General features: G+C 54.7%; 59 protein-coding genes and 3 tRNA genes (1 of these 62 running past the window's edge). 38 read left to right on the top strand and 24 right to left on the bottom strand.

The window, feature by feature from the left end:
• From PY793_RS05905 to PY793_RS05880, 6 genes are all read right to left on the bottom strand, one after another.
• On the bottom strand, window positions 1–1007 hold the 5' portion of the coding sequence (locus tag PY793_RS05905) for an alpha,alpha-trehalose-phosphate synthase (UDP-forming) (protein ID WP_275177178.1). 337 nt of this gene lie to the left of the window's left edge; only the first 1007 of its 1344 coding nucleotides appear in the window; the start codon lies at window positions 1005–1007; the stop codon falls past the left edge of the window.
• A 3-nt stretch (window positions 1008–1010) separates the two neighbouring features.
• Complete coding sequence (gene otsB, locus PY793_RS05900) at window positions 1011–1754, bottom strand: trehalose-phosphatase (protein ID WP_275177177.1); 744 nt, start codon at window positions 1752–1754, stop codon at window positions 1011–1013.
• 94 nt (window positions 1755–1848) lie between these two features.
• Window positions 1849–2499 (bottom strand): DUF2155 domain-containing protein, encoded by a 651-nt coding sequence (locus PY793_RS05895; RefSeq protein ID WP_275177176.1) that lies wholly within the window; start codon window positions 2497–2499, stop codon window positions 1849–1851.
• The gene (locus PY793_RS05890) at window positions 2496–2729 is read right to left on the bottom strand and encodes a hypothetical protein (protein WP_408744671.1); all 234 of its coding nucleotides are present in this window, start codon (window positions 2727–2729) and stop codon (window positions 2496–2498) included. Before PY793_RS05890 ends, PY793_RS05895 begins: the two co-directional genes overlap by 4 nt.
• Before the next feature lie 32 nt (window positions 2730–2761).
• On the bottom strand, window positions 2762–3298 hold the full coding sequence (mlaD, locus tag PY793_RS05885; protein ID WP_275177175.1) for an outer membrane lipid asymmetry maintenance protein MlaD: 537 nt from the start codon (window positions 3296–3298) through the stop codon (window positions 2762–2764).
• Between the two features lie 56 nt (window positions 3299–3354).
• Window positions 3355–3735, bottom strand: a complete 381-nt coding sequence (locus PY793_RS05880) for an NADH:ubiquinone oxidoreductase subunit NDUFA12 (protein ID WP_275177338.1) — start codon at window positions 3733–3735, stop codon at window positions 3355–3357.
• Between the two features lie 186 nt (window positions 3736–3921).
• Between PY793_RS05880 and PY793_RS05875 the strand changes: the two genes are divergently transcribed.
• The 6 genes from PY793_RS05875 to PY793_RS05850 all read left to right on the top strand — a co-directional run bounded on the left by PY793_RS05875 (window position 3922) and on the right by PY793_RS05850 (window position 11176).
• A complete protein-coding gene (locus tag PY793_RS05875; protein WP_408744670.1) occupies window positions 3922–5460 on the top strand; it encodes a TSCPD domain-containing protein in 1539 nt (512 codons plus the stop codon).
• A gap of 35 nt (window positions 5461–5495) precedes the next feature.
• Window positions 5496–5957, top strand: coding sequence for a RidA family protein (locus PY793_RS05870; protein ID WP_275177173.1), 462 nt, complete (start codon window positions 5496–5498; stop codon window positions 5955–5957).
• An 18-nt stretch (window positions 5958–5975) separates the two neighbouring features.
• On the top strand, window positions 5976–7136 hold the full coding sequence (locus PY793_RS05865; protein ID WP_275177172.1) for a GNAT family N-acetyltransferase: 1161 nt from the start codon (window positions 5976–5978) through the stop codon (window positions 7134–7136).
• A gap of 133 nt (window positions 7137–7269) precedes the next feature.
• The gene (locus PY793_RS05860; RefSeq protein WP_275177171.1) at window positions 7270–8178 is read left to right on the top strand and encodes a bifunctional methylenetetrahydrofolate dehydrogenase/methenyltetrahydrofolate cyclohydrolase; all 909 of its coding nucleotides are present in this window, start codon (window positions 7270–7272) and stop codon (window positions 8176–8178) included.
• The gene (locus tag PY793_RS05855; protein ID WP_275177170.1) at window positions 8175–8924 is read left to right on the top strand and encodes a methylenetetrahydrofolate reductase; all 750 of its coding nucleotides are present in this window, start codon (window positions 8175–8177) and stop codon (window positions 8922–8924) included. The genes PY793_RS05860 and PY793_RS05855 overlap by 4 nt, the downstream gene beginning before the upstream one ends.
• 104 nt (window positions 8925–9028) lie before the next feature.
• On the top strand, window positions 9029–11176 hold the full coding sequence (locus PY793_RS05850; protein ID WP_275177169.1) for a hypothetical protein: 2148 nt from the start codon (window positions 9029–9031) through the stop codon (window positions 11174–11176).
• Window positions 11177–11215: 39 nt separating this feature from the next.
• Here the strand turns inward: PY793_RS05850 and PY793_RS05845 are convergent, their stop codons facing one another.
• Together PY793_RS05845 and PY793_RS05840 are read right to left on the bottom strand one after the other, a co-directional pair.
• Entirely contained in the window at window positions 11216–11701 is a 486-nt protein-coding gene (locus PY793_RS05845; RefSeq protein WP_275177168.1) for a kinase inhibitor, read from the bottom strand.
• A gap of 14 nt (window positions 11702–11715) precedes the next feature.
• Window positions 11716–11928 carry a hypothetical protein gene (locus PY793_RS05840; RefSeq protein WP_275177337.1) on the bottom strand — a complete coding sequence of 71 codons (213 nt, stop codon included), beginning with the start codon at window positions 11926–11928 and terminating at the stop codon, window positions 11716–11718.
• A gap of 157 nt (window positions 11929–12085) precedes the next feature.
• Here PY793_RS05840 and queA point away from each other — a divergent pair, with 157 nt between their 5' ends.
• Genes queA through PY793_RS05820 form a run of 4 tightly spaced genes read left to right on the top strand, consistent with a single transcriptional unit; the run spans window position 12086 to window position 15740 of the window.
• Window positions 12086–13147, top strand: coding sequence for a tRNA preQ1(34) S-adenosylmethionine ribosyltransferase-isomerase QueA (gene queA, locus PY793_RS05835; RefSeq protein WP_275177167.1), 1062 nt, complete (start codon window positions 12086–12088; stop codon window positions 13145–13147).
• Window positions 13148–13182: 35 nt separating this feature from the next.
• Window positions 13183–14343 (top strand): tRNA guanosine(34) transglycosylase Tgt, encoded by a 1161-nt coding sequence (gene tgt, locus PY793_RS05830; protein ID WP_275177166.1) that lies wholly within the window; start codon window positions 13183–13185, stop codon window positions 14341–14343.
• A 45-nt stretch (window positions 14344–14388) separates the two neighbouring features.
• Window positions 14389–15495 carry a tRNA epoxyqueuosine(34) reductase QueG gene (queG, locus tag PY793_RS05825; protein ID WP_275177165.1) on the top strand — a complete coding sequence of 369 codons (1107 nt, stop codon included), beginning with the start codon at window positions 14389–14391 and terminating at the stop codon, window positions 15493–15495.
• The gene (locus tag PY793_RS05820) at window positions 15492–15740 is read left to right on the top strand and encodes a ribbon-helix-helix domain-containing protein (RefSeq protein WP_275177164.1); all 249 of its coding nucleotides are present in this window, start codon (window positions 15492–15494) and stop codon (window positions 15738–15740) included. Before queG ends, PY793_RS05820 begins: the two co-directional genes overlap by 4 nt.
• A gap of 95 nt (window positions 15741–15835) precedes the next feature.
• Here the strand turns inward: PY793_RS05820 and PY793_RS05815 are convergent, their stop codons facing one another.
• Window positions 15836–16765: a ketopantoate reductase family protein gene (locus PY793_RS05815; protein WP_275177163.1), complete on the bottom strand. Its 930-nt coding sequence runs from the start codon at window positions 16763–16765 to the stop codon at window positions 15836–15838.
• Window positions 16766–16883: 118 nt separating this feature from the next.
• Between PY793_RS05815 and PY793_RS05810 the strand changes: the two genes are divergently transcribed.
• The 3 genes from PY793_RS05810 to PY793_RS05800 all read left to right on the top strand — a co-directional run bounded on the left by PY793_RS05810 (window position 16884) and on the right by PY793_RS05800 (window position 19450).
• Window positions 16884–17711, top strand: a complete 828-nt coding sequence (locus PY793_RS05810; RefSeq protein ID WP_275177162.1) for a TerB family tellurite resistance protein — start codon at window positions 16884–16886, stop codon at window positions 17709–17711.
• A gap of 241 nt (window positions 17712–17952) precedes the next feature.
• Entirely contained in the window at window positions 17953–18801 is an 849-nt protein-coding gene (locus PY793_RS05805; RefSeq protein ID WP_275177161.1) for an MlaA family lipoprotein, read from the top strand.
• Between the two features lie 25 nt (window positions 18802–18826).
• Window positions 18827–19450 carry an MlaC/ttg2D family ABC transporter substrate-binding protein gene (locus PY793_RS05800; protein WP_275177160.1) on the top strand — a complete coding sequence of 208 codons (624 nt, stop codon included), beginning with the start codon at window positions 18827–18829 and terminating at the stop codon, window positions 19448–19450.
• A gap of 68 nt (window positions 19451–19518) precedes the next feature.
• Here the strand turns inward: PY793_RS05800 and PY793_RS05795 are convergent, their stop codons facing one another.
• The 3 genes from PY793_RS05795 to PY793_RS05785 all read right to left on the bottom strand — a co-directional run bounded on the left by PY793_RS05795 (window position 19519) and on the right by PY793_RS05785 (window position 21904).
• Window positions 19519–20016, bottom strand: coding sequence for a GNAT family N-acetyltransferase (locus tag PY793_RS05795; protein WP_275177159.1), 498 nt, complete (start codon window positions 20014–20016; stop codon window positions 19519–19521).
• Between the two features lie 58 nt (window positions 20017–20074).
• The gene (gene ettA / locus PY793_RS05790; RefSeq protein ID WP_275177158.1) at window positions 20075–21754 is read right to left on the bottom strand and encodes an energy-dependent translational throttle protein EttA; all 1680 of its coding nucleotides are present in this window, start codon (window positions 21752–21754) and stop codon (window positions 20075–20077) included.
• Between the two features lie 76 nt (window positions 21755–21830).
• Window positions 21831–21904, bottom strand: a tRNA-Ile gene (locus PY793_RS05785).
• 158 nt (window positions 21905–22062) lie between these two features.
• Here PY793_RS05785 and ppa point away from each other — a divergent pair.
• The 3 genes from ppa (at window position 22063) to PY793_RS05770 (ending at window position 23836) form a co-directional block, all read left to right on the top strand.
• Window positions 22063–22590 (top strand): inorganic diphosphatase, encoded by a 528-nt coding sequence (ppa, locus tag PY793_RS05780; protein WP_275177157.1) that lies wholly within the window; start codon window positions 22063–22065, stop codon window positions 22588–22590.
• Window positions 22591–22782: 192 nt separating this feature from the next.
• The gene (locus PY793_RS05775; protein WP_275177336.1) at window positions 22783–23601 is read left to right on the top strand and encodes a DODA-type extradiol aromatic ring-opening family dioxygenase; all 819 of its coding nucleotides are present in this window, start codon (window positions 22783–22785) and stop codon (window positions 23599–23601) included.
• A gap of 158 nt (window positions 23602–23759) precedes the next feature.
• Window positions 23760–23836 (top strand) — tRNA-Asp (locus PY793_RS05770).
• A 124-nt stretch (window positions 23837–23960) separates the two neighbouring features.
• Here PY793_RS05770 and ahpD read toward each other — a convergent pair.
• Both ahpD and PY793_RS05760 read right to left on the bottom strand, forming a co-directional pair.
• A complete protein-coding gene (gene ahpD, locus PY793_RS05765) occupies window positions 23961–24488 on the bottom strand; it encodes an alkylhydroperoxidase, AhpD family (RefSeq protein ID WP_275177156.1) in 528 nt (175 codons plus the stop codon).
• A gap of 201 nt (window positions 24489–24689) precedes the next feature.
• The gene (locus PY793_RS05760) at window positions 24690–25232 is read right to left on the bottom strand and encodes a peroxiredoxin (protein WP_275177155.1); all 543 of its coding nucleotides are present in this window, start codon (window positions 25230–25232) and stop codon (window positions 24690–24692) included.
• Between the two features lie 166 nt (window positions 25233–25398).
• Between PY793_RS05760 and PY793_RS05755 the strand changes: the two genes are divergently transcribed.
• The 3 genes from PY793_RS05755 to PY793_RS05745 all read left to right on the top strand — a co-directional run bounded on the left by PY793_RS05755 (window position 25399) and on the right by PY793_RS05745 (window position 27321).
• Window positions 25399–26328 (top strand): hydrogen peroxide-inducible genes activator, encoded by a 930-nt coding sequence (locus tag PY793_RS05755; protein WP_275177154.1) that lies wholly within the window; start codon window positions 25399–25401, stop codon window positions 26326–26328.
• Between the two features lie 174 nt (window positions 26329–26502).
• Complete coding sequence (gene ykgO, locus PY793_RS05750; protein WP_003625637.1) at window positions 26503–26628, top strand: type B 50S ribosomal protein L36; 126 nt, start codon at window positions 26503–26505, stop codon at window positions 26626–26628.
• Between the two features lie 3 nt (window positions 26629–26631).
• On the top strand, window positions 26632–27321 hold the full coding sequence (locus tag PY793_RS05745) for a tetratricopeptide repeat protein (protein ID WP_275177153.1): 690 nt from the start codon (window positions 26632–26634) through the stop codon (window positions 27319–27321).
• Window positions 27322–27327: 6 nt separating this feature from the next.
• On the opposite strand, the gene PY793_RS05740 is transcribed toward PY793_RS05745, so the two are convergent.
• Both PY793_RS05740 and PY793_RS05735 read right to left on the bottom strand, forming a co-directional pair.
• Entirely contained in the window at window positions 27328–28227 is a 900-nt protein-coding gene (locus PY793_RS05740; protein WP_275177152.1) for a prephenate dehydrogenase/arogenate dehydrogenase family protein, read from the bottom strand.
• Between the two features lie 3 nt (window positions 28228–28230).
• Complete coding sequence (locus PY793_RS05735) at window positions 28231–29301, bottom strand: lysylphosphatidylglycerol synthase domain-containing protein (RefSeq protein ID WP_275177151.1); 1071 nt, start codon at window positions 29299–29301, stop codon at window positions 28231–28233.
• A gap of 216 nt (window positions 29302–29517) precedes the next feature.
• Here PY793_RS05735 and hpnA point away from each other — a divergent pair, with 216 nt between their 5' ends.
• From hpnA to PY793_RS05705, 6 genes are all read left to right on the top strand, one after another.
• Entirely contained in the window at window positions 29518–30513 is a 996-nt protein-coding gene (gene hpnA, locus PY793_RS05730; RefSeq protein ID WP_275177150.1) for a hopanoid-associated sugar epimerase, read from the top strand.
• Window positions 30514–30526: 13 nt separating this feature from the next.
• Window positions 30527–31744, top strand: a complete 1218-nt coding sequence (locus PY793_RS05725) for a glycosyltransferase (RefSeq protein WP_408744669.1) — start codon at window positions 30527–30529, stop codon at window positions 31742–31744.
• A gap of 104 nt (window positions 31745–31848) precedes the next feature.
• A complete protein-coding gene (gene hpnC, locus PY793_RS05720) occupies window positions 31849–32709 on the top strand; it encodes a squalene synthase HpnC (RefSeq protein WP_275177149.1) in 861 nt (286 codons plus the stop codon).
• A 96-nt stretch (window positions 32710–32805) separates the two neighbouring features.
• Complete coding sequence (gene hpnD / locus PY793_RS05715) at window positions 32806–33684, top strand: presqualene diphosphate synthase HpnD (protein WP_275177334.1); 879 nt, start codon at window positions 32806–32808, stop codon at window positions 33682–33684.
• A 19-nt stretch (window positions 33685–33703) separates the two neighbouring features.
• Window positions 33704–35002, top strand: coding sequence for a hydroxysqualene dehydroxylase HpnE (gene hpnE / locus PY793_RS05710; protein WP_275177148.1), 1299 nt, complete (start codon window positions 33704–33706; stop codon window positions 35000–35002).
• Between the two features lie 174 nt (window positions 35003–35176).
• Window positions 35177–35902: a phosphorylase family protein gene (locus tag PY793_RS05705; protein ID WP_275177147.1), complete on the top strand. Its 726-nt coding sequence runs from the start codon at window positions 35177–35179 to the stop codon at window positions 35900–35902.
• An 11-nt stretch (window positions 35903–35913) separates the two neighbouring features.
• Here PY793_RS05705 and PY793_RS05700 read toward each other — a convergent pair whose 3' ends face one another.
• The 6 genes from PY793_RS05700 to PY793_RS05675 form a co-directional block, all read right to left on the bottom strand.
• Complete coding sequence (locus PY793_RS05700) at window positions 35914–37428, bottom strand: efflux transporter outer membrane subunit (protein WP_275177146.1); 1515 nt, start codon at window positions 37426–37428, stop codon at window positions 35914–35916.
• Between the two features lie 22 nt (window positions 37429–37450).
• The gene (locus PY793_RS05695) at window positions 37451–38362 is read right to left on the bottom strand and encodes an HlyD family secretion protein (protein ID WP_275177145.1); all 912 of its coding nucleotides are present in this window, start codon (window positions 38360–38362) and stop codon (window positions 37451–37453) included.
• 26 nt (window positions 38363–38388) lie between these two features.
• On the bottom strand, window positions 38389–38583 hold the full coding sequence (locus PY793_RS05690; RefSeq protein WP_025827705.1) for a DUF1656 domain-containing protein: 195 nt from the start codon (window positions 38581–38583) through the stop codon (window positions 38389–38391).
• A 22-nt stretch (window positions 38584–38605) separates the two neighbouring features.
• Entirely contained in the window at window positions 38606–39100 is a 495-nt protein-coding gene (locus PY793_RS05685; protein ID WP_275177144.1) for a MarR family winged helix-turn-helix transcriptional regulator, read from the bottom strand.
• A 134-nt stretch (window positions 39101–39234) separates the two neighbouring features.
• On the bottom strand, window positions 39235–39660 hold the full coding sequence (locus PY793_RS05680; RefSeq protein WP_275177143.1) for a phage holin family protein: 426 nt from the start codon (window positions 39658–39660) through the stop codon (window positions 39235–39237).
• A 40-nt stretch (window positions 39661–39700) separates the two neighbouring features.
• A complete protein-coding gene (locus PY793_RS05675) occupies window positions 39701–40003 on the bottom strand; it encodes a hypothetical protein (RefSeq protein WP_275177142.1) in 303 nt (100 codons plus the stop codon).
• 73 nt (window positions 40004–40076) lie between these two features.
• On the opposite strand from PY793_RS05675, the gene PY793_RS05670 reads away from it, so the two are divergent.
• The 13 genes from PY793_RS05670 to PY793_RS05610 all read left to right on the top strand — a co-directional run bounded on the left by PY793_RS05670 (window position 40077) and on the right by PY793_RS05610 (window position 53509).
• Window positions 40077–41198 carry an ABC transporter ATP-binding protein gene (locus tag PY793_RS05670; protein WP_275177141.1) on the top strand — a complete coding sequence of 374 codons (1122 nt, stop codon included), beginning with the start codon at window positions 40077–40079 and terminating at the stop codon, window positions 41196–41198.
• A 36-nt stretch (window positions 41199–41234) separates the two neighbouring features.
• A complete protein-coding gene (locus PY793_RS05665) occupies window positions 41235–42347 on the top strand; it encodes an extracellular solute-binding protein (RefSeq protein ID WP_275177140.1) in 1113 nt (370 codons plus the stop codon).
• 415 nt (window positions 42348–42762) lie between these two features.
• Window positions 42763–43236: a YcgN family cysteine cluster protein gene (locus PY793_RS05660; protein WP_275177139.1), complete on the top strand. Its 474-nt coding sequence runs from the start codon at window positions 42763–42765 to the stop codon at window positions 43234–43236.
• Complete coding sequence (locus PY793_RS05655) at window positions 43193–43912, top strand: M48 family metallopeptidase (RefSeq protein ID WP_275177138.1); 720 nt, start codon at window positions 43193–43195, stop codon at window positions 43910–43912. The genes PY793_RS05660 and PY793_RS05655 overlap by 44 nt, the downstream gene beginning before the upstream one ends.
• A 64-nt stretch (window positions 43913–43976) precedes the next feature.
• A tRNA-Leu gene (locus PY793_RS05650) sits at window positions 43977–44062 on the top strand.
• 94 nt (window positions 44063–44156) lie between these two features.
• Entirely contained in the window at window positions 44157–45764 is a 1608-nt protein-coding gene (locus tag PY793_RS05645) for a DUF6538 domain-containing protein (RefSeq protein WP_275177137.1), read from the top strand.
• Between the two features lie 43 nt (window positions 45765–45807).
• Entirely contained in the window at window positions 45808–46785 is a 978-nt protein-coding gene (locus PY793_RS05640; RefSeq protein ID WP_275177136.1) for a hypothetical protein, read from the top strand.
• A gap of 154 nt (window positions 46786–46939) precedes the next feature.
• Window positions 46940–48091, top strand: coding sequence for a rolling circle replication-associated protein (locus PY793_RS05635; RefSeq protein ID WP_275177135.1), 1152 nt, complete (start codon window positions 46940–46942; stop codon window positions 48089–48091).
• A gap of 305 nt (window positions 48092–48396) precedes the next feature.
• Window positions 48397–48801 (top strand): plasmid mobilization relaxosome protein MobC, encoded by a 405-nt coding sequence (gene mobC, locus PY793_RS05630; RefSeq protein ID WP_275177134.1) that lies wholly within the window; start codon window positions 48397–48399, stop codon window positions 48799–48801.
• A complete protein-coding gene (locus tag PY793_RS05625) occupies window positions 48776–50566 on the top strand; it encodes a hypothetical protein (RefSeq protein WP_275177133.1) in 1791 nt (596 codons plus the stop codon). The genes mobC and PY793_RS05625 overlap by 26 nt, the downstream gene beginning before the upstream one ends.
• A gap of 137 nt (window positions 50567–50703) precedes the next feature.
• Window positions 50704–51045, top strand: a complete 342-nt coding sequence (locus PY793_RS05620) for a hypothetical protein (RefSeq protein ID WP_275177132.1) — start codon at window positions 50704–50706, stop codon at window positions 51043–51045.
• Window positions 51045–51644 carry a recombinase family protein gene (locus PY793_RS05615; RefSeq protein ID WP_275177131.1) on the top strand — a complete coding sequence of 200 codons (600 nt, stop codon included), beginning with the start codon at window positions 51045–51047 and terminating at the stop codon, window positions 51642–51644. Before PY793_RS05620 ends, PY793_RS05615 begins: the two co-directional genes overlap by 1 nt.
• 230 nt (window positions 51645–51874) lie before the next feature.
• Complete coding sequence (locus tag PY793_RS05610) at window positions 51875–53509, top strand: tyrosine-type recombinase/integrase (RefSeq protein ID WP_342803914.1); 1635 nt, start codon at window positions 51875–51877, stop codon at window positions 53507–53509.
• A gap of 137 nt (window positions 53510–53646) precedes the next feature.
• On the opposite strand, the gene PY793_RS05605 is transcribed toward PY793_RS05610, so the two are convergent.
• On the bottom strand, window positions 53647–55485 hold the full coding sequence (locus PY793_RS05605) for an RNA-directed DNA polymerase (protein ID WP_275177129.1): 1839 nt from the start codon (window positions 55483–55485) through the stop codon (window positions 53647–53649).
• Between the two features lie 358 nt (window positions 55486–55843).
• The gene (locus PY793_RS05600; RefSeq protein ID WP_275177128.1) at window positions 55844–56338 is read right to left on the bottom strand and encodes a P-loop NTPase family protein; all 495 of its coding nucleotides are present in this window, start codon (window positions 56336–56338) and stop codon (window positions 55844–55846) included.
• Window positions 56339–56570 lie beyond the last annotated feature (232 nt).

The raw sequence follows: 56570 nt of genomic DNA, 5'->3' as shown, positions 1-56570 counted from the left end.
GCCAGCAGCTCACGCGGGAGCGGGTGGGTCAGGTAGCGCACAGGGGTCCAGTCAAACGCACCATAAGCGCCATTAATATGCCCCACAATCTGGTCCAGTTCGGCACGCAGGCTCTGGTATTCAGGCACACTCCCGCGTGAAACCGGCGTGATCTGGAGATATGTGACCTTGCCCCTGTACTCAGGATAGCGCCTGAGGAACGTATCATACCCACGCAGCCGCTCCAGCAGGCCTTTGGAGTAATCCATGCGGTCCACGCCAATAATCAGCGGCAAACCGCGCAGGTCCTGATGCAGGCGCTGCACCTGTGGCAGGGTCTGCCCTTCACGCGCACAGGCTGAAAAACTGTCCGGGTCAATGCCTATGGGAAAAACGCGGGCCTTGGCGGGAATACCCAGAACCACGAAGGCCTCATTCATATTCCGCGCGTCATCTTCGGTCTGCACGCCAATCACATCATAGGCACGCAGGGCGCGCATCAGAGCCGAAGCTTCTGGCAAGGCGCGCATCAGGCTCCACGGCGGGAAAGGAATATGCAGAAAAAAGCCAATCCGCGCTTTGACTTTTAAATCACGTAGAGCTTTGCCCAGCGGGAACAGATGGTAATCATGCACCCAGACCATATCGTCAGGTTCAAGCATGGGGGCCAGTCTGGTGGCGAACAGGGTGTTCACGCTGGCATAAATCTGCTGGTCGTGCCGATTATAGTTCATGAGCCCTGCCCGGTAATGGCACAGGGGCCACAGGATACCGTTGGAATATCCCTGATAAAACCCGTTATATTCCTTATGGGTCAGCCCTATGGTGGCGTAGGTTACGTGACCGACCGTATCCACGCCGAGCGCTCTGTCTGCGCCGTCTCCACCGATCTGCTGACCAGACCATCCAAACCACAGACAGGGGTGGTCCTGAACAGCCGCCCTGAGTGCCACAGCCAGACCTCCTGCTGGCTGTTTGCGGTCGCGTACTGCTGGTACCCTGTTGGAAACAATGACCAGCCTCTGCATGCTTCACCCCTTTCCCGCGACAAGGGACGCCAGCCAGGCCCTCAACACCGCCGGTGTTGGAAAATCCGCAGGGATGCGGAAGAAAATCCCGCCCATACGGTGGACTGCGGCCATACCGTCCTCGTCCGTTACGTCGTCTCCCACAAAAACAGGTTTACGCCCGATAAAGGGTGCCGTTTCCATCAGCAGCGAAACAGCATAGCCTTTGTCCACCCCGGTCGGGCGGATTTCCCATGCCATTTTTGCTGGCTGAAGCGTAAAGGCTCCATCGGATTCCCTAACCCAGCGTTCGGCTGTCTGGCGCAATATTTCCGCTTTTTCGGGGGCTGCGCGGTAATGCAGCACAAAGCCACCCTGTTTATGCTCAAGCCGTGTACCCGGCAGCGTCGCCAGCAGGTCTGATGCCTGCATCAGCCAGCGCGGCGGCATGCCAGGCAGCACGGCACGCTCAACAGGACCACCGGGCCGACGACGGATGGTAACACCATGTTCACCTGCAACCGCAAACGGAACGTCACCCAGAAACTGATCAATCTGGTCAATCGGACGGCCAGAAATAACTGCCAGCGCATCTCCGCAGGCAGCACGCAGGCGGCTGAGGGTTTCCAGCAAATCAGGGGGCACCACCACGGCTTCGGGCGTTGGGGCTATGTCCACCAGCGTCCCATCAAAATCCAGCAAAAAAGCGGTCTGGCTCAGGGGGGGTATTTTAAAGCGGCTATCCTGCGCAAAGGAGGAACCAAACACAACGCACCTCTTTATTGTCTGTTCGCAGCGCTGGGCAAAACCCGCATGCCGTGTATTGCGCTACGCAATGGGTATGATTTTTAATCCGCAGCCTTCAATATGCCCCATCGTTATCCGGCTGGAACGGATTGGCATTATTCGGCGAAGCAGGATGCGGAGCGACAGGTGGCGCTACGAGGCCCGGCGAAACTGGCTGGTGGGCAGGCTGGATTTGCACGCCCTGAGCCTTGCCTGTACCGTCATCAACAGGGGCGGCCTCTGGCAAAGGTGGAGGGGGTAAGGGCTTGGGCAGGGCTGGCAGGAACGGCTCCATGTCATCCCCTGCGCATTTGACCATCCGCACATCATAAACCGAACTTTCCAGCACCCCGATCCCCGGCTCGGCGGCCAGCATCCAGCCTTTAAAAGTGGCCCCTCCGGGATGTGTGTCCTGTATTTCCAGCCAGGCTGCGGCATCGGGCGCCCGGGTTGGTGGGCGCTGGAGGCAGCGGCGGGCCAGAATATCCAGATTTTTATAATGTATGGCCTCGCCCCCAACCGGTACGGACACCACCTCCACATGGGCGTCCAACCGGTCCAGAACACGCACAACGGCCGTGCCCTTACCCTGCCATGTGCCAGCCGGATAAACAGCGGGAGCGGCAAGCGGCGTGCCTGTGGCGCAGGCAGCACCGCCATACCCAACAAGCCCAAGCAGACCCGTTGCCAGCAAACGGGCATACCGCCCCCGGACCTGCAACATCATGCCCGCACCATCTTGGGGGAAGGAAGAGAAGCAACGAGTTCCACCAGACGCTCACGCATAACCTGTTCACTGACCCCCATGAGCACCGCATCCTCAAACGCATCGGCCAGAACCTGCTGCACTTCCTGCCAGTTTTCTTCCAGCATCCGCAGTTTCTCCTGGCACGTAACGGGTTGCCCGTCTTCTTGCGGCCATATGCGCAACACCGTCATTGTGTCTGCCTCAATCATATTCGTCTTGCTAAACCGTTTTTATGTCTGTTTCAGGGCGGATTGGCGCCGTTACCGTCATTCCGCCCACCTGCTGCGTCCTTGTTGGCGCGGGTCAGGGTATCGGTCACGGAGAAAATGAATTTGCTCAGAAGCTGTTCCAGACTGATCGAACCCTGTGTCTGGCTGATGGTGCCGCCTGCGGGCAGGGTTTTGTCATCCCCGCCGGGGGAGAGCGCAATGTATTTGCCACCAAGCAGGCTGTCGCTGGTAATGATTGCCGCCGTATCCGCCGAGAGATGAATGTCCGGACGCACGGTAAACACCACATGCGCCCTGAACGTCTGCGGGTTTACACTCTCGCTCTGCACGGTACCAACCGTTACCCCGGCCAGCCTTACGTCCGAGCCTACACTCAACCCGTCAACATGCGAGAAATCGGCCCCGAGCTGGTAGCCAACCGTATCTGTCTTGCGGCCTTCGCCGATCACTGCTGCGACCAGCATCCCTGCCAGAACCGTCAGCACGGCAGCACCAGTCAGAAGCTCCGCCAGACTGCGCCGTGATTTTTCCACCATTGCCGATGCCATGAACTCCGTACACTCCCTGCTAAGACAAATCACTCTAGCAGGGAATGTGCCGCAAATCACGCCTTGGGAACACCCTCGGGCGTCCATGCTTCATAATCACCGGTTGCGGGCGGGTGCTGGCCCGTTGCGTACAGGCTGCCCTGCGGGTGGTAGGCCTGTGCGGTGCCGGTCATATTAGGCTGGTGGGGCAGTTGCCACGGCTTACGCTCCGCTTCGGCAATCGGGGCGTCAAGAGTATGGTGTAGCCAGCCCCACCATTCCGGCGGCACGGCGGAGGCGTCCTCCCCTTTCAGGTAGATCACCCAGCGCTCGGGGCGCTCCGTGCCCCCACCCTTGCGGGCCGGACCGGTTGATTCGTAATAACAGCGGCCATCGGCATCCTTGCCAAACAGCCGACCCTTCCGGCGCGTATGCAGCCATGTTCCGAAATTTGCCATGGAGGGATGATAGGACTCCACATGCCCTGTGGTCCATGTTTTATCACAAACTCTCCGATCAACCGCGCGCGAGCGGGATAAGACAAAAGTTATCCCCCATATCCTCATTTTGCAGGGTGATAACGGCGTGCCGGACGTGTTTTGTCGGGTTACGCAGCAGGCACATGCAGCGGTAACATGCCACTCATGACAACAGCCAGACGCCATTGGAACGGTGTGCTGATGAGCACACTGGACGCCGCAGCAGACCCGGATGCACCGCTCCGCCCCGTAACGCTGCCCGCAGAGTGGGATGTGGATGCCGCGTCCGCACTTGCCCAGCTTATTCCGGGCGACGGCCCGCTCGACCTGCCTACACTTGCATCGCGCTGGATTACGGCCCTTGCGCTGGACGAGGCTTCCTCCCGCTCGCTGGTATGGCTGCTGCTGACGCGTCAGGCCGCCCCGGTGGAAGCCGTGTGGCACTGCGCGTTTGACCGCCCGGCGGGGTTTGTGGTCAATCTGGCGGCCTTTGTCTCCCCCGGAGAAGGGTTTGCCGCGCGTACCTTTGTTGCAGCACTCAAGCTGATCTGCGCGGTACTGCGCCAGACGGCGCGCAACATGGCTGACCAGCGCAATGGCGACCTGCTGTTGCCCGACCTGTTTGTGCCCACCTCCTCCGCAGGCACAGACGCCCCCCCCATGCAGGCCATAACAGCAGGAGACATCCTGCTGACCAACATGGATGCCTGTCTGGCCGGTGTGGGTCTGGACTATGATAGCGAAGACGGCCGCGCCGCCGCCTGCGCCATTACGGCACTGGCCACCCTGACCGCCCATGCGGGCCGTGGCCCGGAGTCCCTGCCCCTGCCGCCTGTGCGCACTGTTCTGCCCGGGCTGGGTGAGACCCTGCGCGCGGTCTGGAACGAAGCCGCGGTGGAAACCGATGCGCCCCTGGCACCGATTGAAACAGGCTTTTCCACCCCCAACCCCGTAGATGGCCTGCTTGGGGTGGAAGCGTGTGGTCTGGCCCCTGTTTTTTCCATGCTCCGGCCCGATGGACGACTGGCCGACAGCACCCGGCAACGGCTGGACACACGCGGCTTTACGGTGGAAACCGCACTGGCGGCAGCCCTTGCGGGCGAGACGGTGCTCCCCCAGCCCGGCCCCAAGGCGCACCTGGCCATGTACCGCGCGCTTACCGGCTTTGCAGACCGCATGCCTGCCCGCCCCGAAACCTTGCCCACCCCTGTAAAACTCAGGCTCGAACGGGGCATGCGGCGGATTTTACCCGCGCGGCATGGCGGCTTTACGCAAAAAACCACCATCGGCGGGCACCGCCTGTTCATGCGCACAGGGGAGTATGAGGACGGCACACTGGGTGAGCTGTCCCTGACCCCTACGCGTGAAAGTGGTATGGTGCGCGGGCTGATGGAAAGCTTTGGAGATGCCGTCAGCATTGGCCTGCAATACGGCGCACCGCTGGAGGCCTATGTGGAAAACTTTGCCTATTCCTGCTTTGGCCCGGCTGGCACGGTGGAAGGCGATGCGGTTGCCTCCTACGCCACTTCCATGCTGGACTACGCATTCAGGGCCCTGTCCGACACCTATCTGGACAGACGCCTGCCCGATGGCCCCCATCAGGACAGCACATCCGAACCGGACCCGCTGCTCCCGCTGGACCTGCCCGAAGAAGATGATACGCAGCCCACACGCCCACGGCGCAACCTGCGTCTGGTCTGCTAGGCTCCGGTTTTTTACAAGGAACGGAACACAACGCCATGAGCACTCCCCAATCCCGTCTGGCCGAGCTGGGTCTTGACCTGCCCACACCCGCAGCCCCCGTGGCCAATTATGTCGCCTGTGTGCAGACAGGCTCGCTCCTTGTGGTTTCGGGCCAGTTACCGCTGCACAATGGCAAGCTGTTCGCCACCGGCAAGCTGGGTGACGCCGTGAGCGTGGAAACAGCAGTGGAAGCGGCACGTTACAGCATGATCAACGTGATCGCACAGGTCAAAGCGGCTGTGGGGGACCTCTCCCGCGTCAAGCGCGTGGTGCGTCTGGGCGGTTTTATCGCCTGCACGCCAGATTTTACGGCCCATGCCTCCGTCATGAACGGGGCGTCTGATCTGGCCGTTGCCGTCTTTGGGGATGCCGGACGCCACGCCCGCTCCACCGTTGGCGTGCCCTCCCTGCCGCTGGATGCTCCGGTGGAAGTGGAAGGCCTGTTCGAAATCGCCTGACCAAGCGGGAAAAAACTCATGGCTGACTGGTCCGTTACCCTGCACAACAGCATGCATGACATTCCCGCTACGGAATGGACACAATGCGCAGGGCCGGACAACCCCTTTGTCAGCCATGCGTTTTTAAGCGCGCTGGAAGACAGCGGCTCTACCGGGCAACAGAGCGGATGGGTGCCACGGCATGTGTGCCTGCATAGCCCCGATGGACAACTGGCCGCTGTCTGCCCTGCCTACCTTAAAGGCCATTCATGGGGCGAATACGTCTTTGACCAGGGCTGGGCCCGCGCGTTTGAAGCCGCAGGCGGGCGCTACTACCCCAAGCTCCAGATTGCCGTCCCCTTTACCCCCGTACCCGGCCCCAGACTGCTCCTCCACCCCAATGCCCCACCGCAGACCATCGCCGTCATGGCTGATGCGCTGCGCCAGATCTGTGCGGATACGGGGCTATCCTCCGCCCATGTGACCTTCTGCACCGAAGCGGAAAGCACGGCCCTGCACCAGCAGGGCTGGCTGCCCCGTCTGGGCCTGCAATACCACTGGCATAACAGGGGCTATGCAACGTTTGACGATTTTCTGGCCACCCTTTCCGCCCGCAAACGCAAGAGCATCAAACGCGAACGGCGTGACGCCAACGCGGCGGGTCTGACATTTGAAACCCTGCAGGGGGGCAGCATCACACAGGCGGACTGGCAGGTATTTTACCAGTTTTACCGCAACACGATCGACCGCAAATGGGGCAGCGCTTACCTGAGCGCTGAATTTTTCCCTCTTATGGCGCAACGTCTGGGCGAGCGGGTTGTGCTGATGCTGGCCCGCAACGGCACAACCCCCGTGGCCGCGGCTCTGAACCTGATGGGCACCCATACGCTCTATGGCCGCAACTGGGGGTGCGAGGGCAACTGGCCCTTCCTGCATTTTGAACTCTGCTATTACCGTGCCATAGATTTTGCCATAGCCCACGGCCTGCAACGGGTGGAGGCCGGAGCGCAGGGGGAGCACAAGATCCAGCGCGGCTACCAGCCGACCCTCACCCATTCCGCCCACTGGCTGCAAAGTCCCGGCCTGCGCAACGCGGTGGACCGTTTTTTGCAGGCTGAACGCCCGGCCATACTGGCTGAAACACAGACCCTGAGCACGCTAACACCTTACCGGCAGGACCACCCGCCCCAGACCCCCTGACGCCCAGCCCCTTCCCGGACCTTGGGCAAAGCAGGCGTGGAAGGGTTGAAAACATTGTCGGCAGGCATTTTTTTGCGTATGCCCGCCTGACTCTTTTCCCACCTGTTTACGCAACCGGACCGGCACAGAACTGATGAGCACATCCCACACCCTTCCCTCCGAACATCAGGCCAGCCTGATTGATGGCAAGGCTTTTGCCGCAACCGTGCGCCAGCAGATCCGTGAGGATGTTCTGGCCTTCCACGACCAGCACGGCGTAACTCCCGGACTGGCTGTTATTCTGGTTGGCAACGACCCGGCAAGCGAGGTGTACGTTAAAAACAAGGCGATCCAGACACACCATGCTGGCATGCGCTCCTTTATGCACATGCTGCCTGAAACCACGTCCGAAGCCGAACTGCTGACCCTGATCGGGCGGCTGAACAGCGACCCGGAAATTCATGGCATTCTGGTGCAGCTCCCCCTACCTAACGGGCTGGATGCACGCCGCATTACCAACGCCATTCTGCCCGAAAAAGATGTGGATGGTCTGGGCGAGGTCAACGCAGGCCGTCTGGCCGTAAACCTGCCCGGCATTGTGCCCTGCACACCTCTGGGCTGCCTGATGCTGCTGCGCGACCAGCTGGGGGACATGAAGGGCCAGCATGCCGTGGTTATTGGTGCATCCAACCTTGTGGGCAAACCCATGGCGCTTCTGCTGCTGGCAGAAGGCTGCACGGTCACCATAGCTCATATTCACACGCGTGATACGGCAGCCCTTGCCCGCGAAGCGGATATTCTGGTCGTGGCAACCGGCTGCCGCGAGCTGGTGCGGGGGGACTGGATCAAACACGGCGCCACGGTTATTGACGTGGGCATTACCCGCACCCAGACTGCAAACGGTAAAAGCCGTCTTGTGGGGGACGTGGCGTTTGACGAGGCCGTAAAGGTTGCCCGGCGCATTACACCCGTGCCGGGGGGCGTTGGCCCCATGACCATTGCCTGCCTGCTCAAAAACACACTCACAGCAGCCCGGATGCAGATCGAGGGAAAAACCGAATGAGTCTGAACCGCCTGTGCGTTGAACTGATCCCCCGCTCCGCCGAATCTCTGGAGCAGGACGTCAAAACCGTTCAGACGGTTTTTCCCGCGGCCGATACGCTCAATGTGCCCGACCTCATGCGCTTTCCCCTGCGCAGCTGGGATGCCGCAGCCCAGCTGCGCCCGGTCTTCCCCCGTGTTATTCCGCATATCCGCGCCATAGACATTGCTCCCCACGCCCCCCTGCCCGGAGCCGAGCAGGAAGGGCTGGAGGAAATTCTGGTCATACATGGGGATCCTCCGGCCGACCTGTCCATGCGCACATACCCCAACAGCACGGAAAGCATTATCCGCCGCTACCGCAAGGAAGCGCCACACCTGAGTGTTTATGCCGCCTTCGACCCCTACCGCCGTGCGCCGTGGAAGGAACTGGAGGACATCGCCCGCAAAAAAGAAGCCGGAGCCTGCGGTTTTTTTACCCAGCCGGTGTTTGACTACAAGCTGTTCGACCTGTGCCGCGACTGGTTGTGGGGCGAGAAGGTGTTCTGGGGCCTGTCCCCCGTTATTGGCCCGCGCTCACGCTCATACTGGGAAACCACAAACCATATTGTGTTCCCCAAGGATTTTTCCACAACGCTTGAATCCAACATAACCTTTGCCCGGACTGTCCTGCGGGAACTGGGGCAGGACAAAGGATCAGCCTACCTTATGCCCGTGCGCGTTAAGCTCGAACACTACCTGCCCGCTCTGCTTGAAGCCGTGGCCTGAACAGGCACACTGCGACAGAACACTGTTACAGACGGACGTTTAATACAGACAGGCGTTTAACATGTGTGGCACCGGGTAGGCCGCTATTACCAACGGGGTAGGGCATGGCGTTTTATCTTCTCTCCTTTCATGGCGCTCTGGTTGGCTTTACCGGCCAGCGCCTGCACCCGCTCTGCCCCACAATGGGCACAAGCCGCACAACCGCACCTGTTGTGCTGGACATACAGCACAACACACTCACCCCCGGCGGGGCCTTTGTGCGCGCCCAGCCTCTGGAAGGCCTGCCCCATAAACGCCCTCTGGTCGCGCTCAGGGCTGGCAATGCGTATCTTTCCAGCCGAAGCCCTGACCGGTTTGACGTTGTTCCCCTGTGCGCCACATGGGAACATTTTCTGCTCCTCTCCCCCGAAAGCGCGGGCCTGCTCCGCACCCTACTGCGCAGCACATGGCATGATGGACACACTTTTGCGGGCCAACCCACCTGCACCGGCCATGAACTGCGCCTTGGCTCACACACATGGCCCGTGGAGCAGTTACAGGCCGAAATACGGGCCGATACGCTGACCCTGTGGACCCATGCGGCCCCCCAGCGGGTCACATTCCGGGTATGCCCTTCCCCCACCTTGGAAAACCTGATCGAAAACGTGACCGATCTGCTGGAGATCGGAGCATTCCGCCGCGCACTCAGCCCCTGGGCCACGGTGGATAACGTGCGCGAACAGGTGCTTGAACTCAGCATCACCCCCTCGGCCCTTGCTCCATGTATTGTTCTGGCCCAGCTATGTTGCCAGTTCGGACAGGGAGAACTGGGCGCACAGTTTGCCGCCTATGCCCAGTCCCTTGCCCAGATAGCCGATCTGGTGTGGTTGCAGGCCCTTATAGCCCTGCGCCTGCACGACCACGCCCGTGCAGCCGACCTGCTGGCCCTTGCCCTGCGTGAACGCTACCCCAGACAGGATTTTTCAGACACGTTACCCGCACTCCTGACCCGCCTGCGGCAAGGCGAAGACGCACTGCTCCTGATCCCTGACATGCTGTACGAGCATGATCTACCCGGTTTTGACGAACGGTTTGATACCCTTCTGGTGCCCATGCGGCTGGCCACCTGCAACGGCCCGGACATCCGTCAGGTTTACGCCATGCTGTTCGAAAACGCCTGCCAGCGACTCAACACCACCCAAGACCTGCGCCTGCTGGAAACCGAGGCCCGCCTGAACGGCCTGAGCTGGTGGACCGAAACAGCCATGGGCCACACAAGCTGGCTGACCGGACTTATGGCGGAGGCTGATGCCCATTACGCCATTGCCCGTCGTCTGGCTTTACAGGAAGGGGCCATGCCAGCACCGGAGAATGCTGGCATTTTTTCCTGGCTGGGAGCGCAGGAATGTCGCCAGCTTACCAGCCGCGCCGTACCCGACCGCACAGGTGTTTCACGCTGGGAGTGGCAGTTTGGCACGGCGGAGGTGCCCCCGGCCCTGTGTCTGGTTTTTGCGTGCGACAGTACGCACTTCCACCTTCTGCCCGGCCTTATCCTGTCCCTGCTTCAGGCGTACCGGCAGGATCGTTCCATAGGACCCGTGCAGCTTTGCATTGGCGTTGCCAACCCCAATGCCGAACAGCTGGCCTTTTTACGCACCATTGCCGACTGGCTGGAACACTACGCCACCAGTCTGCGCCTGAGCTTTGGCTACGGCCCCGCTACGGGGCAGGACACAGCCCTTGAACCCGCATTGCGCTACCTGATTCTACCAGACATTGTGGCCCGCTTCCGCTGCCCGGTACTTACGGGAGACTGCGCGGGGTATTTTCCCGCCAATACGGCCACGTTGCTGCGCACTCTCAAAAATACCGCCTCTTACGGGTTTAATCTGGCCTTGTTCGACCACAATGGTCGCCAGAACAGCGGCACGCCGTGGAGCATTGCCACAGAGACCGCCTATTTTGGCGAACCCGAACGCCTGCCAGCCATTGCCGCATTCATGAATGATTACCTGAACACCGTTTATACACCCCGCAGCATAGCCCATACCGCCATGGACCGCTGCGCACTGGCACAAGTGCTGCGCCACTTCATTCTCCCCCGGTGGAACGACCTGTCTGTCCGGTTCCTTAACGAAGGGCCGGATATTCTGGTCATGCCAGCCGGGAACGTTACCGCCAGTACGATGCTGGTCTCGCAGGCGGATGTCCTGCATGATCTGGCGGTGCACACGCCCCGCAGAACCACAAAACCAACCCCGCCCAAAGCCTGACTGGCCAGCCCGCAACAGACGGGCCAGCCATTACAAGGGTTACCTGCCGTACAGGGCAGTCAGGCTGGCGGAGCCTAGCTGATGATGGTGCACCATAAACCCGACCAGAGCGGGGCTTGCATCCGGTGTTACGTCCAGTGCGGGCACATCCAGCGCATAGACCGTAAACACATAACGGTGCACCCGCCCTGCTGGCGGCGCGGCCCCGCCATAACCGGGCACCCCAAAATCCGTACGGACCTGCATGGCCCCATCGGGCAGATCAGCTTTGCCCGAGCCTGCCCCCTGAGGCAGGGATGTTACGGCTGGAGGCACGTTCACCACAACCCAGTGCCACCAGCCCGAGCCGGTGGGGGCATCTGGGTCATAGACCGTGACCACAAAGCTTCTGGTCCCCTGCGGTGCGCCATGCCACTGCAAAGGGGGAGAGAGGTTCTGTCCGCTCTGGCCCATACCATTATAAACCTGAGCCTGAGGCAGAACGTCCCCATTGGCAAAAGCCGGACTTGTCAGAACAAATGCCATACCGGAGGCTCCCCTTACCAGTTCTTGCTGATCAGCCAGAACTCTTCGGATGTCAGGGTCACGCGTTCGCCGGAGTCGGCGGCGGCAGCGGCCAGTGCCTCAATCCGTTCAATCATGACCACCTTGCGGACATGAGCTTCGGATGTTTCAGCACTGGTTTTGAGAACACCAAGCGAAACACCAGAAGCCTTGGCCACGCGGGCGGCATCAAGCAGAGCATAGGACATGCTGGAACGTCTCCTTAAATCATAAACTGTGCGCCAGACTGGGAGTGTTCTGGCTGCGTGGGGTAAAATCTGGCCCTGTGCGGCCATCAGCGCAAGCCCCTCGGCCTCCCCTTTCCCTCTGGCATTGCGCTGCCCTATTGCGTAAACCCGGCACACCATGAGCAACCGCACCGAAGATTTTGACTTTCACCTCCCCGAATCCCTGATCGCGCAGGAGCCTGCCCGCCCGCGTGAATCCGCACGCCTGCTGGATGCGACAGCCCCGCACACACTGGCAGACCGCCACGTGCGCGACCTGCCCACCCTGCTGCGCAGGGGCGACCTGCTGGTGGCCAATAATACCGCAGTGATCCGGGCGCAGCTGCACGCCCTGCGGGGGGAAGCCAGAATTGGCATTACTCTCGACCAGATCCGTCCCGATGGCACATGGCATGTTCTGGTACGCAACGCCCGCAGGCTCAGGGAAGGTGATACGCTCACCTTCCCCCATTCGGACCAGACCGCGCAGGTAATGGCCCTTGAATCCGGTGGAGGGGCCAACCTGCGCTTCTCATGCGAAGGCGATACGTTTGACACGTTTTTGCAAACCGCAGGGGCTCTGGCGCTCCCGCCCTATATCCACCGACCCAACGGCCCTACAGCGCAGGACAGTCAAGACTACGCCACAATTTTTGAACGTTACAAAGGAGCGGTGGCGGCCCCCACCGCCGGGCTGCACTTTACGCCAGACCTGCTGGACGCAGTGGACGCCACAGGGGCCGAGCGGTGCACCTTGACGCTGCATGTGGGGGCAGGCACATTCCTGCCCGTGCGCGCGGATGATATTGCCCACCATCACATGCACTCCGAACACGGGGTGATCACCCCGCAAACAGCTAAGCGCATTAACGCAACAAGGGCTGCGGGCGGGCGCATTATCGCCATTGGCACCACCACCCTGCGCCTTTTGGAAAGTGCGACCGACGAGCACGGCATTGTGCACCCCTTTGCGGGGGAGACCGCTATTTTCATCCGTCCCGGCTACCGTTTCCGGGCGGTGGATGTACTGATGACCAACTTCCATCTGCCACGCTCGACGCTGTTCATGCTGGTCTGCGCCTTTGCAGGGCAGGAGCGGGCAAAGGCGGTTTATGCCCATGCGCTCAACACCGGCTACCGTTTTTATTCCTACGGCGATGCCTGCCTGCTTAAATGCGCAAGCAGCATCCATACCTGTTAAACTCCTCCCCCGTTCCATCCAGCAAGGACCAACCGATGAGCCGTTTCCACTGGACGTGTGAAAGCACCGATGGTGCAGCCCGCGCAGGCATGCTGCACACAGCCCACGGTCCCGTGGCTACGCCCACCTTCATGCCCGTAGGCACGGTGGGCACGGTCAAGGCCATGACCATGGACGCCGTGCGCGCCACCGGTGCGGGCATTGTACTGGGCAACACCTACCACCTTATGCTCCGCCCCGGCGCTGCGCGGGTGCGGGCGCTGGGGGGGCTACACCGCTTTATGGACTGGCCCGGCCCGATCCTGACCGATTCGGGGGGCTTTCAGGTCATGTCACTCGGGGCACTGCGGCGGCTGGACCAGGACGGTGTCACCTTCCGCTCCCATATTGATGGCTCCGAACACCGGCTGACGCCAGAAAGTTCGACCGGCATCCAGCATGATCTGGATGCCACCATCACCATGTGTTTTGACGAATGCCCGGCCCTGCCAGCCCCACCCGAAGCCATTGCCGCGTCCATGCGCCTGTCCATGCGCTGGGCCGCCCGCTCGCGCGAGGCCTATGTACAGCGCACAGGCTATGGGCAGTTTGGTATTGTGCAGGGTGGCACGGAAACCGACCTGCGCGCCGAAAGCGTGAAAGCCCTGACCGATATCGGATTTGAAGGCTATGCTATCGGCGGCCTTGCCGTGGGCGAGGGGCAGGCTCTCATGTTTGCAACGCTGGACACCACAACTCCGCTTATGCCGCAGGACAAGCCACGCTACCTTATGGGGGTTGGTACGCCAGATGACCTGCTGGGCAGCGTGCAGCGCGGGGTGGATATGTTTGACTGCGTTATGCCCACCCGTGCAGGCCGCACCGCGCGCGCCTACACCGAGCGGGGCACGCTTAACCTGCGCAATGCCCGCCATGCCACGGATGCCCGCCCCATTTCCCCTCATTGTGACTGTCTGGCCTGCACACGCCACAGCCGCGCCTATCTGCACCACCTCTTCCGCGCGAACGAAATTTTAGGCCCCATGCTGCTGACATGGCATAATATTGCCTATTACCAGCGGCTCATGCGCCAGATCCGTCAGGCCATTATGGACAAAAATCTGGAGACCACAGCAGCCCGCATGCGCAGCGAATGGGCTGCACAGGACTGGACGGAAGATGACATGCCACAACCCCATATTCCACCCATTCCCTAAGGCGCGCATCCCCCTGACCTCACTCTTTTGGCCAGCCCTTCACGCATGACAGAGGCCACACCCTCCGCCCCCGCGACTGGCGCGGTACATCCGGGCAGTCGCCTGAGCGCGCGCATACGCGACAAGGCGCTGGAACTGGGGTTTGACGCCATTGGCTTCTGCCCGGCCACACTGGGGCCGGAGGCACGGATACGTTTGCAGGATTTTCTGGCAAACGGATACCATGGCGAAATGGACTGGCTGGCCGAACGGACGGAGCAGCGCAGCCAGCCCACGGCCCTATGGCCTGCGGCCCGTACGGTTATTGCCCTTGGCCTGTCCTACGCTCCGGAGGGCGATGCGCTGGCCACCCTGCAAAACCCCGACTGTGGCAATATTTCCGTCTATGCCCGCCACAGGGATTACCATGATGTCGTCAAGGGCATGCTCAAACATCTGGCCCAGTTTGTAGTGCGCGAGGGCAGGCTGAGCCACCCCGCCACTCCGGAAGTCAAGGTTTTTGTAGACACAGCCCCCGTGGCCGAAAAACCTCTGGCGCACAATGCCGGGCTGGGGTGGCAGGGCAAGCATACCAACCTTGTCTCCCGCCAGCATGGGAGCTGGCTGTTTCTGGGCGAAATCTACACAACGCTCGACCTGCCAGCCTCCTCCCCCTCTGGCGGCGGATGTGGCAGTTGCATCCGCTGCCTGGATGCCTGCCCCACACAGGCTTTTCCAGCCCCCTACCAGATGGACGCACGGCGATGCATTTCCTACCTGACCATAGAACACGCAGGCCCCATACCTCTGGCCCTGCGCCCCCTGATGGGCACTCATATTTACGGATGTGACGATTGTCTGGCCGTGTGCCCGTGGAACAGGTTTGCCAAAACGGCCAGCACCATCAAACTTCAGCCAAGGGCAGATCTGATGGCTCCCGAACTGGCAGCCCTGAGCCAGCTTGACGATGCGGCGTTCAGAACCCTGTTTTCAGGCTCCCCCATCAAGCGGATCGGACGCAACCGCTTTATCCGCAATGTGCTGGTTGCCATAGGCAATTCCGGCAGGGTGCATCTGCTCCCCCATGCCCGCGCCCTGACCACAGACCCCGACCCGGTTGTGCGCGACGCCGCAGACTGGGCCATTATACAGCTTGAAAGCCCCCCGGCATGAGCAGATATTTGCGCAAACGCAGCCTGATACTGGCCGGACATGACACAAGTGTCGCACTGGAGCCTGCCTTCTGGTCCGTGCTGGAGCGCATGATTGCCCACCAGAATATCACCCTGGTCCAACTGGTAACACAGGTAGACGCAACCCGCGCACCCGACCAGTCCCTTGCCTCCGCCCTGCGGGTCCATGCTGTGGAATGGCTGCAACAGCACACGGATATCCAGAGTTTAAAAGACCCATCCTAACCCCTCACACTCCCCGCAAAGAGCAACCCGTTCCGAAGGGAAGGGGGTAAAAAGGTCGTTTCCCACAGATTTGCCCAAAACTGGCGATGGCCTGCTTATGAGGGCTGCATGGGTTTTATGGCGGATAACAGACCCAGAACAAAGCGATTAAGCGGCACATCCAGACCATGCCGGTCTGCTGCGCGCACAATGGCCCCGGTTATGGCATCATATTCCAGCGGGCGACCTGCCTGCCGGTCCTGCAACATGGATGTTGCGCTCTCTGGCGGCACGCTCTGGAGCCATGTCATGGCCTCCTCCACGTGGTGCGCCGTGAGTGCGGCGCCTTCAGCCTGCCCGACCCGCACCACTTCAGTCATGATCTGCCGGGCATTGGCCGCACAGGCCGGGTCACGCATGACCCCTGTGCGCCTGCCGCACAGGGCGGTCAGCGGGTTGGCGGCACTGTTGGCCAGCAGTTTGGTCCAGATTGCACTCACCATATCCGCTGTCAGCACAACCCGCAGTCCCCCCGCCTGTAAAGCTGCGGCCACGTCCTGCACGGGTGCATCCGCGGGGAGGCACAGATCAGCCGATCCGATTCGGCGCAGGACCGAACTCCCGGGGGCCGACCGCTCGGCATTAAAATAGGCAATGGCAGGCAGTGCTACGGCCGCAGGCGCACAGGCAGCAATCCGCTCACGGTGCTCCAGACCGTTCTGCACAACCAGAATACGCGCATCCGGTCGATTGAATGCGGCAATCCAGTGCGCCACATCGCCTGTCTGATACGCCTTGACCGCCACCACAGCCACTGTGCACGGCCCAAGCCCGGCTGGACTGCGGACATGCCGGACCGGATATTCAGCCCCCTGCCCAGCCTCCTGCACGTGGAGCCGTGCAAACGGGTTACGCGCACCGCAGACCCACACACCCCACCCTGCACGGGCAAAGGCTGCGGCCATAACAAGCCCGACCGCCCCTGCACCAATCAGGGCAACAGTCGGCGGCACAGGAATCTGCCCGGAGGGTACTGCTGTCTGCATATTTTAGTCCTTTCAGATGCATTTGCATGCCAATGCGCTAGTGGCACATTGCTGCCAAGCCTTGGCGTCCACCCGGCACAGGCTAGGGTTCCGTCCCGGAACATGATAAAAGACCCTTATGGCAATATGGGGCAAAATATTTGGTGGCGTAACCGGCTTTGCCGTTGGCGGTCCACTAGGTGCAGCGTTGGGCACGGCTTTAGGCCATGCCGCGGACAGCGGCACATTGCTGCAACCACCCGCTGTTGGCTGGAGCGACCGATGGGCTGCCCGCGCGCGCCCGGACCCCAACGGGGCGGCGGCCTTTGTAGCCGCCAAACTGGCCGCCACACTGGGTAAAAAAGACCAGCTTTACGGGCTGACCTGCGTTATTCTGTGCGCCAAACTGGCCAAATGCGATGCACCGGTTAACCGGCGGGAGATCAACGCCTTCAAGACCCGCTTCCGTGTGCCCGACGAGAACATGCGCGATATTGGTCGCCTGTTTGACATGGCCCGCCAGAGAACAGACGATTACGAAGCCTTTGCCCGTGAACTCGGGCAGGCCTACAGCAAAGACAAACCCCCGCTGGAAGAGCTGATGGGGGTTCTCTTTGCCATTGCCCGCGCCGATCTGGCGGTGGATGAACCTCTTGCTCCAGAAGAGCTGCGTTTTCTCAAACGTGTGCATGCCCTGTTTGGTCTGGGGCGCGGAGCGTGGGAACGAGCCGAGCAAGGCCGTGCCCGCGCGGCCATGGGGGAAGATGACGCCTATACCATTATGGGAGTCAGCGCGTCCCTCTCCAACGAAGAACTGCGAGCACACTGGAAAAAACTTGTCCGGCAGTACCATCCCGACGTCATGGCCGCACGCAACGCCAGCCCCGAGGAGGTGCAGGTTGCCTCGGTCCGCATATCCAGAATCAACGCCGCATGGGACATAATCAAACGTGAGCGCGGATTGTAGCGCCGGATTCCCTGTGTCCATCACATCCCGAGCAGGATGTGCGACTTTATGGCAACAGAGATTGCAAAAATCAGTTTTTCCCGGCAAAAAGGTAACTTGCAAAGGGCTATTTTTGTCCCCTGCCCTCTACGCAGAGAAGCCCTGCCATTGCACCCTGCGTTTCTCATGGTAGAGAAGGCAGCAATAAACAGGTCTGCCCGGCAGGCCATGCGGACGTCACAAGGCAAAGGTAAAGGTGGCAATGATTTCAGGACGGAACGGCTCATGGCTCCGCCCTCGCGCACAGGATCAGCACGATCAGGCGCGGGAAGGTTCCTCGGTACATCGCCGTTTCCGTCTGGGAACACTCTGCCTTGGTCTGGTGCTGCTCGGCGCAACCGGGTGTAGCGCCATTAAAGCCCCCGTTCCCACGGACCCGGACGCTCTGGCCGAGTACAAGGCCGCGAACGACCCGTATGAACCGTTGAACCGTAAAATGTTCAACATGACCATGAAGTTCGATAAATGGGCTCTCCGCCCGGTTGCCAAAGCCTATGTGTGGGCCGTGCCCCGCCCCGTACGCAACTCGCTTGGCAACATGATCACGACCATGAACGAACCCTCCGTCTTCTTTAACGACGTTGGAGCAGGCAAGCCGCGCCGCGCGGGGGACTCGTTCGTGCGCTGGTGCATTAACATGACCGCAGGCGTTGGCGGGCTGATTGACGTTGCCAAAATGGCGGGCTTTCCCCACCATGACAACGATGCAGGTCTGACCATGGCCAACTGGGGCATTTCCTCCGGGCCTTATCTGTTCCTGCCCATGGGGCCATCCTCCTTCCGCGATGGTATTGGTTACGGCATTGATCAGGGACTTTCCCCCTGGGATTACGTGCCACGCGGTTATGGGCTTGTCAGTTTCAACTGGGCCTATAACATGATGGGCGTTGTGCATGGCCGCTCCGAGCATCTGGAAGATCTGGATGCCCTTCAGCGCGATGCCCTGGACCCATACGCCACCATTCGCAGCGCTTACCAGCAGCAGCGGAGAGCACAGGCCGAGGCCATTAAAAATGACCGCCGCGCCACCGTGCCAGACTGGTATCAATAACTAACAACAAAAAGGTAGCGCAAACATGAAACTCCTTTCTGGTCGTCGTATTGTTCTTGCCACTCTGGCCCTGACATGCGCCAGCGGACTGTTTGCCCTGCCTGCCCGTGCAGCGGATAACGCCAAACAGTTCATTCAGGATTTTGGTACGCAGCTTGTTACTATTGTAAACAGCCCCGTTCCCCTGCCTGAAAAGAAAACCAAGGTTCTTCCTCTGGTTCAGAAGAACGTGGATATTGATGGTATTGGCCGCTACTGCCTTGGTCGTTACTGGAAAATTGCCACCCCCGAACAGCGGCAGCATTACCTGGCCCTTTTTCATGAAGTGCTGGTCAACGCCATTACCGACAAGCTGGGTGAATACCGCGGTGTCAGCTTTACCATTGGTGATGTCAGCAGAATCGGTAATGAAGACTCCGTAAACGCCATTCTGACGCGCCCGCAGCAGCCCCCCGCCTCCATGCAGTGGGTTGTTGGTTACGATAACGGGCAGCCTCAGGTTGTGGATGTTATTGGGGAAGGTGCCAGCCTGCGTCTGACGCAACGCAACGACTACTCCTCCTTTATCGCCCGGAATGGCGGCAGCGTGACAGCACTGCTTTCTGCCCTGCAAAAGCAGTTGGACCGGCACAACCAGGCCGCCAACTAAACCGATCAAACCCGATCTGGCGGCATAGCCGCCGGTCTGGCAGAAAGGCACCCATCAGGGTGCCTTTTTTATGCCCGCTTGCTTTCATACACCATCATCGTCTGCCCATTTCTGGCAAATGTCTCGCAGACATGCATCCCGATACTGCCCAGAATGGTACGGGACGCCACATTGCTCTCCGATGCCACGGCAATAACCCGGTGCAAACCTGCGTCATGCGCAAAGTTAAGAGCGGCATTGGCGGCCTCACGCGCAATACCGCGCCTCCTTGCGCTGGCAAACAGGGCAAAACGCAACCCGAACCCGCGTCCATCTGGCCGGTCGTGGATTCCCGTCATGCCAACAAACTGGTTATTTTCATGAATGGTAAAAATACCAACGCGATGACAGGCCCAAAAAGCAATGTCATCCGCCATCTCACGCTCGGCCTGCTGGCGGGTGCAAACACCTCCCAGCATCTGACCAAAAGCACCGCCATCGGCCTTCAGGCGTGCCATATCTTCCATATCCCGCCATGTAACGGGCTGAAGAAGCAGGCGGGGCGTACGGACCGAGCGTAAATCCACCGCTCAGCCCCCGTAACAGAGGAAGGCTCCACGAGGGAGCCTTCGCACAGACATGCCCTTATCGGGCAAGCGGTTTATAATGGATGCGGCCAGGTTCAGTCGCATCCGGGCCAAGACGGCGGCGCTTGTCTTCTTCATAAGCCTGAAAGTTACCTTCAAACCACTCGACGTGGGAATCACCTTCAAACGCCAGAATATGCGTAGCCAGACGGTCGAGGAACCAGCGGTCATGGGAGATAACCACGGCACAACCAGCAAATTCGGCCAGAGCTTCTTCAAGCGCACGCAGGGTGTCCACGTCCAGATCGTTGGTCGGTTCGTCAAGCAGGATCACGTTGCTTTCCTGCCGGAGCATCTTGGCCAGATGCACGCGGTTACGCTCCCCGCCTGAAAGAACGCCGACTTTTTTCTGCTGGTCAGAACCTTTGAAGTTGAAGGCCCCCACATAAGCGCGCGATGGTACGGCCCGCTTGCCCAGATAGATGACATCCGTCCCGCCAGAAATTTCTTCCCACACGGTTTTATCGGGGGACAGGTCATCACGCGACTGGTCAACGTAACCGAGCTTCACGGTCTCGCCGATTTTCAGGTCACCCGAATCCGGCTTGTCCTGCCCGATGATCATTTTGAACAAGGTGGACTTCCCCGCACCGTTCGGCCCGATAACCCCCACAATCCCGCCAGGTGGCAGTTTGAAGTTCAGGTTATCAATCAACAGCCGGTCACCAAACCCTTTGCTCAGGTTGTCAGCCTCGATCACCGTACCGCCAAGGCGGGGACCGGGGGGGATGACAATATCGGCCACACCACCCACGCGCTCAGCACTGGCGGCCAGCATTTCCTCGTATTTGGCAATACGGGCCTTGCTTTTGCTCTGGCGGGCCTTGGGGCTGGCGTTAATCCACTCCTGCTCGGCAGCAAGGGCACGCTGGCGGGAACTTTCTTCCTTTTCCTCCTGCGACAGGCGCTTGCGCTTCTGTTCAAGCCAGGAGGAGTAATTGCCTTCAAACGGAATGCCACGACCGCGCTCGATTTCCAAAATCCAGTTGGTCACGTTATCCAGGAAGTAACGGTCATGGGTAATGACCATAACCGTGCCATCGTAATCACGCAGGGTTTTTTCCAGCCATGCAACGCTTTCTGCGTCCAGATGGTTGGTTGGTTCGTCAAGCAGCAGCAGGTCGGGTTTTTCCAGCAGAAGACGGCACAGGGCCACACGACGGCACTCACCCCCGGAGAGTTTTTCCACCGAACTGTCCGCAGGCGGGCAGCGCAGGGCATCCAGCGCGATTTCCAGCTTGCGGTCCAGTTCCCAACCGTCCCCTGCGTCAATTTTTTCCTGCAATTCGGCCTGTTCGGCCAGCAGGGCGTTCATTTCGTCGTCTTCCATGGGCTCGGCAAAACGGGCAGAAATCTCGTTAAAACGATCTACTGCCTTTTTCAGGTCGCCAAAGCCCAGAGCAACATTTTCGCCCACGGTCAGCTTGGGGTCGAGCTGGGGTTCCTGTTCCAGATAACCGACACGCACGCCTTCAGACGCCCAGGCCTCTCCGCCGTATTCCTTATCAATCCCCGCCATGATCTTGAGCAGGGTCGACTTACCCGCACCGTTAACGCCCAGAATACCAATTTTGGCACCCGGAACGAAGGACAGGGTGATCCCCTTAAAGACTTCGCGCCCGCCGGGATAGGATTTTGTAAGATCCTTCATCACATAGACGTATTGATAGGATGCCATGATGATGAACTCCCGTTATGCGGAATGAACTGAAAAAATCAAGCGGTTACAGGCAGCGCTGCAGGCTGGAACAGCCTGCGCCCGGCAGGACTTGAACCCGCAACCAAGCCGTTATGAGCGGCCTGCTCTAACCAATTGAGCTACGGGCGCGCAGGCGAGTATCTGATTACGCAACCAGCGCCGTTTGGCAAGGGTCTGGAACAGGAAAATCCATATATCGCCCGTTTAAAATCCGGCTCTTGGCAAGCCGCAGGCGGGCGGATAGGGTCTGCTGCATTCCCTTTATTTATTCGGTTGGAGCAGTGTTCATGGACGTTTCCAAACTTTCTCCCGGCAAGGACGTGCCGTTCGACATTAACGTTGTTATTGAAATCCCGCAGGGTTCCTCTGTCAAATACGAAATTGACAAGGAAAGCGGCGCTCTGTTCGTTGACCGCTTCCTGTTCACGCCCATGGCCTACCCCACGGCGTACGGCTTTATCCCCAACACGCTCGCAGCCGATGGCGACCCCACGGATGCTCTGGTCCTGACCCCCACAAACGTGGTGCCGGGCAGCGTTATCCGGGCTCGCCCCATTGGCGTGCTGAAGATGGAAGACGAATCCGGGCAGGACGAAAAAATCATCTGCGTCCCGCACGACAAGGTGCACCCCGAGTTCTCCAAAGTTGAAACTACGGATGACCTGCCCGAAATCACGATCAAGGCTATTGAGCACTTTTTTACCCGCTACAAGGACCTTGAAAAAGGCAAGTGGGTTAAAGTGACCGGCTGGGGCACCAAGGAAGAAGCCGGGAACTTCATTCTCAAGGCTCTGGAAGCCGCAAAAGTCAAATAAGACGCATATTCCCCTTATCTGCGACGGGCATGGCCGCTACGGTGCGCCATGCCTGCTCAGGCGTATTTCCACGCCCGGCATCACACCCTGAGTGTGCAATATCTTTCGTATAGTGCTGATTATCAGCCTGCCCGTTTTGCGCCACGCTCTGAACAGCACCTCCCACCTTTTCATTCTGTCATGGTGATGTTCATGCCTGCCACTGCTGCCACAACGCTCCCCAAACAGCCAACTCTGTTCATCCCCCATGGGGGTGGCCCATGCTTCTTTATGGACTGGCCACAGACATGGGACCATATGGCTGCTTTTTTGCGCGGGTTAAGCGCCACACTTCCACAAAAACCAGCGGCCATTGCCGTGGTCTCCGGCCATTGGGAGGAGCAGGTTCCCACACTCATGTCCGGAGCAGAACCGGGCCTGATCTACGATTATTATGGTTTTCCTGCCCATACCTACACGCTGCAATACCCAGCCCCCGGCAACCCGGCGCTGGCGGCACGCATGCGGGCCTTGCTGGAGAAGGCAGGCTTTACCAGTGCCGAAAATACCGAACGGGGGTTTGACCACGGTGTGTTCATCCCGTTCATGCTGGCTTTTCCCCAAGCCGATATTCCCATTGTGGAGTTGTCCTTGCAAAAGGCGCTGGACCCGGCCGAGCACTTGGCCATTGGCGCGGCACTGGCACCCCTGCGAGCAGAAAACGTGCTGATCGTAGGCACGGGTCTGAGCTACCATAACCTGACCCACTTCATGAACGGTTCCCCCACGACCAACCCGCCTGCAAAAGCATTTGATGCGTGGCTGACCCGTAGCGTCTGCGCGCCACCGGCAGAGCGCACCATGCAACTGATCCACTGGGCACAGGCCCCCGGCGCACGCCTGTGCCACCCCCGCGAGGAGCATCTGCTCCCGCTTATGGTGGCGGCAGGTGCCGCTGGGCAGGATTACGGCCAGCAGATTTACAGCGATACGGTCCTTGGCAAGGCGCTCTCGGGCTACCGTTTTGGTTAAAACGACCCTTGAGCAACCCATTTCATACTCCCGCACAAAATGGCTCGGGCAAAAATGCATTTCTTTGCATTTTTTTATGAAATGTCTGTTGCCAAAGAAAAAAACATCGTTATAAAGCGCCACATACCAACGCACACAACTGCTGAGCGTTGGAAAATGCGGGTGTAGCTCAGTTGGTTAGAGCGCCGGCCTGTCACGCCGGAGGTCGCGGGTTCGAGCCCCGTCACTCGCGCCACTTTCCTTTACAAATTTATCGTATCAGAAAGTGGCGCCGAGAGCCCTCTTGCGCTTTCCCAAAAAACCTCCGACCGGCCGTTGGAACGACCGGTTTTTCTACTTTCCCTTACGTCGGGCAGCACTTACTGCTGCAAAGCGTCCGCGCCCTGCAATGTTACGGCAACCGCATGCACTGTTGCGGCAATCCGTGCGGCAGTCTGCACCGCGGCAGTCCCCAACGCATCGCGCACAATTTTTTCATGGCTGGTCACGCACAGGTCGCACCCGTTGATAATGGAGACAGCCAGACACCACAGCTCAAAATCGGCTTTTTCCACACCGGGATTACCAATAACACTCATACGCAGTTGTGCGGGCATTTTGGCGTATTCGCCACCTGCCATATGCACAAAGCGGTAATAGATATTATTCATGCCCATGACAGCATTGGCAGACTGTGCGGCAGCCAGCGCCTGCCCGGACAACGTATCACGGAACTGGGCAACAATCTCACGCGTCACATCATCATTCCGCGCGGCAAGGGCGGATGCGATAAAAGTACCGCCAAGCTGCTGTGGGGTCAGGGTAATGTCGCTTGCCAGAGACCCCAGATTCAGGCGCAGATCCTTGGCGTAATCGGGAATCCGGTCTTTGAGTGCATCTATAGACATGGCTTTTTTCCGTCATGATTTATTTTGGAAAAATCTGTGCCTGACCAGCGCGTGAAAGCTGGAGCACATGAGCGCAGCCACAAACTGGCTGGGAGCGGGCCATACAGCCCTGATAGAAGAGTAGGGGTTGCAGCAGAATACACAGGTATTCCACCACAACCACCCCCGGCCCGCAAAAGCGGACCGGGCCGTGCGTCAGACTCAGACTTTGATAAAGTCTTCGCCCTTTTTCCAGTTGCACGGGCACAGTTCATCGCTCTGCAGACCGTCAAGAACACGCAGGATTTCCTGCGGGTTACGACCAACAGACAGGTCGTTGACGGATACATGACGGATCACACCCTGCGGATCGACAATGAAGGTAGCACGCAGGGCAACGCCCGCGTCCTTTGCCATCACGCCCGTACCTTCGGTCAGTTCGCGCTTGATGTCAGCCAGCATCGGAATCGGCAGATCCTTCAGATCAGCGTGATGCAGGCGCCAGTTCAGGTGCACGAACTCGCTGTCGATGGACACACCATACACAACCGCATCACGGTCTGCGAAGTCCTTGGACATCTTGCCAAAAGCCACGATTTCGGTCGGGCAGACAAAGGTGAAGTCCTTCGGCCAGAAGAACACCACTTTCCACTTACCGGCATCGGATTTGTCGGAAATCTGAACGAATTCGCCCTTCAGGCCTTCCGGGCCACCCGGAACGGAGGTCAGATCAAAGCTGGGAAACTTATCGCCAACGGTCAGCATATGTTTGCTCCTTGTTTCTGGCACTGTGCCTGACCCTGCTTCAGACTGGATCAGGCGGTGCAGGTATGTATGGCCCGCCTTTTTCATTTAATCCAATGAATATTTTATGTAAGAACAATTGAAGGTATCGATTAACCATTCTCTGGTTTTCAGGCAGGACTTGACCATGCTTCCCCTCCCCTCCGCACAGCAGCTCCGTTACCTGATCGCCCTTTCCGAACTGCGTCATTTTGGCCGGGCCGCAGCGGCCTGTGCCGTAACCCAGTCCACCCTGTCAGCAGGGATTATGACGCTGGAGCGCCAGCTGGATACCCCATTGCTGGACCGCACCGTGGGCAAGAAAGTGGTTTTTACCCCACTGGGGCACGAGATCGCACTCAAAGCCCGGCAGGCACTGGCTGCGCTGGAGGCCGTTCCCCAACTGGCCGCAGCCGCCCGTACGCCATTGACCGGCCCATTACGACTCGGGGTTATTCCCACCATTGGCCCGTTCCTTATCCCCCGCACGGTGCATATCCTGCGCGAGCACTTCCCCCGCCTGCTTTTATCCCTGACAGAAGACACCACCGAACACCTGCTGGAAAAGCTCTCCCTTGGGCAACTGGACATGCTGGTACTGGCCATGCCCTGCCTGTGTGATGGCACGGAAACCCATCCTCTGTGGCAGGACCCCTTTTATGTGATCATGCCCACGGGCCACCCCTTTGCCGCGCTGGAAAGCGTGCCCGTGGAGCGGTTATCCGAGTACAATATGGTCATGATGGAAGACGGGCATTGCCTGCGCGAGCAGACACTGGCCATCTGCCGCCAAAGCCCCAGTCGTAGTGGAGCAGAAGGGGAGAGCGAACCCACCTTTACCGCCATGTCCCTCCACAGCATGGCAGAAATGGTGGAACTGGGTCTGGGAATCGCCATTATGCCGGCTCTGGCCATTAACGGAGGTATTCTTAAAAACCGTAAAATTGCCGCACGCCCCCTTGCCGATGGCGCAGCGTGGCGCACCATTGGTCTGGCCTGGCGGCCACGTTCCCCCCGTACAGCCGATTTTTCCACTCTGGCCAGCACACTGCTCACACTCACACTGGACTCCGCATAAGGGGCCCGAGTAATGCGCAAGAGGTAAATCCGCCTGCCTCCATATGACAAAATGCGCTGTAGACGGCAAAATCCGCAAGAAAAATGCGCGGAATATTGACTCAGACGCACGAGGCCGGTATGTGCCGAGCCAACTTATTCATGCATTGAGCAGCATCGGCGGAGAATACGGGCCATGAAAATCAGAAATAGCCTGAAGTCAGCCAAGGTGCGCGACAAAGACTGCCGTGTGGTCCGTCGTCGTGGCCGGGTTTACGTCATCAACAAAAAGAACCCCCGCATGAAAGCCCGTCAGGGCTGATTTATGGTTGGTCTGGCCCTTACGGGCAAGCTTATCATGAAGATCATGCATAAAACCCGTTCCCTCGGATGCCGAAGGAACGGGTTTTTGTTTTTTGGCCTGTCCATGGCCCTGGGTATCACGGCTGTCTCTGCTGTATGGGCAGATGCAGAGCCCCAAACCAAACCTGCCCCCCTGACCGCTCCGGCTCCGGCAACCCACACTGGCACCACTGCGGGACAGATTTCCCTGCTGGTCAAGCAACTCGCCCAAGCTCCAACACCTGAAGACGCCCATACCCTGCAAGACAGGCTTGAAGCCTTGCGGGCGTCGCACCTTTCTCCCACCACGCAACTTCTGGTCCATCGGGCGGAAAAAGACCTGACATCAGAAAAACCGGATGATGCGGTGGATGATATGGGGGACGCGCTTGCTCTTCAGCCCGATCAGGCCATTCTGTGGCGCACTCGTGCCCAGATGCGTTTTGTTGCGGGCAATCTGAAGGGCGCTGTGGCAGACTTGGGGGAAGCCCTGATGCGAGACGCAGAGGACGCCCAGAGCTGGAGCCTGCTGGCCAGTGTGGAAGAACACCTGAACGATGGTCAGGCCGCACTTAAAGCATGGCAAAAAGCCACGACCCTCAACCCCATGCTGGACAGAAGCCACAAACGCTTCGACTCCCTGCGCATCAAGGCTTTTGGTCAGCCAACCTGAGCAGACTCAGGCCTGCCGGTTTTCGATCAGGCTTTTACGGATCGCGCGGCCACGCTCGATTTTATTCACAATATAATCCGCGTCCCCCCAGCGGATCGCGCGTGCCATGGCTTGTGCATCTTCCATAAAACGCCCCAGCATTTCCAGCAGGGCCTCACGGTTGGCCAGAAAAATATCGCGCCACATGACGGGATCAGACGCCGCAATCCGCGTGAAATCCCGGAAACCCGAGGCGGCTAGGTCCAGCACCTCGGAACGTGTTTCCTCCGCCAGATCATCGGCTGTACCACAGATGGTAAAGGCCAGCAGGTGTGGCAGGTGGCTCACAATGGCGCATACACGGTCATGGTGGGCAGGGGTCATTTCCCGCAGGCGTGCGCCGCAGCGTGTCCATAATTCGCGAATCTGCTGCAGGGATTCTGGCGTTGTGGCTTCCAGCGGGGTCAGCAGGCACCAGCGATTTTCAAACAGATTCACCAACCCTGCATCCGGGCCGGAAAACTCCGTGCCCGCCATGGGATGTGCTGGCACATAGGGCACATCAGCCCGCAGGCTGGGTATAATGGCCTCGGTGACCGACACCTTGGTGGACCCCACATCGGTCAGCACCGCACCTGACTTCATGGCGGGAATAACCTGTGCGGCAACAGGCCCCATGGCCCCAACCGGCACACACAGCATAACACAGTCCGCCTGTGCGGCCGCAGCGGCGGCATCTGTTGTGGCCTCATCCGCCAGCCCCAGTTCCATCACCCGCGCGCAGACATCGGCACTGTTATCAACCGCAATCAGCCTGCGGGCCAGATGGCCATGCGCCCTGGCACGGCGCAGCACAGAGGAGCCGATAAGGCCCGGCCCCACCACAACAAGCGTATCAAACACGACCTGAAGATGCTCTTCAGCCACGGCTCAGCTATCCTTGATTGTATTGGAAGAGGCTGAATACCCCATGCCCTCGCTTTTGACCGAAGCGGGCTGCTGGGGCGCATTCTGGCGCAGACCACGCATTTCCATAAACTGCCACAGCAGCAGAACGGGAATACCGATCGTAATTTCCCGCCCGCGGCGAAGCAGGGAAATACCAAGAGACAGGGACGGGTCTATGCCAAATGCATGACCCAGCGCCATATAGGCCCCTTCCTGCACCCCCAGACTGCCAGGGACCAAAAATCCGACAGACATAATGGCGCAGGTTACCCCCTCCACCGCCACAGCGCCGGGAAAAGTCAGGTGCGCGCCCAAAAAACGCGCCGTCAGCCACAACATACCAGCACCACCCAGCCAGCCAAGCAGGTGATAGCTGGCCGAACGACAGATATGCCACGGGCGGCTCCAGGCAGCTTCCATGCGTTCTTGCAGGTTATCCGCACCGGCCAGAATACTATCCCGCCACTGGGAGGCCAGACTGCGGGTAAACATCCCCCCGAATTTGCGGAACAGGTTGCCACCATGCGTCTGGGTCCAGATGAAGCCTGCGGTCCCCGCGATCAGGAACAGGGTGCCCCCGACGACTGGCACCACAAACGGGCTGGAGCGCTGGTGTGCGACAAGACAGCCCACGGCCAGCAGCACAAAAGCCACCTGCCCCATGACCTCGGTTGTAATATCCACAAGGTTGGCGCAGGCGGCCTCGGGCAGTTCCACCTCCCGGTCGGTGGCGCGGTGCATCCCATGGCCCGAACAGGTGGCGCGAACACCAATGACAATGCCCCCAACCTGCGAAAACGGCAGGCATGTTGCCGCGGCGTCACGCACCATACGGGCCAGCAGAAGACGCACATACCCAATTTCTGGAAAAGCAGCATGCCAGGCCATACCCAGCAGGCCATCCACGGCCAGCTGGCAGCATACCATAAGCAGAAAGCCGCCCAGACCAATACGCATAACAGCACGTAAAACAGAATCGAAACCGCTCCACGCCATTGCTGCCGTAACGACCACGAGTCCAAGAAAAGTGAGAAAAACCGTAAGCTTCTTCAAGGCCTCAGCTCTGTCCGCCTGTTACGCTCGCGGCTCCGTCACGCCCATGGGCACGCCAGAAGCCCAACCGGGCGCATGTGTGAATGTTCCGCCCCCTTACACTACCACGGGGTCTGGCGCCACCTCGGGTGTCAGGATAAAGAAACAGACCAGCCGTTTGGGATTAATGCCCAACACCTGTTTTTCTTTTAGTCCTCTACCGGGAGCGCATTCTTCATGACTGCTCATACGCTCGTAACCGGCGCAACTGGTTTTGTCGGTTCCGCCGTGGCTCGCACACTGCTGGAACGTGGCCACTCCCTGCGCCTTATGGTGCGAGAAGGAAGCGACCGTAGCAATATTGCCGATATTCCAGCCGAACTGGTGGAAGGCGACCTGTCGCAGCCGAACACATTTGCGCGCGCGGTCAAAGGCTGCCGGTATGTTTTTCATGTTGCGGCCGACTACCGCCTGTGGGTGCCTGACCCCGCCCCCATGATGACCGCCAACGTGGAGGGCACCCGCCTGCTTATGCTGGCCGCCCAGCAGGCAGGTGTGGAACGCATTGTGTACTGTTCCTCTGTGGCGGCCCTTGGCCTGATTGGCGATGGCACCATTGCGGACGAGAATACGCCGGTAGAAGAACACGCCGTTATTGGCATTTACAAACGCTCCAAATACCGCGCCGAGCAGGAAGTGCTGCGCCTTGTGCGCGACCAGAATCTGCCCGCGGTTATTGTTAACCCCTCCACCCCCGTTGGCCCGCGCGACATCAAACCCACCCCCACAGGCCAGATGATCCTGGACTGCGCGGCTGGCCGCATGCCCGCTTACGTGGATACGGGCGTTAACATCGTGCATGTGGATGACGTGGCAGAAGGCCATGCTCTGGCCCTTGAACGGGGCCGAATTGGCGAAAAATACATTCTGGGCGGCGAGAACTATCTGCTGCGCGACCTGTTCGCCATGGTGTCCGAAATAGCGCATGTGCCCCCACCGAGGATCAGCCTGCCGCAGGAGGTCATCTGGCCGGTGGCCGTTGTGTCCGAATGGCTGTCCCGCGCTTTTGGTTTCTCGCCCCGCGTCACGCGGGAGATGCTCGCCATGTCCCGCAAGAAAATGTTCTTCTCATCCGCAAAAGCCATGAGCGAACTGGGTTACGCTCCACGCCCGGCCCGCATGGCGGTGGAAGACGCCATTACATGGTTCCGCAATAACGGCATGCTGAAATAAGGGACGGTCCATCATGATTCTGGTGGTTCTGGCTGTTCTATGCGCCATAATCTGGATGGGCCTTATTTTCTGCCACGGGCACTTCTGGCAAGCGGGCCCCATACTCCAACCCGCCAGCATGGCAGACGCACATGCCGGTATCGCCCCCGATGTCACTGTGGTTGTACCCGCCCGTGATGAGGCGGAGTCTATTGCAGCGGCACTTGGCTCACTGCTGCAACAGGACTACCCCGGCGCACTCTCGGTCATTCTGGTCAATGACCGCAGCACCGATGGCACGGGGGCGCTGGCCAGAGCCCTGCCCGATACCCATAACCGGCTGAGCGTGCTGGATGGCGCAAGCCCCGAAGCAGGCTGGAGCGGCAAATTATGGGCCGTGGCGCAGGGTGTGCACGAGGCGGAGCGACTGAACCCGCATGGCAGCGGCTACCTGTTCCTGACCGATGCCGACATTATTCACGACCCTGCCCATATTTCCACCCTTGTCGCCAAAGCACAGGCCGACCGGCTGCACATGGTTTCCGAAATGGTGGAGCTTCAGTGCGTCACATTGGCCGAGCGCGCACTGGTGCCTGCCTTTGTCTTCTTTTTTACGCTGCTTTACCCCTTTGCCAAGGTCAACAATCCCAAGGATAAAACCGCTGGAGCTGCGGGGGGCTCCATCCTGATCCGGCGCGACATGCTCCGCCAGATCGGGGGGATCGAGGCGTTAAAGGGCGCTCTGATCGATGACTGCACACTGGCCTCATGCGTCAAGCAGGCCGGGGGGCGGCTCTATCTGGGTCATTCCTGCCTTGCACGTTCCATTCGCCCCTACCCGTCCGCTGCCGATATCTGGCGCATGATTACGCGCACGGCTTACGTGCAGCTCAATTTTTCTCCCCTGTTGCTGGTTCTGACCGTTCTGGCGATGCTGGTCGTCTGGGTGGCCCCCGTTGCGCTGGCTCTTTGCGCCCACGGGGCCGCACAATGGATTGGAACCGGGGTGTGGCTTGCCTCTACCCTGTCCTTTTTACCCACTCTCAGGCGTTTTCAGCTTTCCCCCCTCTGGGCTCTGGGCTTGCCACTGATTGCTGCTTTTTATACCGCCGCCACCATTGGCTCCGCCCTCAACCACCACCGTGGTCACGGTGTAGTGTGGAAGAACCGCGCCTATACCGGGGTTATTCCCAACAATGGTCGGGCCAGCCCCCCCGAGGCGGGGCAGAACATACACATCCCCGGTCGATAGAATTTTTCCGCCATCCGCCCTCCGGCATTAAGGGATAGGCATGGCAGGCTGCCTCATGTAAACACCAAGCTCCCTTGGGGTCCCTTTTTTGAACACGGCATGGCATGACTGACGATACACGCATCTGGGGAAAAGCTGACGTTTCATCCGGCAAGGGTGCGTCTGACGAGAATTTTCCCGTCGGCTCCCTCCTTCTCAGCCGCAAACTGCGCCCGCATGTGCATGCCTATTACGCCTATGCCCGCGTTATTGATGACATAGCAGACTGCGAGACCCTCCCCCCCGAAGACAAGATTACCCGTCTGAACGCCATGGAAGAGGTACTCCTCGGCCAGCGCAGCGCCATTAACCGGGCTGATGCACTTAGCGCCGCACGGTTACGGGCTTCGATCCTGCAGACCAATGTGCCGTTCGAGACGGCAACAGACCTGCTGATCGCCTTCCGTGATGATTCACGTGGTCATGAGTACCACACATGGGATGACCTGCTGCTCTACTGCAAATACTCCGCCAACCCGGTCGGGCGCTACCTGATCTGCCTGCACGGGGAAGACCCGGCCGCCTTTGACCCATCGGACGCGCTGTGCACCTCGCTGCAGATTCTGAACCACCTGCAGGATTGCGCCAAAGACCTGCAACGGCTCAAACGCTGCTACATGCCCACCGAACTGATGCAGCGTGCCGGCACCTCCGCCCAGGACCTGCTGGCAGGCCAGACCAGCCCTGCCATGCGCAGGGTGTTCAACACCCTGCTGGACGGGGTGGATGCCCTTAACCGTCAGGCCAGCGCCCTGCCTGCCTATATTAAGGGCCGGCGTTTCCGTATGGAATGCGCGGCCATTGTAGACCTTGCCCACCGCCTGACACAGCGCCTGCGCCGTGAAGACCCGCTGGCCGGGCGGGTCGCCCTGCACCGGACAGACGCCATGCATGCAGTCATTGCGGCCCTGCGGGCATGGGCATGACCTTCCCGAACGGTAAAAGTTCTGTAAAAAGAGACCCGTTCTCTTCAATCTTGACGAATAACAGGTGAAAAGCGCGTGACAGCCGTAAACATCCAGATGCACGATAAACCGACCCCGCTCGGATGCGATCCCGCTGATCTTGCCTGGGTGGAAAGCACCGTTAAACAGGCTGGCACCTCCTTTGCCGCTGGCATGCGCATTCTCCCCCCCATGCGGCGTTACGGCATGTATGCCATTTACGCCTTCTGCCGCGTAGTGGACGATATTGCGGACGGCACGGCCCCGCTGGACGAACGGACCAAAGGTCTGGAAGACTGGCACCATCGTATTGCCGCGCTTTTTGCGGAGCGGGCCATCCTCCCGACCGAACCTCTGGACAAGGTTCTGCTTGCCACCATCAACTTTTTCTCTCTTCAGCAGGCTGACTTTGACGCCGTGATTGATGGCATGCTGATGGACACGCAGACCGCCATTGTTGCCCCGGACGAAAAAACGCTGGACCTGTATTGCGACCGCGTAGCCTCAGCCGTAGGCCGCCTGTCTGTCCGTATTTTTGGCGACAGTTCAGAAAAAGGTGACCTCGTGGCCTTCCATCTGGGTCGGGCCCTGCAGATCACCAACATCCTGCGTGACATTCCTGAAGATGCAGTACGCGGGCGGCTGTACCTGCCTGCTGACCTGCTCGAACGCTTTGATGTGCCCAAAGACCCGATCAAAGCCCTGTCTGCCCCGGGGCTGGAACTGGTCGCCCGCGTTATGGCCGCCCGTGCGCAGGACCACTTCCGCACCGCTTTCGCTACCATGAAGGTCTGCCAGCCTCGTTCCATGCTCCCGGCCCGCATTATGGGGGCGAGCTACGAGTCCATTCTCAAAGCCCTGTGCAAACGCGGCTGGGGGGCAGACGTGCTGCGCAAACGCCCCCACACCTCCCTTATTGGCAAAGCCCGGTGGTTTGCCCTTTCCTACACGTCCTGAAATAACGGCAAAACGCGGCATGTCTGGTACTTTGCATATTATTGGCGGTGGCATGGCTGGCCTTGCGGCAGCGGTGGAAGTCGCGGGCACCGGCATGCGCGTTATCGTGCATGAAGCCGGGCGGACATGTGGCGGGCGGGCCCGCTCCTACCATGACCGGCATCTGGACTGCCGCATAGATAATGGCAACCACCTGCTCCTTTCTGCCAATAGCACGGTGTTCCGCTACCTTGGCATAACGGGAGCGCTGGATACGCTGAGCGGGCCGGGCAAACCGATTTTCCCGTTTGTTGATCTGGCCGAGGATGCCCGCTGGACACTGGATTTGTCCCGTGGGCGCCTCCCCTTATGGGTTTTCCAGCCCCACCGCCGCGTGCCGGACATGCGTCTGCCCGAGCTGCAAAGCCTGTACCGCCTGATCCGCGCAGACGGCCAGACAACCGTGGCCGACTGCCTGCTGCCCGGCGCCTTCACCCGCAGGCTGCTTGAGCCTTTTTCCATCTCCGCCCTGAACACCCTGAGCGATACGGGCAGCGCGGCACTGCTTGGCGCGGTGGTGCGGGAATCGCTCTCGCTGGGGGGGCATGCCTGCGTGCCCTGGTTTGCACGTGATGGTCTTTCCGAATCTCTTGTAGACCCTGCTGTGACCTATCTGACGTCCATGAACGCCGAGATCCGCACACAAACCCGTATCACGGGGCTGGATGTCGCCAAAGGCCGTGTGACCACGCTCCATACCGCGCAGGATAGTATGACCCTGTCCGGGCACGATAGCGTCATTGTCGCCACCACGGCACCGGTTGCCGAAGGGCTCCTGAGCCCGCACATGGCAGGGCTGATCACGCCCAACGCATTTGAGAGTATTCTTAACCTGCACTTCCGTCTGGCAGAGGCACCACGCCCTGTCGGCTCTTTTGCCCAATGCGGTTTTATGGGGGTTATTGGCGGGGTGACGGAATGGGTGTTCCTGCGTGGGAATATCCTGTCTGTTACCGTCAGCGCGGCCAACCGTTACGCCAGACATGACCACGAGGAACTGGCTCGTACCATCTGGTCCGAACTCCGCAGCGCCTGTGATGCGGTGCTGGAACAGCCCCTCCCCCCCACTCCTGATGCCCAGCGCATTGTATGGGAAAAGCGTGCAACCTTTGCCGCAACCCCGGAACAGAACCGCCGCAGACCAGGCTCGGCCACTCCTCTGATTAATCTGGCACTGGCGGGGGACTGGACCAATACCGGCCTCCCCGCAACTCTGGAAGGAGCCATGCGCTCGGGCCTGCGGGCCGTTCATGCGCTGGGTTTTAAAACACCATCCTGAACGCACAAGGGCTGCGGCCGTTATTCTGCGGCTCAGCACGGGCCGGGCGCCAGAATGTTTTCGGCAACCACATATGCTGTTTGTGATGGCTCAAAAACCTGCCCACTGGCCGAAGCCATTCCGCCGCTTCATCCGATTGTCTTTTCGTGTCCCTCAAGGCTTGGGTTCTGATCCATGACACAATCAACCACTACGCATTGCGCTCCAACACGCCCTGGCATTCTGGTCGGGCTTAAAGCGGAAGCACAGTTGATCCGGGGTGTGTTCCCCCATGCGGCCATTGCCGCGAGTGGTGCCACAAGCGCTGGTGCGCAGCGCGAGGCCAACCGGCTTGCAGCATGTGGAGCAGACTGCCTGTTATCCTTCGGGCTTGCAGCAGGTCTGGACCCGACCCTGCCCCCCGGAACCATTGTTATTCCCAGCGCTGTTCAGGCGTGGGGCAAGGTCTGGCCCTGTGATCCGACCTTACGCCATATTCTGGGCGAGGAGCATGCGGGGGTTATCAGTGGGTCTCTCCTCCATAGCGATCAGGTTGTGTTGCAGGCCCAGCACAAGGCCGAGCTGTTTGCCAGCACACAATGCGCCTCGCTGGATATGGAAAGCGGCTTTCTAGCCCGTGTAGCCCACGAAGCAGACCTGCCCTTTGCCGTGCTGCGTGTTATATGCGACCCGGCTACACGCTCCCTCCCGCCCGTTACGGCCTGCGTTCTATCCCCCGATGGCGGGCTGCAAATCGGCCTGCTCCTGCGCTCCTTACTGCGCCACCCTTCCCAGATTACCGGGTTGATCTCTCTGGGGCGGGATGCAGGGCTGGCACGCAAAGCCATGCTACGTTTTTTACACGGGCAGGCAATCCGCCCCTCATTCCAGCAGCTTGCAGCCCACACCACGCAAAACTGAGGCAGACAGCGTTACTGCGAGAAAGCTTTTGCCAGAATGTTCTGGGTTTCGAGCGAAACAGGCAGCGTGGAGCTGGTTAAAGCCACACCTTTCCACCCCGCACCGAGAGCCGTGTAAAGGTTCACTGCATCACGCAGGCGTTCAAGGCGGGCCAGAGCCTCCATGTTCTGCGCGTTCAATGTAGTGCGTTCAGTTGTCAGCACTTCCAGAAAGCCCACCAGCCCCGCACTGTACAGTTTACGGGCACGATCACTGGCGGTAGCGCTATCTTCCGCCGCCTTGTGCAGTTGCTCGGCATATTCAATATCATCATGCCAGGCTGCCATGGAGTCTTCGACTTCCTTGAAGGCCGTCAGAACTGTCTGTCGATATGTCAGGCGTGCCGCCTCGGCCGAAGCCTGCGTTGCACGGACTTCGGATGTCATTTTGCCACCGTGCATCAGCGGCAGGCTGGCCATAAGCAGGAACTGCCAGCTCATGGCATTGACCTGAAACGCCTGATACATGGCCGAAGCATTGGGGTTGAAGGTCAGAGGCACCACAAAATGGGGGTACAGATTGGCGACCGCAACACCAATCTGGGCCGTGGCCACCGCATAACGCCGCTCCGCCATACGCACATCCGGGCGGTTGGCAATCACCACAGAGGGCAGCACCGCCGGAAATTCCGGCACAACGGGAAGCGGGCGCTGCTGCTTAAGCTCGTCTTCCAGTTCACCCGGCATTTTGCCCAGCAGTACCGCTATGGCGTGCGTGACCTGAGAGACACGGGTTTTAAGCGGTTCACGCGCAGCGATCTGGGCATCCAGTTCCGCCTGAGCCTGCGCGATCTGCAGGGTGTTACCCACCCCTTCCAGATAGAGCTTGTTGGTCAGGTCCACGGCGTCCTTGGCAACGCGAATGTTGTCCGTGGCAATCTGAATCTGCAACTGCGTCACACGCAGCAGCATGTAATCCGATGCCAGCTCGGACAAAAGCCCCATCAGCACCGCGCGGCGGGCTTCGATCGTAGCTTCAACCGCGTGTTCACGGGCCTGCACGTCGCGCCGGATACGCCCGAACATGTCCAGTTCCCACGATGCGGTAGCACCGTAGGTCAGCATGGAAGCTTCTGGCCGGTTTGCAGGATTACCCGGACGGAGTGGCCAGTTATCAATATTCAGGGAGTAGCGGACATCCCCGCCTCCCATATTGGCGTCCATCTGCGGATACCACTGCGCAGCGGAACGGTCACGCATGGCACGTTCGGCCAGAATACGCTGCCCTGCAATCTGAAGGTCGTAGTTCCCTTTTATAGCGTCCTGCACAAGCTGGGAGAGAAGGGGGTCCTTGAACAGGGCCCACCACTCGACCATTTCCTTGTTTGTACGCTCGATCTCTTCAGGGGTGGCAACATGTTCTTCCGCTGCCTCCTTGAACTGGGCAGGCAACTTCATACGGTCAGGCTGGTAATTGGGCCCAACGGTACAGGCGGAGAGCAACATGCCTGTTGCGGCACATAACCCAAAGCGACGACGAGCCTTCATGCGCTTCATCCTTGGCCCACGCTCAGAGATGATCTTGCAGCCAGGTGGTCAGCTTACCCCTGCGCCCGGTTGGCTCTGGCCCCACACTGACCGTGGCTGTCATACCCGCTGCCAGAGTGACGCTGTCGGGCACATGATCAAGATGGATACGCACCGGAATACGCTGGGCCAGACGAACCCACGTAAAGATCGGGTTCACATCCTGAAGGCCCAGCTTGTCCGGCGTGCCGTTGGTATCATTAATACCACGCGCAATGCTGATCACATGCCCGGTGAGGATTGGCTTGTACCCCATGAGTTTGACGCGGGCGACATCCCCCACATGCACGCCCCACATCTTGGTTTCTTCAAAATACCCATAAACCCAGTAGGAGTCAGCGTCGATCACCGCCATACGCGCCTGGCTGGCCGCTGCGTAATCCCCCACCCGCAGGTTCAGGTTGGTGACATAACCATTAACGGGAGAATACAGAACCGAACGTTGCAGGTTCAGCTTGGCCACATCCAGCGCGGCGCGGGCGGCGTCGACCGCAGCAATCTGGGTTGCCACGTTGGAGTTGAACACTTCCTGTTCTTCAGCCGACACGATGCCATCCAGACCCATACGGCGTTTGGCATCGTTGCGTTTGAGCTTCAGGTCTTCCAATGCGCCATCAAGGCGGGCCTGTGCCTCGCGGATAGCCAGACGGAAGCGGACCGGATCAAGCACAAAGAGCGGGTCGCCCTTATGGACGAACTGGTTATCCACCACCGGAATCTGCACCACGGTGCCAGAAACTTCGGGAGCCACGTCGACCACGTAAACACGCACACGCCCATCGCGGGTCCAGGGGGCGATCATGTAGACGTTCCAGAGAGTGATCCCCAGAACAATCGCAAGAGAGACGACCGCCAAGGTCAGAACAACTCGTATCAGGGTGCGCAGAAGGGGCATTGCAGAGACTCAAAAGCCTTTTCAGGTCAGACGTAGAGGATCAGCAGACAGAGAATGCAGACGTAAAGCGAAACTTCAAACAGCGCGATATGCCAGAACCAGCCTAAAAGGCCACTCCACCACAACGCAAACCGGATACACATGGTCAGTGGGAGGGCCGCCAGCGCATACACAACAATTGGCGCCATAAAGACACCAAAGAGATTAAATTCCGTCAGCATGACACCGCCCTGGACACCAGCATTACCGTGCGTCCCTTTTTTCAGCATCGACACTGTCTTTATGGGCCTGAGCAGCCTGCTCCACCCGGTCCAGAATGCCACAGCACTGTTCCAGCTCCGGGTCGGACACGCCAGCCATAAGCCGGGCTGTAACCTGATCCGCCACACGACTGACCAGTGCCGCCACCTGCCTGCCCTCCGACGTGATGCTGACAAGCTTGGAACGCCTGTCTTCCTCATCCGTCTCACGCACGACGTAGCCGCGTTTTTCCAGCACATCCAGAAGCCGCACCAGAGAAGGCGCTTCGAGCGAGAGGGAACGGGCCAGATCGGTCTGACGCATGGATGAGGATGAAAAATTGAGATAATAAATAGGCCGCCACGTGGCATCGGTCAGGCCGAACACCCGCAGATCGGCGTCAATTTCCCGCCGCCACATGGACGCAAGCCGAGCCAGCCGGTAACCGAATGACCGGCGGGTCTCGTTGTCCACAACAGGATTATGCTCAACTTCCATTCACTGCTCACACTGGCGAGCATGCAAAAAATTTGCACACTCACAAAAGACTGACGCCATCATTTACAGAAATAATCCAGCGCGCCAATGCAAATTTGGAATGGAACCTATGGCTTAACCTAGACTGGACAGATTCAGTCCTTTTTACCGCGCATAATATCCCACACCTTGCGGGTACCACCACGACCAACGGCTGTTGCAACTGTGGCTGTAACCGCAGCCATGGTTACGGAGTCGCGCATCTGGGTCATGCAGCGGTCGCGCATGATCCGGGCTTCCACTTCCTCCGTTGTCAGGTAGGAACGTCGGCCAAACATCACGCACACAAGGGCGGCCAGCACATCCAGCCCGAAAACGGTGAAGGATGCGCCAACCGGCCCGAAGTGGCCAACGAACACAAGGAGAATCCAGAGCAGACCATGCCCTGTGATCAGGGCAAAAAGGCCAAACACCGCAGCCATGATCAAAAAAGCGGCCTGACGACCGTAGCGGATGGCCATCTGCTGCATCAGGGAGGACTGGGCAGATAGGGCGGATTTACCAAGATCAAAGATGCGCATGGGCTCTGGAGCTACCTTCGTTCAGATGACGCGCAAAGCGTCAGCGAGACATGCGCCCGATGATAAACCCTACCACGCCGGAAATGGCAATGGACAACCAGGACGAACGGCTGCCTGTACGCTTTGCAAGATCGTTGCGTGTATGATCGGCCAGTTCGCGGGCGTTGGCAACTGCCTGTTCCGTCAGATCGCCCGCCTTGCCGCCTGCACGGCCCAGTGCGGGAACAATATGTTGTGTGACCAAGCGTTCAATGTGGGCTTTTACTGCCTCCAGTTCCTCACGCGCGGTATCGGCTGCGGCTTCGCCTGCCAGCTTAACGTCTTTGATTTTATCTGATGACATGAAACAAACCTCGTTGACTTTACCGTTTTAAATTACAACACCTTACATAACTCATAAAAAAGGACATAGTTGCATGCCGCCAGCGCATGGCTCACTCCCGGCTTTGGCGCTTACGGATTTTACTGTCCTACCCAAAGCCCCCCCACTTGCCTTACGTCTGAATTCCGGCTGCTGCATGGCTCTGCTGGGAATCGACTCCACCACACATGACCTGAACGCCCTGACCGAAGCTCTGGCCGGACGCCGCCCGGTATCGGGGCAGATATGTATATATGGGGTGAACGTCAGCCATCGACCGCAGGGACATCGTGGGATTGCTACGGCGGGGGTGCACGCACCTCTGTTCGACCATCTGAGCGTGATGGACAACATTCTGTTCCCCCTCCGCGCTACGGGCCTGCTCTCCCCCGCAGAAATCAGCCGCAGACGTGATGAGGTCCTGGCCCTGACAGGGCTGGATGCGGTGCGCACGCTCTTGCCCCCTACACTTTCCACAGAGCAGGTTTTTCGCGTAGCACTGGCGCGCGCACTGATTACCTCCCCCGATCTGCTCGTACTCAACCAGCCTTTGAAAGACATGCCCGCACAGGCGGCAAAACGCTCTCTGGCGTTTCTGGAACGACTCCGTCAGGCCATTGGTCTGACATCCCTGTTCCTCACTTCTGACAGGACCGAAGCCTTCATGGCCGCCAACACTGTGGGTGTGCTTGATCAGGGGCATTTACTACAGGTGGCGGATGCCCCCACCCTGCTTAACCGCCCTGCCTCCCCCGCCGTGGCGCTGGCGCTGGGAGACGCCAATATTCTGACCGGCAAGGTTCTGCGCCTTGAGGATGATGTGGCCGAACTCCGGCTACCATCAGGCGAAACGGTCGAGGCAATGGCCGATGGAGATCTGGCGGAGCATGATCTGGCGAGCATCTGTATTCTGCCCGACCGGCTTTCCGTTCTCTTTCCCCGGCAGGTAGAGACTGATAATGGTGCCGAAGCTGGTGACCTGCCATGCACCCTTGTCTCCGCCCACCATCTTGGTCACACCATTATCCTGCGCATGCGCCTGCGGGACGGAACGGAAATAACCGTTAACCGCCCCCCCGTACACACACAGCGCGAGTTAAATGTCGGCCGCCCCGCCCTGCTGGCCTGGCAAACACGGAATGCAACAGCCTTTCCGATGGATAAAAAAACCAGCTAGATTTAGGCTGACAACACTGGCCAATAATAACGACGCATGAGGTTTACCCTGTTCTCTCTCCCTTTCCTGAACACACCCGACAGGCAGGCAGTGTCCTCCCAGGAACAGGGGCAGGTTCCTTTTCTTGGTGCCTTATCGCGCCGTCGCGCATTGCTGGCCGGGCTGGGCTGTCTGACACCCCTGCTCCCTGCCTCGGCCATGGCCCGGCACCCCATCCCACAGACCAGAGCAGCCAAAAGCCTGCATATTCTGACCTTTTCTGGAAAAATTTCCGGAATACAGAGCAAAATCCTCTTCAAACCCTATGAGCAACTCACCCACCAGACCATTGTACCCCACGGCTGGAACGGGCAGATCAGCGATCTGGAACACGTTATAAAGCAGACACGCCGCCCCTTGGCCGCAGCCATGATGGAAAGCAGCAGCCTGCGCATCGGCTGTAACCTCAAGCTCCTGTCACGCCATCAGACGGACAGCTCCCTAAGCAATTGTGGCCAGCCCTCCGCCGCCATAGATTACGCCATGGCATGGGACCGCGCCAGATTTGACACAGAGCCCGGCTGGCCCGATTTCTGGGATGTTGCGCGCCATCCCGGCCGCCGCAGCCTTCGCCGTGACCCACGCATGACGCTGGAAATCGCCTTGCTGGCCGACGGCGTACCAGCCAATGCGCTCTATACTGTTCTGGCCACGTCAAAAGGGGTTGATCGCGCTTTTCTCAAACTTGAGCAGGTAAGGCCCTATATTGTCTGGTGGTCCACACCGGAAGAAGCCGGACATATCCTGACCTCAGGAGGCGCTCTTATGGGCTGTATTCCAACTGGGGAAATTCTGGGCGCACCCGGGCCAGACCGCCAGCGTTTTGGCCTGCATTGGCAGCAGCGCTTTCTGGTTCAATACGGTTGGGGGGTACTCGCAGCCGCTGCACGCAACCCCGCTGCTCTGGCTTTTGTATCCTGGCTGGAGCAGGCGGCACAACAACAGGCGTTTGCCAACGCCTGGCCCTCCCTCCCCTCCATAACGGAACTGAACGCCCTGACCCCACGCCCCGGTCGTATCCCACCCGCCATTACGGTAGACGACACCTTCTGGGAAGCCAATCTGGAAACCCTGAGCGACCGCTTCCAACAATGGATGCATCACGCATGATTCCGTATTACTGGAGCTTAGTCAGCATCGATACAACATGCTTCCATGGCCTGCTGATCGCCATGACAAGTCTGGTGGCTACCGCCCTGCTTCTAGGGCTGAGTATTCTCCTGCGTGTTGAGCAATGGCTTTACGCAGTCTTACTGTTTTTTCTGTTTCCCTGTACTGTCCTGTCCATGGCGCTGCCTTTTTTTCTCCATTCGGCAACTACACCATTCTTGCAGGGTCTTTGCCTTCTTCCTCTGCTTTTGTTTCCGTTATCCTTGCCCATAAGAACCATGCAGCGTGACTGGTCTGCCACAGCACAGGAACTTGGCGCGGACCGGAAAGCAAGGCTCCGTCTTTTCTGGTGGCCACTCCTGAAAAGTGCTGTCAGTAATAGTCTTTTTCTCTCACTGTTCTTTAGCATCATACAATGACATCCTCACCTTCTGCTCCTTTTTGGAAAACTACTCCTCTTGCGGACATGACAACCGAACAATGGGAATCTCTATGCGATGGCTGCGGTCGATGCTGCCTGCACAAACTCCGTGATGATGACACGGAGGAACTCCACTATACATCTGTCGCCTGCAGGCTTCTGGACGTAAAAACCTGCCAGTGCACAGACTATCCCAAACGTCACCGCAAGGTACAGGACTGCGTGACCTTAACCCCCGCCATGATCCCTGCTCTGGACTGGCTCCCCCCAGACTGTGCGTACAAGCGACTGTCTGACGGACACGACCTGCCAGCATGGCACCCACTGATCACGGGGGACCCCAACACAGTCATCACCTCCGGCGCATCTGCCGCCGGGCGCTGTATTAGCGAAAGACGCGCAGGAGCACTGGAGGATTACATTGTTGACTGGCCTGCAGAGCCTGCAGCAACTTCCGACGGAAATTAACATTTCCGCTCAGGAGCCTTTACAGGTCATCTGGAAACATTCCTTACGGGCAAGGCGTCTTGCCTTACGGATTGCAGCGCATGAGCAAAAGCTTGTCGTTACCATTCCACAAGGCTGCTCCTCTGCCCAGGCACTCGCATTTGTCCAGAAAAACCATGGATGGATTAGTGATCGTCTCAAAAAACTTGAAAATGCACCGTCTTTTTCAGCTAACAGTACAATTCTGATTGAAGGAAAACCATATCTGATTGTCCACTCCCGCAACCGGTTGGGAGGGGCATGGCTTGAAAACAACTGCCTTATGGTCAGTGGAGATATGGCTTTTATGAACAGGCGCGTGACTGATTTCCTGCGGAATCATGCGGCCACTGTATTAAAAAGAGAAGTGCAGGCAATGGCCCTGCACACTGGCCTGCATCCGAGCAGAGTGGATATACGAGACACTTCAAGCCGCTGGGGAAGCTGCACCTCCACAGGTCGGCTCATGCTCTCCTGGCGTGTCATCATGGCTCCGGAACTGGTACGACACTACCTGATTGCCCACGAACTGAGCCACCTCCGCCACATGAACCACGGCCCACTCTTCTGGCAATGCGTGAACAGTATTACACCACATAAAACACAGGCCGAAACATGGCTCCGCCAGAAAGGACCACTCCTTTTGCAAGCGAGGTGAACCGAAGATTTGCGCAATAGCTGAAGCATGCTAAAGAACAGCCCATAGGCCATACACAGCATATGCGAACTTGGCGGAATGGTAGACGCAGGAGACTTAAAATCTCCAGCCCGTATGGGCGTGCGGGTTCGAGTCCCGCAGTTCGCACCACAATAACCCATTGATTTTATTGGCTTTTATGGTCTCTCCATTACCATAAGAGCCTTGTCTTCTACACAAGGCTTCTACACACAGAGGCTTCCTTGTGTTGATTCGTTTACCTTCGGGTTACCATTTCCGCAGACGTGTCCCTTCACATATCCGTGATGTGATTGGCAAAAACGAACTATGGCTCTCCCTTGGCACTTCCAAAAGAGAAACAGCAAAACCATATGCTTGTGCAGTTTATGCCCAAACAGAAAGGCTGTTCCGTTCAGTGTCTCACATCAAAACAGAACTAAATGAGAACGAAGCCTTTATTAACGATGAACTCCCAGAAGACACGCGGGAACTGTTCCATCTTCTTATCGAAGATTATCACAATCAAATTTCACTTCTAAAGCAACAATACGAACACCAAAAACTCAGACATTCCATTGAATCCCTTCAAAGCCTTGAGCAGTTGGAAAAAACACAAAACGTAGCTGAACGAGGCGTTCAACTGCTGAAAAAAACTTTTTCTAAACTTCAAAAGCAAGAACCAACAGACAAGTCTTTAAACGCACTTCGAAACCAAATTAATGAAATGCAGGCTTTCCTAAAGCCACCACAAGCAAAGCCTTCGCCCTTATTTTCACAGGCTTCCGAAACCTTCCTTGAAACCAAAACTAACGTCAAACAGTCCGTTATTGATGGCTACAGAGCCACCTTTAAAAGGTTCTTAGAAGTATGTGGCAATAAACCACTACGCGACTACACAGGAGAAGACGCAGGACTATTTAAATCGTTGATGGAACAGCTACCAGAAACCTACGGAAAACAACGAAACGACACACGAACCATTCAAGAGTTTGTCGCAGTAGCTAACAAGAAAAACTTGCCCCGTGTTTCTGGTAAATCAGTGAAAAACCATTTCACAAGATTATCAGGGCTTTTTAAGTATTTTCTTCTACGCGATTTAGTAGATAAAAATATTTTCACTGGTGGTTGGCAATTCGATACCAAAGCAAAAACCAAACGTGTGCGCTGGTCTGATAATGACTTAAAAACGATTGCTGGACAGACTTGGCAATTCGGAACAGTCAGTAACAAAACAGCCAATATGATTGTCGGAATTGCGTCTTACACAGGTATGCGATTAGAGGAAATCTGTAGGCTTAGACCACAGGACATTAAGGAAATCCAAGGTGTTCCTTGCATTATCGTGCAAGACCACCCAGCCCTAAAAAATCAACCTTGGACAGAATGGAGCGCCAAAACCGAAGCAGGTAGTCGCGTTGTCCCTATCTGCAAAGCATTACAAAAGGCTGGACTTTTAGACCTTGCTCAAAGAGCCACTAACCAAGGAAGACACTATATTTTCCATGACCTGCAATTCTCTGGAAAAGACAAAAAACGCTCTGCTCACTTCCAACGAGATTTCTCGAAATTCAAAACACACTTAGGAATTGGCAAGAGCGTAGTGTTCCATTCCTTCCGTCATAACGTATCCACTAAACTCAGGAACATTCATGAACATGGTGAAGGTGGTTTAAGAGAGTCTTGGATTGACGATTTCCTTGGTCATGAAGGAAACAACAAATCAGTCGGTAACACTGTTTATTTCGATGACGTTGATGTTATCAATCTTCTTAAAGTCGCTGAATCAGTTCAATATCCAAGCTTCTGGAATGTAGAAAATATATTTTCAAAGAAAGTAAAGATATATGTTTAAACGCATCCTAAGATACCTCTCCCTAAAAAGAAAGAAAAAACACTTGGAGACAGATATTAAAAAAAAGTTTCTTACCCTACATGGGATTCCATCAGATACACCACCCAAAGATACATTCTACTATTATGATATAATAAATGGATGGACTATAAATAATAACAAGATTAATGATGAAATAAATGATGAGATAATCTCATTATATTATTTATTTCAAGATTGCATAATGAAAGACATTGATTACAATACCATTTGCAAGAAAATTCCTCCTTTCGTATCTGATAGTGGACTTAATTCTGAGTCACCGGTATCAAAAAATATGCTAGAATTAATTATAAATAACTTCAAAAATATTCCAGAAATATATAGATTTTTATATTTGTATGATTGTGATTTTCTAATACAGTCTTTATTGACATGTCATATAGAGGTGAAAAATATTTGTGGAGAGTTTTACCATTTACTCAATAGTGGTCCTTTTTTTGACAATTGCAATCATATAGATAGTGTGCGTTTTACATGCTCAGCAGACATAACAAAACTAATGTCATATGTTAATTTTATTTTCATTCGCTTATATAGTATTCTCGATTACGTAGTGAAAATATGCTTTGAGCTGGATAATATTCCAAATGACTTCAGTAAATATAATAAAATGTATTCAAAAAATAAGCTATTTGGTGAAAAAAAACGTTTGAGTATTAATAACAGAAAAGATACTTTATTTGAAGATTGTGATTTTATCAAAACAATTGAAACGATCAGGAATCATATTATCCACGATGGTATTATAGATATTCGGCCAAAAGGTTATGAGCGTTATGTCAGTGGCGTAATCGTAGAACGCTTTATACTCTTCCCAGATATAAAAAATGGACGATTTGAAAATTATGTTAATAGAAAACTATTTTATGGAAATGAAGATAAAATTAATTTACGCCTTCCTTCCATCATAGATGAGTTCAACTCTAGACTTCTAAATACAATAAAAATTGTAATCAATAATAAAAAAGAAATTATATAATTCTTGTAAATTTTCTAATAATTATAATACAATAAAAAAGGTATCCAGAAGGATACCTTAATTTAAGATAAAATTTTAAATTACCATACCAATTTAAGTTTTCCAGACACCGGCAAGTAGAAGGAATCAAAAAAGATAAGGAGTTGTTAAGATTATGATAGCCACATATACAGAAAATATCAAGAAAAATATTAACAACAAACCAATATTTTTTGTTAATAACTCAAACGAATATAAAAAATACCAAAACCACAACAGGAACTTGTTCTTATCAACCTGCTTAAATCACTATGCTCTAACAGTTGGTATGGTTCCTTTGTTCCTTACCTTAACGTGTGAAAATAATAACGATAACAAGAGTTTATCTAAGAATGAGTTAAACAACAGATTTAATTATATTCGTAAATTTCTGGAAAAAAAGAACATCATAAACTTTGGTATCAAGTCATTAGAACTTACAAAAAATAACATATATCACTTACATACCGTAATGTTCTGCTTCAACGAAGATATTGAAAAAATCAGAGAAATTACACAATCTTACTTTAAGAATGAGATTAACAAAAATGAGTTATCATTCCAAAAAGTTATCCGCGAGACGAACCAGTTTGTTTTAGGATATATCAATAAGATTGAGTTTAAAAATAATCACCAGACCAAGGAAAGTAACTTAATATCTCATTCCGAAATTTCATTTTACGGTATCAACAAAATCATTAAAGAATACGACAGGATATATAAAAAAGATTTTTCTGAGATAGACTTTGAAAGATACCAGAGATTAGGAATACTTGATAATATCAAGAGAGATTTAAAAATAAATCATCTTATCAAATCAAAAAAATTGTTTACAGCACTTGCCGAATTAGGGGCTTTCACAAAGTTATCGAAAAAAATTAATTCCAGAAAATGGAACTTACAAAAAATGAATTCACAGGAAATTAAGAAATTATTTTCCAAAAAATCAACCAGTCCGAAAAAGGTAGTTTGGCTTACTCTCCAAAGGGATACCCAGGAAAATACATATATAACTAAAAAAGAAAGATTAAATTATTTGTCCTACATTCCCCCACCTTTTTTAGAGGTGAAGGAAAGTTTTTATAATCAAAAATCCGCATTTTTGAATACAGTTATTATTTTAAAATTATCTCAGGAGACAAAATTATGTTACATCATTATCTTACAAAAACAAAACATTATTACTCTGGAATACCACCACCGTTTCAGGGGTTCAACAGGGGTTTACCCCTTTGCCAGAGTGGTGGAGGAAATACGCAGTATTTACCGTAACCATGCCTGGCTATAATCAACAGATAACAGAAAATCATAAAAGACAATAAACTGAATATATCCGAAAAAAGCCACAGGAAGCCACAGAAGGGTATGAACGATATAAAACTAGGTTGGATACCAAACACGCATTACATACCCTTCCAGCCTTCTTAAAATCGGTTTCTATGATTTCTTTGTCGTTTGCATATCAATGTAGTTATAATAATAGCCAGGCATGGTAGCAGTGCATACTACGTATTGCACAACTACCACCCGGCCAAGGGCTTCGCCCTGTGGAACCCAAATAAGGATACAGAAATAAAATAAAAAGGATACGATATGAAAAGACAGAATTATAACTTTAAATTATCACCAGACGAAAAATTACGATTTTTAGCCTTCTCTCAATCCAAAGGTTTAGCCCTTGGCACTTGGTTACGTGCGCTGATGTATGAAGCGGAAAGCACAGGAAACGCAGGAAAATCAGTTGCTACAGAATTAGAGAGCATCCGATTAGAGCTTTCTAAAACCGGAAATAATCTTAATCAATTAGCAAAATATTTTAATCAGATAAAAGAACCTGTTGCGTTTCATTCTCACGCGACACAAGAAGATTTACTTAATGAGCAATTAGATAATCTCGAAAAGCTCATAAACAAAACAGATAAAAAAATCGCACTCGTAAAACCTTCTGTTCAAAGAACAGAAAGGAAGAAAGATGATAATACAAACGAAAGCCATTAAGGTTTCTTCCGGTGCTGATAAAACAGCAAATCATATTTTTTACGGCGATAAAAACGAACATATAGACGTGCTGGAAGGTAGCCACTTTCAAATGAAAGACGCTATGCGACAAGCAAAAAATAACCGTCTAAAATATGGTTTTCATCACTTCAAAATATCACCAAAAGAAAAATTAACAAATGAGCAATTGCGCGAGACAATCAATAAATTAGCACAGGAATATAAGTTTAATCCTGATGACATAACTCTCATTGAACACACTAAAAAACGCGCTGATACAACAGCATCAGACAAACATTACCATCTCATTGTTCCACATTATCAACCTACACAACGTAAAGCACTCGACACAAAAAATAGTTTTGCTCGAAACGAGAAAATTGCTCGAATTTGCGAAATCACATTCGGGCATGAAATAGTGCAAGGACAACACAATAAAGCCGTATATCATCAGCTAATAGACGAAGGAAAAACAGCATATGCAGAACGTGTTAAGCCCCTGATAGCTCTGGAACGAACACATCAAGCACATACAGTTAACCAGCAAAGAACAGCCGAAAAGAAAGGCATAAACCTACCTAAAGAGAAACAAGCCATAAAAACCCTATGGCAAGCATCTGATAGCCTTAAAGCCTTTCAGGCAGGGCTTTCCGAGCAAGGCTACACGTTGAAGCCGGGAGACAAAGCAAACACTTACATCATAGAAAAAAATGGCGTGCTTCTTGGTTCTGCTAATCGTTTAATTGGCATGAAAAAAGAATTATTCGCCAAACAATATAAGGAGTTAGAAAATGAACAATCAAATTTCAGAAATCAAACAGGACACATCGAACATAATAGAAATGCTTCAAGAGACAGAAGGCCCATCTCCGCTAGAGATGATTCAGGAGCTATTGGAAACGATACAGATACAACAAAACCAAATCATAACCACACAATCGCATCTCTTGAGAACAGTCAACAAAATAGAAAAAGATATGCAAAACATGAAGAAATAAAAGCAAATAAAATTCTCAGAAATATTAAAATATATGATGATAGCCACGTGAAAATTATTGACGATAATTATATAAATAAACTAAAAGAAATACTCAAAAAACAACGAGAAGAAGATTATAACAGGATTAGAAATGCTTATAGAAATATAGAATATCAAAAATATTATTATAATTCTTCTAATCGAACATATGACACAAATATCCTGAATATGATGTATAATTGCTTTTCTCGATTGTTCAAATTTTCAAAGATAAGCAACAAAAAGTCTGAGATTATCAAACCAAACGTAAAACCACCCTTACTTTTTTACACATGGAAAAAACTCACACATGAACAGAAAAATACATTGAGATTTTCTTGTATGTATCACTACCAAAGAACATTCGAGAATATGATAGAGTTCGAAAAACTACACGGAATAACGAATAATAATACATTTCAAGATTTTCTCCATATTCTTAAAGAGAAAGGTGATTTCATGTCTCAGGAGATAATAAACTTATATCCTTATCAATATATTAGAGAATTAGACGACGAATATTTAAAAAGAGAACTATCAAATATCTTGAAACATTCAAATTCACAGAAATACACAAAAGAAGATATTCAAGAAAATATTATCCAAGTGTGCCAAAACCTTCTAATCGACAAAGAAATTAAAGAGAAAATCGCAGAAACATTTAGGATAAAAGAAAGCATAATTAGAATGAAGTCAATATTTATGTCAAACGCCACAAAAGAAAATAAAACATATAATTATAAATAAAAAGTGTTCTTTTAATTGTAATTTTCCGAACATTGTGCTAATATTGAAAAATGGACGGAACAAAAAGGGGCTTGTTGTTCTTTTATTCTGTTCGGAAAATCATAGAAGGAAAATAACGATTTAAGGAGAAAATTATAATGTTATCAGTAATTACATCAGCGTTGCCGACTGTAGACAGAGAATTGGCTTTTACATTCTCGATTGTTTCTTTGAGTTCAGGAGAGGCAAGCCCTGAAGCTGTTCGAAAGTGGCAGATTGACGTTAAAAAATTAGCTTTGAAAGCATTTAGAGACATCGGCATTGAGACAAAAGACGTAACAGAAGAAGACATTAAAAAAGCTTGTAGCGTGGTTCTTGACGATGCCAAGAAAACAATACCTAGGGGCATGAGTAGCTTTAATTTTAAGGCCGATTATGTTTCTCCTGAATATGTTCAGGAATTGATAGAACTAGACAAAACTTTTTTGGAACAGTTCTAATGATTTATGGATATGCACGTGTAAGCACTAGCGACCAAAATGAAGGTATGCAGGTGGACGCTTTAAAAGGGGCTGGATGCTCTGAAATATTCACAGATAAGGCCAGCGGGGCAAAAACCTCGCGTCCTGCTTTGGATAAGATGCTCCCTCTTTTAAAAGATGGTGACACTCTGGTTATATGGAAATTAGACAGGCTTGGACGTTCTACAATTCACCTATTTAATTTGCTCGAAGACCTAAAAAGCAAAGGTGTTGCTGTTCGCAGTATCATGGAAGGAATAGACACAAGTGGTTCTCTTGGTAGATTCCTTTGCACAATCTTGGCCGGGGTTGCTGAGTTGGAGCGAGAGAACATCAAGCAGAGGGTTAATGCAGGGCTTGCAAAGGCCAAGCGTGATGGTGTGAGACTTGGCAGAAAAGAGCGATTTAATGCCAAGGACAAAGCCTTAATTAAAAGACTTCACACGCTCGGAGACAGTTACACAAAACTCTCTCGTCAGTTTTCTGCATCACGTTCAACCATCTGGGAAATCGTGAACAGCGAAGAAAAAGTAGCGTTTCAGGATAATCGCCAAACCGACCTTGAAGATACTCTATAAAGGGGGTTGATTTTCTACATAACCCTTCTACATTCTTCTTCACGACAGGATTATAAAAGTCTTTAATATCAATATGTTATTTAAACGACTGCGGGACTGTTGCTGTTCGAGTCCCGCAGTTCGCACCATAAATCCTTGATTTAGAAGGATTTATTGGTTCCGGAACTGTGACGGTAATTTTTTACCCATAAGTTTGCCAGCAGCTTGAACGTGCGGGATGAGAGTGCGGGATGCTACGGGTCATGGGGACGAGGTATTATTTCAGGCGTGCCGTGCCACGCAACATCCAGGCCATACTAGGTCGGAAAGAGTTTTCCCTTGCGCTGAAAACCAGCAATAAAGTGATAGCGCGCGAACGCGCAGGGCTGCTTTATGGAAGGATCGGCGAGTTGTTCAATAAGGCCAAGGATGCCGCACCCGAACCAACCAAAGCCGAACTGAAGGAACTGATTGCCCTTCAGAAGAAGATCATCGCCGAACATGAAGACCTGCGTGACGTTGAACGCGCCGCTGCACAATCACGCCGCAAGGCCGATGAAGCCCGTCATCTTTACGAGAAACTCACCCTTGTGAAGCAGACCGAAGATTTTTTCGAGCGTGTCACTCCCGCCATGAATGATCTTCTGCACCGTCTGAGCAGATTAAGCACCGATATCCTTGTCGACACCAAGGTCAGCGATACTGAAAAACAGGGGTTGCGTGACCAGATTGCAAACCTGACCAGTATTATCACCAATGTCAGCACCACTGCACAACCAGAAATCGTTGAAGACACGAAGCCTCTGACACCTGCCACAAAAGCCACCAAAAAGCTTGCTCAGAAGCGTGATACGCGCCCCAGATTGTCAGAAATGGCTGAACGCTTCGTATTCTCCGATCAGACCAAGAGCATTGACACAATCAAGGGAACAACCAACTCCGTTGCCCTGTTCACCGAAGCATTCGGGGACATGCCAGTTGCCGATGTCACAGGGAAGATTGCAGGCGAGTTTCGTGACCTGCTTTCAGGACTCCCGGCTCACCACGGCAAAGGGAAATCAACCCCACCTATCCGGGAGGCCGTTGCACAGGCAGAAGAGTTCGAGCTTGACACCGTGTCGGGCAAGACCGTCAAAAACCATTTCTCCCGCATGTCCGCCTTGTGGCGACACTTAGTCCAGCGCGACTACGCCGCCCGCAATCCCTTTGAAGGCTGGAAGTTCGACATCACCAAGAAAATCGAGCGTCGCGCATGGTCGGAGCAGGAATTGCAACAGCTCTTATCCGCACCGTGGACAAGTCGGGTAACATCCGAGCGCACATATCAGGGGATTATCCAGACAGCCCTTTATACAGGGATGCGTCTGGGTGAAATCTGCAACCTGCGTAACAAGGACGTCGAGATTATCGACGGCATCCCCTGCTTCCACATCCAGCCTCACACCGAGATTGTGAACGGCAAGCAGCGCAACTGGTCGCCCAAGACTGCCGCAGGCACACGCATTGTCCCGATACACAGCAAACTGCTTGAAGCCGGAATCCTGACGTTCAAAAGCTCAGGACTCTACTTGTTTGATGAGCTGACAATCGCACCACACGGGGTCAGAGGGAACGAGTTTGCACAGGCCTTCTCGAAATTCAAACGCCGTATAGGCATTCCAGAAGATGTGACCTTCCATTCCTTCCGCCACCTTGCCTCCACCAAGCTGCGCAATCAGGAGAACGATATCCGCGAACTCTGGATTGATGCGCTGCTGGGGCATGAAGCAACGCATCGCTCACAGGGAACAACAAACTATATGTCAGGCATTGAGGTGAAGAACCTGCAACGGGTTGTTGAGGCTCTCACCTATCCGCCTTTCATACACTTCACGCCTGGCAGATGACGTAAACGGCAGCTTTGGGGGGGAATCGGACGGTCTGTTGTGAAGATGCCAAAGTAGAAAACTTCTATTCGTTATGTTAATTGACGAAAAATTTCCGACACCGGATTCCAGAGAGAAAATTATAATAAAATATGAGACTATATTTTTATGCTTTTTATTACACGAACATATAAAGGATCATTTACATATAAGAGAACATCATTTTTTAGCTTTTGACGCGCTAACGGATTTATGTTCGATGCAGTTAAAATGTAAAGGCAAACCAAAAAGCGTTGTATTGAGTAGGTGCTCTTGTTTTGTCCATTTAGAACATAAAGGCGAACTTCCGGCTTAATCAATGGACCTAGAGTCATATTCTTAAACGACACAAAAACTGAACAAGCTGTTTCGAATCCTAACGAAACGATCATAGCCTTCATTGCCTCTCCTTCTTTGTGACCTCGAAATTTGCCGTATGTGGAAGCAACTTGTCGAGCAAGGAACTCAGAATGTGTCCAAATATTTGATGTCTGCTCAATCACCTGAAGAATGTGGCGTCGCAGACCATATTTACTCATTAGCCACAAAGCGGCCATTAAGAAAAAAGGGTTGCGACACACATATTGGGAGGAAGCCAATTGTTCAGCTAAAGAACGGATATCTCTATGTAACACGCTATTTGGAGTAACATGCCAGTCAGTAAGAACTTTAGCTGCGAACATGATGGACGCGTCGTCCAGAATATCTGAACCGGTCAGATATGTTGCTATGCTGTTAAATCTGTCTCGCCTCGGTCCGAGTTCACTGAAATACCGTAAAATGCTATCACGCAGTCCTGGATCTGACGACAATCTGCTTTTTGCAAATTTAAGCCCGTAGTTATCGCTTATAGATGCAAAATGGCTCAAATACCGCTTTGCCACCTTCTCCCACTGTCCTGTAGGTTCTATCCCCTGAAATTTGTCAAATTCCCGCTGTACTTTTATTAATAAATTTTTTCTTCGTTTCCCACCAAGAGGAAGCTTGGCAAAGTCATCTTTTACTTTGTCTAAGAACTTATTTTCCTGTGCGTAGAAGAATTTTCTAGCTTGTTTAGCGGATAGTATTTTGGTTTTGCCAGAATTTAATCTCAATCCCCGTGTTTGCAGCATTTGATCCAAGTCTCTGAGGAGGCATTTACCCTCAGAAACTGAGTTCGTGGTTGCGGTTATGTCGTCAACCCACCTAACAAAGCAATTGTTCGTTACTGTCTTTAAGAAAGCGTCGACTTCGTAAAGATAGACATGACTGAGAAGACGTGGAGCATCGAAATTTACTTGAGGGAGACTGCGATTAGATGATGGAAGATAATCTGGACGCCAGCTAATTCTATCAAGAACTAAAAATAAAATATCAAGAGTGACTTCCCCCGTGCTATGAAGATCTGAAATAATGTTTCGTAAATGCGAGTAGTCAATGTTATCGAAATAGTTAGCAATATCGGTCACGCAAACAAACTGATGACTACTAGAAATTTCTAATCTCATATCCGAAAATTTTCTCCATTGACGAAACCAAATATAATCTCGTTCAAAGGAAATATCAGCCTGAGCAAATCCATGGCTTCTGCTAAAAAACGAGTTCTTTGATGGTTGTTTTTTTAGAGCAATAGGCAAAATATTTTCCACAATACACTGCAAAATCAAGCAATCATTAACAGTTGGCAATACCAACGTCCTTGTTACGCCAAGCTTCTTTTCAATGCGAACTGGCACTGATCGCTGAGAAATATAATTTCCAGAGTATAGCGCATTGCAAAGGCGTGAGAATATTTCTTTTCTATTCCAATGGAAATCATTATAGTCATGTAGATCTGGTATTTCCTGATCTCGAAGCCCAGGCCTTATGTAATTTTTCCATACACGCTCCATAATTTCCGGTGAAAATACTTTTTGAAGTTCGTTCAACCGACTAGTGAGGCGTTTTGTGTGGAAAGAATGGAATGGAGACAGCATCATGCAACTCGATTTTTGGAATAGAAGTAAATATTATTTGTTTCTAATAAATGCACGATTTATATTCGATTGATGAAGAATATAAAACACTAAAAATCATAGTGATTTTCTTGTGCATTCAACACTTCCTATAGTTAATGGCAAATGTCCGGAAAGTTCAGTAAGATCATTGTGAAGGGCTTCTCAGCAAACGTAAACAGAGAAAAATAACTAAAGCTTTGTCCGGTTTCGGTAAACCTTGCAACCTGATCAAACGACCAACATGAGGCGGTGGCCGCCTGTCTGTTCTGGTTCCCTTGAGCAGACAGGGGGATAGGAGGGAACGGAATGGCAGCTTTCAGCGCATTCTGGGAGCATGCCGTCAGGGACATTGAAATGTGAGGCTTCGCGCCTTAGCCCAACCGTATATGAATTGACGAAGCTCCTCAGTACGGTTCTTCGGCAGTCCTTTGCCGTCACGCATGGAGATGGATGCTTCATGCCCGATGAGCCACGGAAGGAGACCTAGACGGTCATAACTCTCGCCCGTATCAGAGTGACCTGGATTCAACCATTGCACAAAAATGTCGAATTGATTGTCGACTACATAGTTGAGCGTTTGACGCACTGTCTCTGTGTATTGGATCGAGCACAGTATGATGCGGCATTTTTGGTTCTCGAGAATATCTCCTGCATAAAGTTGTCGCTCTTCGGGAGATCCGCTAATTAAAAATACCTCAACGCATTCGCCGCCATAAAGAACCAGAGTTCGAGTATTTTGACCGGTTCTTACTGTCGCACCGAACAATGTGTTCCACGTGGTTGATTTGCCCGAGTTTCGATTGCCAAGAACTCCAACGAAGAGACGGTTGTTCAAGTTATCCTCCTTTAAATCATTGGGTTTGTCGAAGCGCACAACATCGCGGTGCTGTATCGACTCCTAAGTGCTTTTACATGGAATGAGTGTCCGCTTCAAAGCTAAGGAGGTAACTTTTGTGAATGTCCGGCATGAGGCGACTGCGGCCACTGCACTTTCACATCTCCCTCTTATTTACCCCTCTTTTTTCATGCGTGGTCTGCTTTTGCTTTCCCAACAATGTCATAGCCAG

The organism is Acetobacter fabarum (assembly GCF_029069195.1).
GTDB classification, from domain to species: Bacteria; Pseudomonadota; Alphaproteobacteria; order Acetobacterales; family Acetobacteraceae; genus Acetobacter; species Acetobacter fabarum_A.
This window is presented reverse-complemented; position numbering and strand designations above follow the sequence as displayed.

Excerpts from the sequence above, each read along its gene's own strand:
- PY793_RS05725 (WP_408744669.1), top strand. The coding sequence starts at position 30,527 with ATGATTCTGGTGGTTCTGGCTGTTCTATGCGCCATAATCTGGATGGGC.
- PY793_RS05775 (WP_275177336.1), top strand. The coding sequence starts at position 22,783 with ATGCCTGCCACTGCTGCCACAACGCTCCCCAAACAGCCAACTCTGTTC.
- PY793_RS05670 (WP_275177141.1), top strand. The coding sequence starts at position 40,077 with ATGCCGCCAGCGCATGGCTCACTCCCGGCTTTGGCGCTTACGGATTTT.
- PY793_RS05675 (WP_275177142.1), bottom strand. The coding sequence starts at position 40,003 with ATGTCATCAGATAAAATCAAAGACGTTAAGCTGGCAGGCGAAGCCGCA.
- PY793_RS05760 (WP_275177155.1), bottom strand. The coding sequence starts at position 25,232 with ATGCTGACCGTTGGCGATAAGTTTCCCAGCTTTGATCTGACCTCCGTT.
- PY793_RS05620 (WP_275177132.1), top strand. The coding sequence starts at position 50,704 with ATGTTATCAGTAATTACATCAGCGTTGCCGACTGTAGACAGAGAATTG.
- PY793_RS05605 (WP_275177129.1), bottom strand. The coding sequence starts at position 55,485 with ATGATGCTGTCTCCATTCCATTCTTTCCACACAAAACGCCTCACTAGT.
- PY793_RS05850 (WP_275177169.1), top strand. The coding sequence starts at position 9,029 with ATGGCGTTTTATCTTCTCTCCTTTCATGGCGCTCTGGTTGGCTTTACC.
- PY793_RS05895 (WP_275177176.1), bottom strand. The coding sequence starts at position 2,499 with ATGATGTTGCAGGTCCGGGGGCGGTATGCCCGTTTGCTGGCAACGGGT.
- hpnA (WP_275177150.1), top strand. The coding sequence starts at position 29,518 with ATGACTGCTCATACGCTCGTAACCGGCGCAACTGGTTTTGTCGGTTCC.
- PY793_RS05820 (WP_275177164.1), top strand. The coding sequence starts at position 15,492 with ATGAGCAGATATTTGCGCAAACGCAGCCTGATACTGGCCGGACATGAC.
- PY793_RS05685 (WP_275177144.1), bottom strand. The coding sequence starts at position 39,100 with ATGGAAGTTGAGCATAATCCTGTTGTGGACAACGAGACCCGCCGGTCA.
- PY793_RS05660 (WP_275177139.1), top strand. The coding sequence starts at position 42,763 with ATGACATCCTCACCTTCTGCTCCTTTTTGGAAAACTACTCCTCTTGCG.
- mobC (WP_275177134.1), top strand. The coding sequence starts at position 48,397 with ATGAAAAGACAGAATTATAACTTTAAATTATCACCAGACGAAAAATTA.
- ykgO (WP_003625637.1), top strand. The coding sequence starts at position 26,503 with ATGAAAATCAGAAATAGCCTGAAGTCAGCCAAGGTGCGCGACAAAGAC.
- PY793_RS05615 (WP_275177131.1), top strand. The coding sequence starts at position 51,045 with ATGATTTATGGATATGCACGTGTAAGCACTAGCGACCAAAATGAAGGT.
- PY793_RS05800 (WP_275177160.1), top strand. The coding sequence starts at position 18,827 with ATGAAACTCCTTTCTGGTCGTCGTATTGTTCTTGCCACTCTGGCCCTG.
- hpnE (WP_275177148.1), top strand. The coding sequence starts at position 33,704 with ATGTCTGGTACTTTGCATATTATTGGCGGTGGCATGGCTGGCCTTGCG.
- PY793_RS05705 (WP_275177147.1), top strand. The coding sequence starts at position 35,177 with ATGACACAATCAACCACTACGCATTGCGCTCCAACACGCCCTGGCATT.
- PY793_RS05865 (WP_275177172.1), top strand. The coding sequence starts at position 5,976 with ATGGCTGACTGGTCCGTTACCCTGCACAACAGCATGCATGACATTCCC.
- PY793_RS05875 (WP_408744670.1), top strand. The coding sequence starts at position 3,922 with ATGACAACAGCCAGACGCCATTGGAACGGTGTGCTGATGAGCACACTG.
- PY793_RS05845 (WP_275177168.1), bottom strand. The coding sequence starts at position 11,701 with ATGGCATTTGTTCTGACAAGTCCGGCTTTTGCCAATGGGGACGTTCTG.
- mlaD (WP_275177175.1), bottom strand. The coding sequence starts at position 3,298 with ATGGCATCGGCAATGGTGGAAAAATCACGGCGCAGTCTGGCGGAGCTT.
- PY793_RS05805 (WP_275177161.1), top strand. The coding sequence starts at position 17,953 with ATGATTTCAGGACGGAACGGCTCATGGCTCCGCCCTCGCGCACAGGAT.
- ahpD (WP_275177156.1), bottom strand. The coding sequence starts at position 24,488 with ATGTCTATAGATGCACTCAAAGACCGGATTCCCGATTACGCCAAGGAT.
- ettA (WP_275177158.1), bottom strand. The coding sequence starts at position 21,754 with ATGGCATCCTATCAATACGTCTATGTGATGAAGGATCTTACAAAATCC.
- PY793_RS05680 (WP_275177143.1), bottom strand. The coding sequence starts at position 39,660 with ATGCGCATCTTTGATCTTGGTAAATCCGCCCTATCTGCCCAGTCCTCC.
- PY793_RS05890 (WP_408744671.1), bottom strand. The coding sequence starts at position 2,729 with ATGATTGAGGCAGACACAATGACGGTGTTGCGCATATGGCCGCAAGAA.
- PY793_RS05815 (WP_275177163.1), bottom strand. The coding sequence starts at position 16,765 with ATGCAGACAGCAGTACCCTCCGGGCAGATTCCTGTGCCGCCGACTGTT.
- PY793_RS05755 (WP_275177154.1), top strand. The coding sequence starts at position 25,399 with ATGCTTCCCCTCCCCTCCGCACAGCAGCTCCGTTACCTGATCGCCCTT.
- PY793_RS05700 (WP_275177146.1), bottom strand. The coding sequence starts at position 37,428 with ATGAAGGCTCGTCGTCGCTTTGGGTTATGTGCCGCAACAGGCATGTTG.
- ppa (WP_275177157.1), top strand. The coding sequence starts at position 22,063 with ATGGACGTTTCCAAACTTTCTCCCGGCAAGGACGTGCCGTTCGACATT.
- queG (WP_275177165.1), top strand. The coding sequence starts at position 14,389 with ATGACAGAGGCCACACCCTCCGCCCCCGCGACTGGCGCGGTACATCCG.
- hpnC (WP_275177149.1), top strand. The coding sequence starts at position 31,849 with ATGACTGACGATACACGCATCTGGGGAAAAGCTGACGTTTCATCCGGC.
- PY793_RS05695 (WP_275177145.1), bottom strand. The coding sequence starts at position 38,362 with ATGCCCCTTCTGCGCACCCTGATACGAGTTGTTCTGACCTTGGCGGTC.
- PY793_RS05860 (WP_275177171.1), top strand. The coding sequence starts at position 7,270 with ATGAGCACATCCCACACCCTTCCCTCCGAACATCAGGCCAGCCTGATT.
- tgt (WP_275177166.1), top strand. The coding sequence starts at position 13,183 with ATGAGCCGTTTCCACTGGACGTGTGAAAGCACCGATGGTGCAGCCCGC.
- PY793_RS05625 (WP_275177133.1), top strand. The coding sequence starts at position 48,776 with ATGATAATACAAACGAAAGCCATTAAGGTTTCTTCCGGTGCTGATAAA.
- PY793_RS05855 (WP_275177170.1), top strand. The coding sequence starts at position 8,175 with ATGAGTCTGAACCGCCTGTGCGTTGAACTGATCCCCCGCTCCGCCGAA.
- PY793_RS05665 (WP_275177140.1), top strand. The coding sequence starts at position 41,235 with ATGAGGTTTACCCTGTTCTCTCTCCCTTTCCTGAACACACCCGACAGG.
- PY793_RS05870 (WP_275177173.1), top strand. The coding sequence starts at position 5,496 with ATGAGCACTCCCCAATCCCGTCTGGCCGAGCTGGGTCTTGACCTGCCC.
- PY793_RS05880 (WP_275177338.1), bottom strand. The coding sequence starts at position 3,735 with ATGGCAAATTTCGGAACATGGCTGCATACGCGCCGGAAGGGTCGGCTG.
- queA (WP_275177167.1), top strand. The coding sequence starts at position 12,086 with ATGAGCAACCGCACCGAAGATTTTGACTTTCACCTCCCCGAATCCCTG.
- hpnD (WP_275177334.1), top strand. The coding sequence starts at position 32,806 with ATGCACGATAAACCGACCCCGCTCGGATGCGATCCCGCTGATCTTGCC.
- PY793_RS05810 (WP_275177162.1), top strand. The coding sequence starts at position 16,884 with ATGGCAATATGGGGCAAAATATTTGGTGGCGTAACCGGCTTTGCCGTT.
- PY793_RS05610 (WP_342803914.1), top strand. The coding sequence starts at position 51,875 with ATGCTACGGGTCATGGGGACGAGGTATTATTTCAGGCGTGCCGTGCCA.
- PY793_RS05635 (WP_275177135.1), top strand. The coding sequence starts at position 46,940 with ATGATAGCCACATATACAGAAAATATCAAGAAAAATATTAACAACAAA.
- PY793_RS05690 (WP_025827705.1), bottom strand. The coding sequence starts at position 38,583 with ATGCTGACGGAATTTAATCTCTTTGGTGTCTTTATGGCGCCAATTGTT.
- PY793_RS05840 (WP_275177337.1), bottom strand. The coding sequence starts at position 11,928 with ATGTCCTATGCTCTGCTTGATGCCGCCCGCGTGGCCAAGGCTTCTGGT.
- PY793_RS05745 (WP_275177153.1), top strand. The coding sequence starts at position 26,632 with ATGGTTGGTCTGGCCCTTACGGGCAAGCTTATCATGAAGATCATGCAT.